Genomic DNA, 55,749 nt, shown 5'->3' on the forward strand with positions numbered 1-55,749 from the left:
CGTACGTACGCGAGCTTCTCGACATCTACCACGAGGAGGGCACCGACACGGCGTTCGTCAACACCTTCGCCCGCCGGGACCTGCCGACGTCCGCCGAGCCCGAACGGGACTTCGACACCGCCAGCTTCGGCATCGTCAAGATCCTGGAGTACGGCCAAACGGGGACGACCTATCCGGGGCTGCCATGGGAACCCAAGGCCGCCTTCCACGCCCTGGCCGAATACGGACGTGCCAGGACGGCCGCCCGAGACAAGGAAAGCGAGCACGCTACCCGGCAGACATGACAGGCCAGCCAGGAAATGCGGCTAGCCGTTCTCCTTCGCGATCGCTTCGCGTACGGCAGGGGCGATCTCCCTGGCCCAGCGGCCGAGGAAGACCAGGTCGGCGTGACCGGGGGAGAAGAGGGTGAAGCCCGACGCGCCGTGCTCCAGCACGGCCCCGGTCAACTCCTCGATCCACTGGCCGACGGAACCGCCGATCCAGCGCCCGTCGCGGTCACGCGTGGCGGGCAGCGGCCGGTCGGTGATGCGTCCGGGGAGGTTGAAGACCGTGCGGATCTCGCGCGGATCGCGTCCTGCGGCCGCCGCCGCCTCGTCGATGATCGGCCGCGACGCCCGGTATCGCTCGCTGAGCCAGTCCGCCGCGTGGCCGGGGATCCAGCCGTCGGCCACCCGGCCGGTGGCGGCCAGGGATTTCGGGCCGACCGATCCGGTCCACACGGGGGGCGCGGCCACGGGAGCCGGCTCGATCTGGTCCACCTGGTAGTGGCGACCCCGGTAGGTGACCGCCGGACCGCCACCGGACAGCAGCTTGACCAGGACGATCGCCTCCTCGAAGGCGTCCACGGCATCGCCCGGTGAGAGCCGCGGCACGCCCATGGCGGCGATGCGATCCCACCGCCCGCCCGCGCCCATGCCGAGCACGACGCGGCCGCCGGACATCGCCGACAGGGACGTCACCATCCGCGCCAGCATGGGAGCGGGCCGGGTCGGCAGGTTGGTGACGTTGACGAGGCCCGAGATGTGCCGCGTACGCCCGAGGATGAAGCCGACGGAGGCGTACGCGTCCAGGTGCCCGCCGAGGTAGGGATGGTCGGCCACCGAGAAGACGTCAAGCTCGTCACGGTCGGCCTGTTCGGTCATGCGCAGCAGCTCCGGCACCTCGCCGAATCCGTTGTGCGCGCCGAAGCCGAAGACGACTTCCCGACCGGCGGTAGGACTCATGATTTCCACTCCCATGGGCGAAAAATCTTAGTTCGTAGTACGAACCGTATTAGTTCGTACTACGAACTGCAAGCCCGGGAGGCGGTCTTATCGCTCGTGGTCGGCGAGGGATCCTTCTTCCAGGAAAACCACCGGAACCTTGTTGTCCAGCACGATGCGGCCAAGCAGGCGGGCGAGCGTGTCGAGTTCGGCGGCGCTGAGCCCCGCCGGCAGCTTCCCGACCCGGCGGCAGGTCTCGGCGTAGAACTCCTCCGCGAGCTTGCTGCCTTCCGGAGTGAGCGTGACCCGGATCGCGCGCGTGTCCTGCGGGTCTGGCTCGCGCCGGACCAGGCCGTTGCGTTCGGTGCGGTCCACCAGACCGGTGAGGCTGGACTTGGCCAGTCCCAGCGTCGCACCCAATTCGCCCATCCCGTACGGCTGCGCCATCAGGACGCACAGCAATTGGCCCTGCTGCGGGGTGAGGCCGTGCTCCCGGCCCGACTCGGCGTATACCGCATTCACCAAGAACGTAGACCGCACCAGCGCGGGCACAAGCCCCATCCGGCCATCATCATGCTTACCCACCCGGTCAGGGTACCTTTATAATTCTCTCGCCGAAAAGAACGGCAATTGTTTACGGCGGCTCGGGCTGGGGGCGCGGGAAGAGTTGCTCGCCGCGCCCGAGTCTGCGGATGGCGTCGATGAGCCCGTCCGCGGGGCCGTCCTTGGCCAGGAACCCGACGCTCCGGCGCGCTGGCGGCACCCGCGGAACCGGTAGGAAGAACGCCCTGGCGGCCAGGGCCTTCCCGAACATTATTCACGCTTGACTTATATAAGCTGAAGGTGGCATTCTCCCTACTGTGCATGCCTTCGACGTGCTGGGCGACCCGGTGAGACGCCGGATATTGGAACTGCTCACCGACGGCGAACAGGCCGCGGGCGCGGTCAGCGGGATCATCCGGGCGGAGTTCGGGATCTCGCAACCGGCGGTCTCGCAGCACCTGCGGGTGCTGCGGGAGTCCGGCTTCGCGACCGTCCGCGCGGACGGCACCCGGCGCCTGTACGCCGTGGACTTGGCACCACTTCGGGAGGTCGACATCTGGCTGGAGCGCTTCCGCCGGTTCTGGACCCAGCGCCTGGACGCGCTGGGCACCGAACTCGCGCGCGGCAAGCGTGAGCGCCGCGAAAACCTCGCCGAGCCGCCGTCTACAAACACACAACCACCTACGAATACCAAGGAAGACGAATGATCGACATCGACCAGGTCAACGCCACCCACCGGGAGATCGGCAACCACGCGCTCACCACCGGCGAAGGGCGGTCGCTGCTGCTGCGCCGCAGCTACGACGCCCCCATCGAGGACGTGTGGAGCGCCTGCACCGACCCCGACCGGATCAGCCGATGGCTGGCCCCGATCGAGGGCGACCTCCGGCTCGGCGGCACGTTCCAGCTCAAGGACAACGCCGGTGGGGAGATCCTGCGCTGCGAGGAGCCCCATCTGATCAAGGTGACCTGGGCGCTCGGGGAAGGCATGCTCACCGAGGTAGAAGTCCGTCTCGTGCCTGACGGGGACGGCACTGTCCTGGAGTTGGTGCACTCGGCTCCCGCCGAGATCGTCGACGAGATGGTGCGCACCTACGGGCCAGGCGGCACGATCGGCCTCGGCGGCGGCTGGGATCTCGCGCTGCTCGGCCTCCACCTGTTCCTCAGTGGCGCGACGCTCGACCCCGCGACCTGGGAAGACGCGCCCGAGGTCAAGGAGTTCGCGACCCGCAGCTGCCACGCCTGGGGAGCGGTGATCCAGTCCGCCTGGGGAACCAGCGACGAGGACATCGCCGCGGCCATCGCGTTCGGGGTGCAGCACTTCGCCCCCGAGACCGGTGGGGACGACAACGGCTGATGACCGAGAACGTCACCACCCCGCCCGGCGCCGCCGCCGGGTCGACGAGGACGCTGCTGACCTGCGGGATCATCGCCGGCCCGCTCTACATCGTCGTGGTCGTCCTGCAGATGCTCACCAGGGACGGGTTCGACCTCAGCCGCCATCCGGCCAGCTTGCTGAGCAACGGTGACCTGGGCTGGATCCAGATCGCCAACTTCCTGGTCGCCGGCCTGCTGTTCGTGGCGGGCGCGGTCGGGCTGCGCCGGGTGCTGGGGCCTTCGGCGGGCCGGGGCGGCACCTGGGGACCGCGGCTGATCGGCGTCTTCGGCGCCGGGATCGTCGCCGCGGCCTTCTTCTCCGCCGATCCCGTCGACGGCTTCCCGCCGGGGACGCCGACCGGCCCGCCCACGACCGTCAGCGTGCCCGGACTCGTGCACTTCCTCGTCGCCGGGGTCGGCTTCCTCGCGCTGATCGCCGCCTGCTTCGTGTTCGCCCGTCGCTTCGCCGCGGCCGGCCGCCGCGGCTGGTCGGCCGCCAGTACGGTGACCGGCGCGCTCTTCCTGGCGTCCTGGATGTCGATCTTCGCGCTACCGGGCAACAGGGCGGCCAACATCGCCTTCGCCGTCGCGATCGCGCTCGTCCTGGTGTGGACGTCGCTCCTGGCCGCGCACCGGCTGACCCGGCCCGGCGAGGAGTGAGAGCGCGGTTGCCGTCTTCGCGACAGCTCCGCACGGTGCGATCGTTGAGTCATGCCGTTTCAGCCCTTCGCGCACGATTGGGATCGTGTTCAGTTCTCCGGCAGCGAGCAATGGAGATGGCTCGCGGTCGAGATCGCGGAGATCCGGCGATGCGCGGCGGCAAGCGACCAGGCCCATGACCGGCTCGCCCTGCTTCTCATCGATCACGTGGTCGAGGTGATCGTGGGCCGTGAGGTCAACGCCAGGCTCGCCTGGCAGCCCGCCGACAGCGTGGTCGAGGAGCTACGGGAGATCCGTGACAGCGGCACCGAGCCGGACGCGGCCGTGGACAGACTCATCGACGAGCACGTAGGGCCGGACAGGCGTCACCAGCTCGACATGCACCTGCACGAGAAGACCAAGTACCTCGTGAAGCACGATGTGCTGACCTTCCAGGAGCGCGAGGTGCTCGACCGTATGCACGAGTACCGCAACGCGGCGTACCACCGGGACACCCTGGAAGCCGACCTGATCAGCGATCTGGTGCTGGCCTACATGATGCTCGCGAGCCAGCTGCTCGCCCGGCACCGCCCGATCGCCCTGGCGAGAGGGACCACTGGGCCGGGCGAGCTGTCCGCCCTGCTCGTCGACGGCCTCGAAATGGATCTGCAAGCGGTGGCCGGCCGCTTCAGCGAGCACGCCATGAAGCGAGTGGACGACATCGTGAGGGCGGTCGACACCGCGCGCGGGATCCAGCGCGCGGTCGTCGACACCGCCCGGGAGCAGGGCGACCCGATGCCGGACGACGATTTCGCCCACTTACTGACAACCCTGAACGGCCTCACTCCGAAACTGCTCCGGTCCTGGGCCAAGCGCGCGTCCGGCTTGAAGACGAACGTCACATCCCTGGTGAACCTGATGATCCGTTACATCGGCCTGGACCGGGCACTCGACGAGATCGAACCGTCGGCAAGGCGTCTGGAGATAATCCTGGACCGATGGGAACAGGATCGCCTGGACGAGATCAGGGGCAAGTAGGGCGTCGTGGCACTCCGGACCACGTCAGGCCGGGTCCGGCGGTGCCGGTTCGGGCCGCGGTGACCGCCACCGTGGCGTAGCTCATCGTGAAGCTGCCGCCCACCGCGTCGATGGCGGTGCCGACGCCCTCCAGCACCTCCGCCAGCTTGTCCGCGAAGGCGCCCGTCGGGAGGCTGGAGCCGTCGGCGACACGTTCGTTACGGCAGGTTGAGCTGCCAGGAGACGCCGAAGCGGTCGTTCACCCAGCCGAACTTGGTGCTGAAGCCGTACGAGCTCAGCGGCATGAGTGCCTGGCCGCCCTCGGCGAGTGCCGCGTAGAGGCGGTCGAGTTCCTCCTCGGTGTCGCACGCGACGTAGAGCGAGACCGATGGCGTGAACGTGAAGGCGTGCCCGGTGCTGTCCATGCACATGTACTCCTGGCCCGCCAGGGTGAAGGTGGCATGTTTGATCTTGCCTTCCGGCCCGGGCTCGCCGGGGGCGGAGCGGGTGATGTTCACCACCTTGGCGTCCTCGAAGAGGGAGACGTAGAACGTCATGGCCTCCTCGGCGTCGCCGTTCTGGAACATCAGGAAAGTGGTGATCTTCTGGGTCATGACGGCTCCTCTTCGGGGGCGTAGAACGCGGTGGTGCCGGCGACGGCGGTGGCGACCTGGTCGGGCGGGCCGCCGGCGGCCGCATGAGCCCGGCCCCACGCCTGGCTGCTGGCTGTGATGAAGCGCCGGCCCTCGGGGGTCTGGTGGAAGGTGTTCTCGTCGACCTGGGGCGCGCCCGACAGGTGCAGGCTGAGGCCCAGGAGGGCGAGGTCCCAGCCCACGCCGACGGCGCCGGGGCCGTAGCCGGACCACATGTCCGGCGGCACGTCGGCGGTGTGGCGCAGCTCGAACAGGGTGCCGTCGTCCGCGCTCGACAGGCGCACCTCGACCTCGGAGAAGCCGGGGTCCTCGCCGTACAGCCAGCTGACCGTCAGCAGGCGGGGTGGCTCGCAGCGCAGGATCTCGCCGCCCGTGTTGCCCTTGAGCTGGTACGTGCCGCCCAGTCGCAGGTCCCCGGTGACGGGCAGGAACCAGCGGCGCAGCCGCTCGGCGCTCGTGCAGGCGTCCCAGACGTCCTCGACTTCGGCGTCGTAGCGCCGCCGCAGCGTCATGACCTTGCGCTCACCGTTGAGCAGCTCGCGATGCGCCTGGTTGATCTCGTCAACGATGTCCATCAGGTGTCCTTCGACTCGTCTGTCCTGCGGCGCTCGCGCTTGCCTCGAACCGATCGTTTCAGGGTGCGCTTATATAAGTCAAACGTGGAGTAGGCCGCAACCATGCGAAGGGCTGAGCGGGCTGTTCATGTGCCCACCACCCGGAGCAGCACCGATCGGTCGACGTCCAGGGACGGCACTTCCCTTGAGTCCGCTGTTCGCGATGCCCGAGCACACGAGCGCCCTCGCCATCAGGATGGGGTAATCCGTACCGAACTGTCCCGGCCGGGCCCACCGGCAACGGCCGGTTCTGCCCGGAGAGAGAGACGCCGTACTGAAAGGACTTACATGCCCACGCTGGAAGACATGGTCGACTCGATAGCCGACGCGACCGGGTTCGCCGGTGTGGTGTCCGTGGATCGGGGTGGTGAGAGCGAGTTCGCCAAGGCGTACGGACTGGCCCACCGGGGTCACGAGATCGCCAACACGGTGGGCACGCGGTTCGCGATCGCCAGTGGCACGAAAGGGTTGACCGCGCTTGTGGTGGTGAGCCTGATCGAGGAGGGTGTGCTCGATCTGTCCACGACCGCGCGTTCGGTGCTCGGTGAGGATCTTCCGCTCATCGACGACGGCGTCACCGTCGAGCATCTCCTGGCCCACCGGTCGGGCATCGGCGACTACTTCGACGAGGATGCCGGGCACGAGATCACCGACTATGTGCTGCCGGTGCCCGTGCACGAGCTCGCCACCACCGAGCAGTACCTGGCGGTGCTTGGCGGGCATGCCAGCAAGTTCGCCCCCGGCGCGAGCTTCTCGTACAACAACGGCGGCTACGTCGTGCTCGCGCTGATCGCTGAACGCGTCGGCGGCCAGCCCTTCCACGACCTGGTACGCCACCGCGTCTGCGAGCCGGCGGGCATGCGCGACACCGATTTCCTGCGCTCCGACGAACTGCCGGAGCGCACCGCTCTCGGCTACCTGCCCATCGAGGGCGTGTCCAGGACCAACGTGTTCCACCTGCCCGTGCTGGGCAGCGGCGACGGCGGGATCTACTCCACCGTGCGGGACTTCACCTCCTTCTGGCATGCCCTGTACGGCGGAAAGATCGTGTCGTCGAGCTGGGTCTCGGAGATGCTGCGGCCGCGCAGCGACGTGCCGTCAGAGTCGAGGCGGTACGGCCTCGGCTTCTGGCTCCCCGAATCGCCAGGATCCCAGGACACGGTGCTGCTGGAGGGATACGACGCCGGCGTCTCCTTCCGCAGCGTTCACCGGCCGCGGACGCGGCTGACGCACACCGTGATCTCCAACTCCACTCCCGGCGCGTGGCCGATCACCAATCTCCTCGAGAAAGAGCTCGCACAGCGGTAGATCAGCACTCGGCGACCCCCGGAATGGCCCGAAGCGCTCTGGCGCCCAGGACAACCAGAATCAGGCCGATCAGGGCGACGGCGACGCTCTGGCCGAGGGCCACGGTTGTCATGGTCCGGGTGATCGAGTCGACAGCACCGAAATTGAGACCGGGGAGCCGGGCGCACAATACCGGCACCGCCAGGATCGCCAGGGCCAGTGGCCACGACGGCGTCCGCAGTGCGGGGGAGTGCCAGTGCACGCCCACGCAGGTGAGGCCCGCGATCACGATCAGCAGGCTGGCCAGGCCGGACTCGTCCAGCCAGGCCCACGATCCCGGCTGGCGGAGATTGAGTTCCACCGCCGCCACGCCCAGCGTCGCCGACAGCAGGATTCCTGCGCCGAGCTGTCTCGGGGCGAGCCACCACGTGCGGCGGACCTGCGGCGCATCGCGATGGAATCCCGCGGTCAGGGCCAGCACCGGCACCAGGGCCAGCAGGGCGTAGGACCCTCTGACCAGGAGCAGCTCCCACCAGTACTGGTCTTCGAAGGTGGCGACGATGAGGAACGACTGCTGTGCCAGCGCGAGCAGCGCCAGCACCTTGGCGGCGCGGACGCGACCCCGGACGAGCGTCACGAACGCCGCGATCCACAAGCCGCCGGCCAAGGTCTGGATAATCGACCCAGGGAGCCCGTACTCCTCGATGGGCGCGCCGACCACCCCGTAGGTGCGGAGAAAACCGCCGAAGTACACGCAACTGATCACCGTCTGAAAGAACAACCCCAGCAGGGCCACCAGCCGGACCGTCTCGCCCCAGGCGAAGAACCTCGGCGCCGCGCCGGCACCACCCAGGCGGACCCGCATCGACAGCGCCGCCACGCTGGCGATCTCCGGCCAGCTTGGCCTGGGCCCGACCTCGTCGCTGACGTCCCCCGCGCTTTCCAGGTAGGCCGAGACCATCTCCTCCTCCCGCCTGGCGCGGTAGGAGGCGGGCAGCAGGCGGAGCACGCGCCGATAGCTCTCCTCCAGAAGACTCATGCCGCCCCTCCCGCCGTGATCGCACGCCGGTGGCGGGCGCTGAGCCGATCCGTGGCACTCCTGACGTTCTCCGCGAGCCGTACGGCTTCCGCCTCCAGCGCCGTCGCACCGGAGTCGGTCAGCCGGTAGTAACGGCGCAGCCGGCCCTGCTGCACCTCGTCGCGATCCAGCGTCACCAGCTCGTCGGCCGCCAGCCGGTCGAGCACGCCGTACAGCGTGCCGACCTTGAGCCGCACCCGCCCGGCGGACAGCTTCTCGACCTCACGCACGATCCCGTAGCCATGCCGCGGCTCGTCGACCAGCGCGGTGAGAACGAGGAACGCCGCCTCCGTCATCGTCCGTCTTCCCATGCACTCCAGAATATATCGGTAAGCAGACTATTGGAGCCCACCGTCCCGCCAATGGGGGACCTTCGGCCCTTACCCGGTGCCGCCCGGGTCATTGGACTGGAGAGGGAGGTGGCGTGGAATGCGTACGCGAGAGGATCTGGAAGCCGTGGTGGAGGCGGCGGGGTGGGCGCCGTCGGTGCACAACAGCCAGCCGTGGTCGTTCGCCATCGCCGGAGACGAGATCAGTCTCCGCGCCGATGTCGACCGGCGGTTGCGCGCGGCCGATCCGGAGGGCAGGGAACTCCTGCTGAGCTGCGGGGCCGCGCTGTTCAACGTCAGGACGGCGATACGCGCCCTCGGCTACGAGCCGCTGGTGCGGACACTCCCCGATCCTGACCGTCCGGCGCTGCTGGCCACCGTACGGATAGGGCCGGCCGAGGCGGTGGACGAGCACACCGAGGTGATCCGGTCGGAGATCCCCCGGCGGCGTACCCATCGGGCGGGCTTCTCCGGCCGGCGGGTGCCGGAGCACCTGCTGGACGCGCTGGTGGGGGAGGCGGAACGGGAAGGCGCCCGGCTGACTCCCGTCGGGGCGGAGGCGGCGATCCGGGTTGTCGCGGCGCTCACCACAGCGGCTCAGGAGGTTCAGGCCCAGGATCGGGACTTCAGCCTGGAGATGATCCGCTGGGGGCGGCCACCGGGAAGCAAGTATCGCGACGGCGTGCCAGCGGACGCCTACCCGCAGGAGGCCCGCCGGACACATCCGCACTTCGCCCAGCGCGACTACGCGCGCGGGCAGGGCTGGGGCAAACCCGATGATCAGCCCATGGCCACGGACACCGGGGTGGTGGCGCTGCTGACCACCAGGAGCGACACGCGCGCGGATTGGCTGCGGGCCGGGCAGGCGCTCCAGGCGGTGCTCCTGCACGCCGCGGCCGCGGGTGTCGCCGCCGCCTTCCACACCCAGGCGCTGGAACACCCGCAGCTGCGGGACTTCATCCGGGCGCAGCTCTGCTCGGGGGAGTTCCCGCAGATGGTGATGCGGCTGGGCTATCCCACCTCGAGGACCCGGGGGGTCCGGCGCCCGCTGGCGGACGTTCTCGACGAGGGCGGCAGCCCCGGGTAGGAGGTCCTGCCCATCTCGGGTCCATCGGCCCTGCCCTTCCGAGCGCCGATCGGCGATCATGAAGGCATGCGTAGACCCAGTGGGAGGACATCGTGATCGTCGCCGGAGTGGACGGCATGCGGGCCGGTGTGGAGGCGGTGGAGTGGGCGGCGCACGAAGCCGTGCTGCGTGACGTGCCGCTCCGGGTGGTGAGCGCGGTGCCCGCCTGGTGCCTCGATCGGGGGGCCGCGGGGCCGTACAGCGGCGTCGGGGCCTGGATGCGTGACGGGGGGAACGCCGCGCTCGCCGAGGCCGCCGCGGCGGCGCGGCGCGCCGAGGCGAAGGTGAACGTCGACACGAAGCTGGCGGGCGGTGACGCCCGGCTGGTCCTCATCGAGGAGTCGCGCCACGCCGATCTGCTGGTCGTCGGGGACTCCGGGCTCGGTGCCCTGCGCGGCAAGCTGATCGGCTCCGTGGCGTACGGCGTGGCCGGCCACGCGGCCTGCGACGTGGTCGTGGTCCGCAAGCGGCAGTCGCCGCCCCGGCCGGAGATCGTGGTCGGCGTGGACGGCTCGGACGCCCAGTCCGCCGTCCTGGAGTTCGCCTTCAAGGAGGCGGCCCTGCGCGGCGCCGGCCTGCGCGCCGTGCTGGCCTGGGACTGGCACGACCTCCTGCGGCCAGACGTCGACGGCGAGCCCGAGGGCAGCCGGCGCGCGCTGGCCGAGGTCCTGGCCGGATGGCGGGAGACCAGCCCGGACGTGCGGGTGTCGATGGACGTCGTGCACGGGCACCCGGTCGACGCCCTGCGGCACGCGGCCGACGGCGCGGACCTGCTCGTCGTCGGCTCGCACGGGCACGGGGTCCTGGCGGGCATGCTCCTCGGCTCGGTCAGCCAGGCCATGCTGCACCACGCCCCCTGCCCGGTGGCGGTCGTCCGGATCGCACCCTGACCGGATCCGCGAGCGGATCGCCACCGGCTGGTGACGATCCGCCGGGAAAGTGTTAGCTCACGTCACGTAGACGAGGTGCCAGCGGCGGGAGGGGTGGCTGTCGCAGGTGTACTGCAGCGCTTCGACGTTGTTCGCCTTGCTGACGCCACCGGCGATGGTCACGCACTTGCCGGTCCCGACATTCTTGATCCAGTAGTTGCCGGTCGTGCCGTCCTCGGTGAGGGTCCACGACCGCGACCGGTGGGTGTCACAGTTGTACTGCAGGGCCGTGACGTTGTTCGCCTTGCTGACGCCACCCGCGATGGTCAGGCACTTGCCGGTCTGGACGTTCTTGACGCGCAGTCCGCCGCCGACGCCCGACCTCAGCGTCCAGCGGCGGGAGGGGTGGGTGTCGCAGGTGTACTGGACGGCGTGGACGTTGTTCGCGGTGCTGACCCCGCCCGCGATGGTGAGGCACTTGCCGGTCTCGACGTTGACGAGCATCACCTGCCTGGTGTCGGCGGCGGCCTGCGCCGGAGCCGCGATCGCGGTCAGGCCCAGCGCCAGCGCGGCCACGGAGAGTTTGAGTACGGTGGAACGATCCATCTTGAGCTCCCGAGAGCTGGTGGGATTTTTTCCAGGATCCGGGGAGCCCGCCCGGTGTGGCGTGAGTCGACTCCTACTCAACTCGGCGGAACCTCGCGCGCTTTTGCTGAGAGCGCTCTCGCGTCTAGTGTGCGGTGCGGCCGCCTCGTGCTGGTGGTGTCGACGAGCAGGCGACGGCCGGCGCGGTCCTGGTCAACGTCCCGCCGGAGCTCGCGGCGCGGTTTCAACGCCGCTGCCCGCGGGTGGTGTCGCTCACCGCGACCCCCGCCACGCCACCGCCCGGGTCACCGTCATCTCTACCGTCGGCAAGCTGGCCGCCTTCACCGGACGCCGATGATCGGCTTGCTCGGCGACCATGTCACGGTGCTCCGCGCCCTCCTCGTCGTCGCCGCGCTGCAAGGGGTGGCCCTCCTCATCGCCGGGGCCACCCGGCCCCTCCAACCCGCACCGGCTGCTGCGCGCAGATGAGCGCCTCCCGGCCAATCCCCGGGCACGAGTGCGGGCCTGTCTCTCCCTGATGGCTCGTTAAACCTGTTTGCCGCGGACGGCCGCTTCGGTAGGCTCGCCGCGAATTGAGCGCCGCCCCCTGCGGCGCGGCCTTGGTGACGGAGGGGAGGCGGCCATGCGTCATCGCGTCGCCGTCGTTCCCTCGTCACGGTACGAGGTGATCCTGGTGTCTTCGCCGTCCCGGCGCCGGCTGCGCGGCCCGCGCTGGACGTCCGCGACGAACAGCTGACCTATCCCTGTCCCTGTTTCGTCCGGGATTCGCGCTGTCCTTTTCCGGATCATCGAAGGGCCCATGGGCATGCGTACCAACCTGAACGAGACGCTGGCCGGCGTTCGCAATCTCGGCATCCTCGCCCACGTCGACGCGGGCAAGACGACCGTCACCGAACGCATCCTGTACGCCACCGGCGTCACCTACAAGCGCGGCGAGGTCCACGACGGCACGACCGTCACCGACTTCGACCCGCAGGAGCGCGACCGGGGGATCACCATCTTCGCCGCGGCGGTGAGCTGCGCCTGGGACGGCCGCCAGATCAACCTGATCGACACCCCGGGCCACGTCGACTTCTCCCATGAGGTGGAGCGCTCCCTGCGGGTGCTCGACGGGGCGGTCGTCGTGTTCGACGGGGTCGCCGGAGTCGAACCGCAGACCGAGTCGGTGTGGCGCCAGGCCGACCGGTACGGCGTGCCGCGGATCGCCTTCGTCAACAAGCTGGACCGGCCCGGCGCCGACGTCGACGCGGTGGCCGAGTCGATCCGCGCCCGACTGCACGCGACCCCGCTGGTGATCCAGCTGCCCATCGGCCGGGAGGCCGGGTTCACCGGAGTGGTGGACCTGGTGCGGATGCGATCCCTGATCTGGTCGGACGGCGACGACACGGCCGAGGAAGGCCCCGTGCCCGAGGCGCTCCTGGACGAGGCGCGCCGGCGCGCCCGGCTGCTCCAGGAGGCGGTGGCCGAACGGCATCCGCTCGCGCTGGAGGAGTTCTGCGCGGAGTCGGCCATCTCGGCCCCGACGCTGACGGCCGCGCTGCGCGACCTGACCTGTTCCGGTGAGGGCGTGGTGGTGCTGTGCGGTTCCGCCTACCGCAACCGCGGGATCGAACCGCTGCTGGACGCCATCGGGGCCTACCTGCCGTCGCCGCTGGACGTGCCGCCGGTGCGGGGCACGCTGGACGGCGAGGCGGGGGAGCGGGCCGCCGACCCGGAGGCGCCGTTCGCCGGGCTCGTCTTCAAGGTGAACTCGACCGCCTCGGGGCGGCTGACCTGCCTGCGGGTGTATTCGGGGACGCTTCGGCGGGGGGACACGGTGCTTGACGTGGGCGCTCGCCGTACCGAGCGGATCGGCCGGATCCTGCGGGTGCGGGCCGACCGGCACACGGAGGTGGCGGTGGCGGTGGCCGGGGACATCGTCGCGGTGGCCGGGCTGAAGGCGGCCGCCGCCGGGGCCAGCCTGTGCGACCCCGCCGCGCCGCTCCTGTTCGAATCGGCCGCGGTGGCCGATCGGGTGGTCTCCGTGGCGGTCGAAGCCCGCCGGAGGATCGACGCCGACAGGTTCGGGTCCGCGCTGGCCCGGCTGGTCGAGGAAGATCCCTCGCTGGCGGTCCGGGCCGATCGGGAGACCGGTCAGACGGTGCTGTCCGGGATGGGCGAGCTGCATCTGGAGGTGGCGGTGGAGAAGGTCCGTCGCGATCACGGGCTGGACGTCAGCGTCGGCCGGCCGAGGGTGGCCTACCGGGAGACGGTCGCCCGTGGCGTGTCCGGGTTGCTGTACCGGCACGTCAAGCAGGACGGAGGGGCAGGTCAGTTCGCCCACGTCGTCCTCGACGTGGAGCCGGCCCCGGGAACGGATTTCGTGTTCCACTCGGCCGTCGTGGGCGGGCGGGTGCCACGGGAGTATGTCGGAGCGGTGGAGGCCGGCTGCCGGGACGCGCTGGCCGAGGGGCCCCTGGGCGGTCACCCGGTGACGGGCGTGCGGGTCACGCTCACCGACGGGGCCACCCATCCGAAGGACTCCTCGGAACTGGCGTTCCGCATCGCCGGCCGCCTCGCGCTGCGGGAGGCGCTGCGGGCCAGCCTGATGGTCCTCCTGGAGCCGATGGCCGAGGTGCTGGTCACCGTCCCCGCGGACGCCGTCGGCGGCGTGCTGGGTGACCTGTCCGCCCGGCGCGGCCGCGTCTCCGACTCGACCGTCAGGGCCGACACCGTGGTGATCACCGCGACCGTCCCCCTGGCCGGCCTGTTCGGCTACGCGACCCGGCTCCGCAGCCGGACCCAGGGCCGGGGCGCCTTCACCACCCGGCCCGCCGGCTACGCCCCCGCCCCGGGCGTACCTTCGACAGCCCGATAGAACGATGGCTCCCGGCCACACCGGCCGGGAGCCATCACCCCAGATCTGATCGCTGACTACGCTGGGTACAGCCACTTCAGTGCGGTGAGGCTCTTTTCGAGATACTTCTCCTGTCCCGTCCCGATGCCGTAGGCCATGTCCTCCAGGACGCTGCACCTGGCGTAGAAGACCGCGCGCGCGCTGATCGCGTCCACGTCGTGGATGTCGGTTCGGTAGGCGTTCAACGCCTGGTGTAAGGCCGCCGGGCCGAGATCGCGGTAGAGGAGGCCGAAGTCATAGGCCGGATCGACGATCGCGGCGTCGCTCCAGTCGATGACGCCGGTCACCGTCCAGGTGGCGGGGTCGACGAGAACGTGTTCGATTCCCAGGTCGTTGTGGGAGAACACCTGTGCGTATTCGTCAGCAGGTGGCGGCGCGTCAAGGAAGGCCTCCACGGCGGGGCGATGCGCTGCCGGTATTCTCTCTGCGGCCACGGAATAGGTGTCCACGGCCTCGCTGAGCCACAACTGTTTCGGCTGGTCATCAGTGGATACCAGGTCAGCCATGCGCTCGGCTGGAAGATGATGCAGCGCGGCGAGGAGTTCGCCCAGCGCGCCCGCGATGCCGTTGGCCGGTTGTTGCGCCGCGGGCACGTCGATCAGGGGCAGGCCGGGGAGTTTGAAGTAGGCCAGGCAGCCTAGTTCCGCGACCGTGAAGCTCGGCTCGGGCACGGGCAGCGGGGAAATCCCGGCCACGGCCGACAGAAGGCGAGCCTCGTCCGTCACTCGCGTGGCCCGCTCCTCCGGATCGGACTCCTTGGCGAAGCGCACGATCAACTCACCGTTGACCTCGTACGCGATGTTGTCCTCCCCCTCGCCGAGGAGCACCACCGACGCGATCCGATAGCCGGGCAGGTGCGCGCCCACAACGTCATGAACGTCTTGCATGCCCGCGACTTTAATACGGCGGCTGCGGGTTCCCCGGCCAACTGGACCATGCAGGTCACCTGTTGAAATCAACAGAATATTTAACAGTTTTAGGCAGAAGCATTGGAATTGGCTGCGCAGAGTGGATAGGAGTGGCAATTTTCAGGAGGAACCGTCAATGGTGGCTGTCAGCGAAGGAGACATCGCCGCTGCTCGTGAGCGCTTCTTCGCCGACGAAACCGTTGAGAGCGGCGTGCGCGAACAGGTGCTGACATCATGGCAGCGGTGCCGGAGCCTGGGCCTCTCTCCTGAGCGCGCGCCCTACGTGTACCACCCAGACGTTGACATGGACGGCAGGCTCGTCCGTGCCGCCCGGCCCGTGCTCGATCAGCTCGAATCCCAGCTCTCCGGCATCAAGGTCAGCGCGCTCCTCTTCGACGAGAAGGCGAGGATCCTGCGGCGCAGCGGCGGGGAACCGGAAATCCTCAGATTGCTCGACGACCTGCCGGCCCTGCCCGGTTTCGGGTGCGCCGAGCAGATCATCGGCACCAATGGCACCGGCACCGCGCTGGTCGAGCGTCGTCCGGCCCTCATCCGGGGGCGGGAGCATTTCGCGGAATCCCTGCGGCTGCTGGCGTGCGCCGGCGCTCCCATCCGCGACCCGATCAGCGGCCGCATCCTGGGCATACTGGATCTGACGTGCCTGGACCGGGACGCAGACCCGGCGATGCTCGGCCTGGTCACCGAGGCGGCGGTCCGCATCGAACGACGCCTGTTCGAACAGACATCAGAACGGGAGCGTGCGCTGCTGCGGGCATTCCTCGACGCCACGCATCGGGCGGGTGTCGTACCCGTCGACCTGCTGCCCACGCACGATCGGCTGCGCCTGCTGGAGAAGGCCACGGAGCTGATCTCCATCGGCCATGTGGGCGTGGCGATGGTGCAGCTGTCGGGGGGCCGGGCCGCCACGCTGCGCTGCCGTTCTGTCGACGATCTCGCCGGGGGGAGCGGCATCGCCGTGGAGGCCGTCATCGACGGCAGCCCGGCCGGGCACGTGGCGTCCGGCGAGCCCAGGGCCGGGTCGCCGGCGCTGATCGGCCGGTCGGCACCCGCCGCCGTGCTGAAAGCAGCCACTCCAACCGTCTGCGCCCCCCTGGCCGCTACCGAGGGATGGCTGCTGGCCGTGAGCGAGCCGGGCATCGGGCGGCTGGCTTTGCAGGCACGGGAACGGCTCGGCCTGCTGTGTGAGGCCGGCGCGCGGATCGGCACCACCCTGGAGGTGACCAGGACCGCCGAGGAACTCACCGAGATCGCGGTCCCGCGGTTCGCCGACTACGCCGCCGTCGACGTGCCCGCCTGGGTGCCGCGCGGCCGCGAGCCGTCCGCCCCGGACGCCGGGCTGTTCCGCATCGCCCTGGCCGCCGTCCGGCCGGGATCCTCCCTGTACGGGATCGGCTCGCTCATCCACCCGCTGCCGTCCACCCCGCACGCGCGCTGCCTGGCCACCGGGCAGCCGGTGCTCGAACCGGCGCTGGAAACCGTGTTCGGCTGGATGGCACAGGATCCCGAGCGCGGCCAGAAGGTGTGCGAGCAGGGCGTGCACTCGCTCCTCGCGGTGCCGATGCAGGCCCGCGGCGTCACCCTCGGGGTGGTCAGCTTCTACCGCGCCCAGCACACCGGCCCGTTCGAGGACGACGACGTGACCCTGGCCGCCGAACTGGTCAGCCGCGCGGCGGTGTGCATGGACAACGCCCGCCGCTACACCCGCGAGCACACGATGTCGCTGGAGCTGGAACGCGCCGCCGAGTCGTTGAAACAGTCGCTGGAGAGCCAGCGGCGCTTCACCACCGACGCCTCCCACGAACTGCGCACCCCCCTGGCCGGGCTGCGGGCCCAGCTGGAAGAAGCCCAGCTCCATCCCGGCGAGACCGACCTGGGCGAGCTGCTCGACCACGCGCTGGGCGATGTGGACCGGCTGCAGGCCCTCGTCACCGACCTGCTCCTGCTGGCCAAGATCGGGGTCATGCCGGCCAGCGCGCTGGAGCACGTCGACCTGGCCCGGCTGGCCGAGACCGAGACCGCCCGCCGCACCGGCGACAGCCATCCCATCCGGCTCGACCTGCGGGATGGGGTGATGGTCGACGCCGTACCCATCCAGATCGTCCGCCTGCTGCACAACCTGCTCGACAACGCCCACCGCCACGCCGCCAGCGGCGTCACCGTGGGTGTCCACCGCGTCGGCGACCGGGCCGAACTCACCGTCACCGACGACGGCCCAGGGGTGCCGGAGGCCGAACGCGACCACATCTTCGAGCGCTTCGCCCGCCTGGACACGGCCCGCAGCCGCAACCAAGGCGGTTCCGGCCTCGGCCTGGCCATCTCCCGGGACATCGCCCACGCCCACCACGGCACCCTCCACGTCGAAGAGGCGCCCGCGCACGGCGCCCGCTTCGTGCTCCGCCTCCCGCTGTCCTAGTCAGGATCGGTCGAGCAGCCGGGCGGGCTCCCGTACCGTCATGGCGGCGATCGTCTCCGCCGGGATGCCGCGGCGGGCGAGTTCGGGCACCATCCGGCCGAGGGGATGGGCGAGCCCGCCGCCGCCGTAGCGGGTGAGCTGGATCTTGGTCCAGGTGGATCCGCCGATCACCCACCGGCTCGCCGGGTACGCGTCGAGGAAGCGCACGAGGAAGTCCAGCCGTTCCCGGTCCGACGGGTTCTCCACCCGGCCGAGGTGCTGGAATTCGGTGCCGAAGCACATTTCGAGTGTCGCTCCGGCGGCGGACAGCTCGGCGAGGTACGGCGCGTCCAGGAACTCGTCGCAGTTGGTGAAGAGCACCTTGTCCGCCGCCGTCCCCTGCCCGGTGAGGAGCTCGACGACGTCGACTCCGGATCGGTTGTCCGGGTCGAGCCGGACGGTGACGGCGGCTCCGGTCCGGGCCGCCGCCCGGGCCGCGGCGCGGAGCCGGGCGCGTTCGACGCCGGTGACGGTGCCGGTGGTGCCTATGATGCCGAGGAGGCCCGCGCGGTAGCCGGTGCCCGGGACGTGGTCCTCAAGGGCGCCGGTCAGGTGTTCCTCGAGCGCGGTCTCGTCGAGCGCCGCGGCCCATTCGGGCAGCACCGAGGACAGGTAGATCCCGTACGCGGCCACGACGTGGACCCCGGAGCGGCGGGCGAGCTCCGGCAGGCGGTCGTGCCCGGGTCCCAGGCCGACGCTGGTGGCCTCCACGACGGTGCCGACACCGGCGGCGCGGGCCAGGACGAGCTCCTCGACCGCGGTGTCCGCGCAGTCCAGCCGCAGGTTGTCGGCCAGGGCGAGCGCGTTCCAGCGCAGGTAGCCGAGCACCTCCGGGCGCACGTCCGCGTGCTCCGGGGCCGGCTCGGCCACCCCGTCCCGGCGCAGGCCGCTCGCGTCCAGGAGCAGATGCTCGTGCATGTCGACGGTGCCGAGCGCCTCGGCGGGGACGGGCCCGAGCACTGTCTCGATCACGCGACGACCAGTTCCTGCGCGTCGTCCGCCGTCGCGGCGATGACGTGCACCCGGTCGGGGTGGGCGCAGCCGAGCCGGACCCGGGTGCCGTCCAGGAGGGCGGCGGCGTCCGTCTGCGGGGGCAGCGAGCACACGACGCGCCGGCCGGTGTCGCTGACGACCTCGAGCCGGAACCGCGAGCCCTGGAAGCTGAGCAGCCGGACCACCCCGGAGACCGACCACGCCCCGGCCGGTTCTGTCCCGGTCAGGACCCGCAGGTCCTCGGGGCGGATGACGGCGGTGCCGGTGCGGCCGTCGGTGACGCCGTCCGGGAGCAGTTCGCCGCCGCGCGCGGGGAACAGGTTGGCCTCGCCGACGAAGCGGGCGACGTACTCGGTGGCCGGTTCGCGGTAGATGTTCTCCGGCGTGTCGATCTGGACGAAACAGCCGTCCCGCATCACGGCCACCCGGTCCGACATGGTCATCGCCTCGGCCTGGTCGTGGGTGACCGAGACCGTGGTGATGCCCACCTGCCGCTGGATGCGGGTCACCTCCACCTGCATCTGCTCGCGGAGCTGCTTGTCGAGCGCGGCCATCGGCTCGTCGAGCAGGAGGATGCCGGGGCTGGCGGCGAGGGCGCGGGCCAGCGCGACGCGCTGCCGCTGGCCGCCCGAGAGCTGGGCGGGCCGCCGGTCGATCAGCTCGCCGAGCTGGACCAGTTCGAGCATCTCGCGGGCGACCCTGGCCCGCTCCGCGGCGGGGCGGCGGGCGGCGCGCAGCGGGAAGGCGACGTTCTCGCCGACCGTCATGTGCGGGAAGAGCGCGTAGGACTGGAAGACGACTCCGACGCCGCGTTTGCGCGGCGGGCGTTTCTCCACGTTGGTCCCGTCGAACGCGACGTGGCCCCGGTCGATGCCCTGCAGGCCGGCGATGACGTTGAGCAGCGTCGACTTGCCGCTGCCGCTCGCGCCGAGCAGGGTGACGAACTCGCCGGGCCGGGCGTCGAGGCTGACGCCTTTGAGCACGTGGTTCTGGCCGAGGGTGACGTGAACGTCCTGGATGGAGAGAGCGACGGTCATGCCGATGCCTTTCGCCGGAGCCGGGCGGCTCGGTTGCGCCGGTTGGACCCGAGCTGGGCGCCGCCGAGGACGACGATGGCCAGCAGCGAGACCATCGTCGAGGCCGCGGTGAGCTCGGGGGAGAACGCCTCCTGGGAGGCCGTGAACATCTTCAGGGGCAGGGTCTGGGTGCCCGGGGGCAGGAGCAGTACGGAGAGGACGACCTCGTCGAACACGACGGTGAAGGCGAACAGGGCGCCGCCGAGGATGCTGGGCAGCAGCGGCGGCAGCTCGATCCGCCAGAGGATCATGGGCCAGGACGCGCCGAGGGTGCTCGCCGCCGGCCGCAGCGACGGGTCGCCGCCCGCGAGCGCGCTCGACACCAGCGCGAACACGTACGGCACCGCGAGCAGGGTCTCCCCGAGCACCAGGCTGACCAGGGTGTCGTCGAGGAACGGCAGCTGCCGGTCGACCGACCAGAGCCCGACCGCGTACGCGATGGGGGGCAGCGCGATCGGCGCGATGAACAGGGTGCGCACCCACCGCTGGAGCGCGCGGGATCGGACCCGGGTGAGGCCGAGCGCGCCGAGGGTGCCGAGCACCACGGAGGCCGCCGTGGCGATCACCGCCACCACGACCGACAGCCAGAACGAGTTCAGCCACTGGCGGTCGGTGAGCACCGTCGCGTACCACTGGAGGGAGAACCCGGTCGGCGGGAAGAGGATGAACGAGCCGGACGTCCACGAGGTGGCGACGACCACCAGGAACGGGACGAAGAACAGCAGGCTCGCCAGCAGCCCGACGGCGATGACAGGCGCCCGGTACCAGCCGATGGCGCGGAGCAGTGAACGGTCGTTCATCGGGTCAGCCCCACTTCTCGCTGACCTTGAACAGGCGGTCGGCGACCAGGTAGATCGCGATGGTGCCGCCGACCAGCAGGATGCTCATCGCGGCGCCGAGGTCGGGGCGGCCGGCGGTGCGCAGCTGGCCGGAGATGACGCCGGAGACGGTCATGTTGGTGGGGCCGCCGAGCAGGAGCGGGGTGACGTAGAAGCCGAGCGCCATGACGAAGACGAGGACGCCGCCGCTGATCATCGCGGGGGTGATGGCGGGGCGGATGACGGCGCGGAAGGTGAGCAGCGGTCCTGAGCCGAAGACCGCGGCGGCGTTGAGCTGCTCGCGGTCGATGGCGGCGAGGGCGGAGGCGATGGGGAGCACGGCGAACGGCAGCATCACGGCGACCATCGCGGGATACATGGCGATGGCCGTCTGGTAGACCCCGAGCGGCTCGTCCATCAGCCCGAGCATGTCCCCAAGCCAGAAGATCGCGCCGCGCGGCAGTTCGAGCAGCATCCAGCCGAAGGTCCTGACCATGATCGAGGTCCACAGCGAGAGCAGCAGCGCCGCGACGAGCAGAAACTTCAGCCAGCCCGGCGAGACGGCGACGGCGGTCGCGTAGACGGTGCCGAGCAGGACGGTCAGCGCCGTGACGACGAGCGCCATCAGCAGGGTCCTGGCCAGCGAGTCCAGGAAGACGGGCATCGTCAGGGCGGCGGTGAAGCTGTTGCCGCCGGTCTCGTTGTCGAGGGCCCGGATGACCAGGGCGGCCAGCGGCACCCCGAGGGCGACCGCGAAGAAGGCCAGCGGCGGCCAGAGCAACCAGCGGGCCTCCGCGCGGTTGCGCCCCGGTTCGTGCCGGTCCGCCGGGGCGGCGCGTTCCGGGGGAGCGAGTTCGCCGGTCGTGGTGCTCACCGCGACCCGCCGGGCGTCGCGTGTGATCGCTTGCGGTATGGGGTCACTACGCGTTCTCCTTAGCGAGTCACGATGATTGGGGATCCAAAAACATGGATGTCGGATCCGAAGCTACTGGGCGTGCGTATCGGCTGTGTTACAGCTCGGCCTCGTCACACCGCGTCCCGGCTCTCGAAGGTCGGCCACAGCTCGACGGAGTTGCGCCGGGAGAGGCCGGTCACGCCCATGGTGGCACGGGCGGTCGTGCCGATCTCGGGGCCGAACACCTCCAGGAACAGATCGGACATGCCGGCCGCGACCAGGTGGTGCTCCTCGAACTCCGGCACGGCGGCGACGAACACCTGGACCCGGGGGATGGCGGTCACCTCGTCCAGGGAGCCGATGGCGTACCTGACCATGCCGAGGCAGTTCACGGCCGCCTGCCGGGCGGCGGCGTAGCCCTGCTCGACGGTCAGGCCGGCGCCGAGCACGCCCGGGTGGAGGCGTTCGCCGTCCCGTGACTCCGAGGTGATCCCGCCGAGCAGGACCAGGCGCCCGGACCGGTGGAACGCCTTCACGGCGCCGTAGCGCCGGCCGTACGGCGGGTCGGCGTAGTCGGGGATGGCGAGCCCGAGCTCGGCTGCCCGCTGCTCTGGGGTCGAATCGGTCACAGCACTCCTCCGAAAATGGACGGAACCCCTATTATTGGATCCCAAGTTGGCGATTGGGAATCCATAATTCGGACTCTTTGGCAGCGAAGCCCCCGCGCCACCCCCTTCTCAGCCCGACCGGAGGTATCGCATGGCTGCGCTCACCAGCGTCAACAGCGTGACGGGGCCGATCGGCCCCGCCGAACTCGGCGTGACCCTGCCGCACGAGCACGTCTTCATCAACATGCTGCGGACCGCCCCCAGGGACGGCCTGCTCAACGTCTGGGAGGAGCAGGAAGCCGAACTGCGCCGGTACGCCGAGGCCGGGGGCACCACCATCCTCGACGTCACCAACGGCGAGCTGAGCGAACTCGCCGCCCCGCTCTTCTGGGGCGAGGAGGAGGGCCCGGCGATCAGCCCGCACCAGGACCCGGTCACCGGCTCGCGGTCGCCCGCCAATGTGCTGGCCACCAAGGCGATGGCCGAGACCGTCGGGCTCGCCGTGGTGCTCGGCACCGGCCACTACCACGACAGCTACCTGCACAGACAGTGGTTCGAGAGTACCCCGACCAACCGGCTCGCGGACTTCCTGATCCGCGACCTCGTCGACGAGATCCCGGGCACCGGGGTGCGCGCGGGCTTCCTGGGCGAGATCGCCGCCGACCACGCCTACGTCACCACGGCCGAGGAGCGCTCCTTCCGCGCCGCGGGACGGGCCGCGCGGGAGACCGGCGTCATGATCAGCACCCACGCGCCGACCCACCCCGTCGGCCTGGCCCAGCTCGACATCCTGACCGAGGAGGGCGTGCCGCCGGAGCGGATCGTCATCGGGCACGCCGACACGGTCAAGCACATCCGCTACTCGCTCGAACTCGCCCGCCGGGGCGTCTTCGTCCAGTACGACTGCCTGATGACCTGCCGGATCGGCGGGCACCTGGTCATGCCGGAGCTGGAACGGCGCATCTCCTACCTGCTCCAGCTGGTCGACGCCGGATACGAGGACCGGATCCTCCTCTCCCAGGACGTCTGCGCCCGCTCGCACCTGCACCTCAAGGGCGGCCCCGGCTACGCCTTCCTGTTCACCGACTTCTTCCCGCTGGCCGTGGCCCGCGGCCTCGACCCCGGCCTGATCCGCAAGTTCACCGTGGACAATCCCCGCCGGGCGCTGTTCGGCGGCTGACGTCGCGGATTCAGCCGGGTTCAGCCCGGAATGGCGGCCGGCGCCCTGCCGACGAGGCCGATCGCCGTCTCGATCGCCGCGCCGATCGCCAGCAGCCGGGCGTCGCCGCGCGACGGGCCGACCACCTGGAGGCCCACGGGCAGCCCTGCCTCGGTGAAACCGCCCGGGGTGACGAGGGCGGGATGGCCGGTCGCCGTGATCCGGTTCGCGACCAGCTGCCAGCGGAAGTAGCGGTCGAAGCGCACCCCGTCGATCTCGGGCACCCACTCCAGCTCTGCGAGGGGAGGGGGCACCGGGGTCGCGGGCAGCACCAGCGCGTCCACGTCCGCCAGCAGGCGGGCGGTGTCCCGGAACAGGTCGGTACGGCGGGCGAACGCCTCGGCGAGAGCCCGCGCGCTGGTCACGCGGCCCTGCTCCACGTTGCGCAGGAAGTCCTCGCGGTAGTCCGCCCTGGCGGCCTCGGACAGCGCGTCGACCCGCTCGTGGCCGTAGGAGAAGAACTCGAACATCTCGATCGTCTCCCAGGCCCGGTCGGCGTGGGAGAAGTCCGGTTCGCGGTCCACGACGGCCGCGCCGGCGGACTCGAGGGCGGCTCGGGCCCGCGCGTGCGCGGCGCGGATGTCCGGGTCGATCGGCAGACCGCCCACGTCGGCGCTCCAGGCCAGCCGGAGCCCGCGCAGGTCGAGCTCGTCCAGCCGGGCCAGCCCGTACGGATCCTGGATCCACGAAAGCGGCCACCGGGGGTCGTGCCCCGCGATCCCGCTCAGCAGCAGGGCCGCGTCGGCCGAGTCGCGGGCCATCGGGCCGAGCACCCCGTGCGGGCTCCAGGCGTTGCCGGGACGGCCGCTCGGCACCGCTCCCGGGGTCGGGCGCAGGCCGACCACGTTGCAGAACGCCGCCGGGTAGCGGATGCTGCCGCCGCTGTCGGAGCCGTCCGCGATCGGCAGCATCCCGCTGGCCACGGCCGCCGCGGCCCCGCCGCTGCTGCCCCCGGCGTGCCGGGTGAGGTCCCACGGGTTGCGGGTGGTGCCGAACACCGGGTTGAAGGTCAGGGTGCCGAGGCCCATCTCGGGGGTGTTGGTCTTGCCGATGATGAGCGCCCCGGCGCCGCGGAGGCGCTCGGCCAGCACGCTGTCGTGCGTCGCGGGCGGGGCGTCCGCGTGGACGGCGGAGCCGTGGACGGTCGGCAGGCCGGCCACGTCGACGAGGTCCTTCACCGCGGTGGGCAGCCCGTGCAGCGGGCCCAGCTCGTCCCCGCGGGCGACGGCGCGGTCGGCTTCCCCGGCCATCGCCAGCGCCGTCCGCCGGGGCAGCGGCGAGACGATCGCGTGGAGCGAGTCGTTGAGCTGGTCGATCCGGTCGAGGTGGGCGCGCATCACCTCCACGGCGGAGACGCGCCGCTCCCTGATGGCCGCCGCGAGGGCTCGGGCCGGCCAGCGATGGAGCGCGTCGGGGAACGTGGTCATGTTATGACTCCCGGTAGACGGTCCGGCCGCCGACGTCGGTGCGGAGCACGCGTACCGAACGCAACTCGTCGGCGGGGAGAGCGGTGGGGTCGCGGTCGACGGCGATCCAGTCGGCCAGCAGGCCCGCGCGCAGGACGCCGCGGTCGGCGCCCGCGAACGCGGCGTCGGCGGCGGAGCTGGTGTATCCGGCGAGCGCCTCGGCGACGGTGATCGCCTCGGCCGGGCCGAGCGGGTCGTCCCGGCGGTCGACGCGCCGGGTCACCGCCGTCCACATCAGGTGCCACGGGTCGAAGGGGAAGAACGGGCCGTCGGAGCCGAGGGCGACCAGGGCCCCGGCGTCGAGCCAGGACCGGAGCGGGTTGATCGTGTCGGTCCGCGCGCCCAGCTCGCCGGCGAGCCGCGCGCCGTTGAACCAGGTGATGGAGGGCTGCGCGCTCGCCACCAGCCCGAGCTCCGCGGCGCGGGCGATCGTGGCGGGGGCGACGTCGAGGTAGCCGTGGATGATCTGGAAGCGGCCGTCGCGCAGCGAGCGTTCCCCGGCCGCGCGGGCGAGCAGGCCGACCACCTTCGCGACGGCGCCGCCGCCGACCGCGTGGACGCCCATCGACCATCCGTACTCGATGCAGAATCGGGCGAACCTGGCGAAGTCCTCGTCCGCGAGGAGCTGCCGTCCCGGCGACCCGGTGGACGGCCACGGCGCGTCGAGCAGCGCCTCGCGCTTCAGGCCCTCGCCGTCGAAGTAGACCTTCACCCCGCCGATCCGCAGCACGTCGTCGCCGAACCCGGTGTGCAGGCCGAGCCCGCTGAGCCGCCCGATCGCGTCCTCGACGGCCGGCGCCCGCGGCGTGCCCAGCTCGGGGTACGGCATCGCCGTCACCCGCACGGTGAGCTCGCCGCGCCGCCACGACTCCTGGTATCCGCGCAGCTCCGGCTCGGTGACCGCCGGATCGATGACGCCGGTGATCCCGAGCCCGTGGATCAGCGGCTGGACCCGGCGCAGCGCGTCGGCGCGTTCCGCGGGGGATCGGGGGACGTCCCACCCCTCGCCGTGCCAGTCCCTGGCCATGATCTCCAGGAAGCCGGGGACGTCCGGTTCCGCGCCGCCCGCGTCGTGCCCGAACTTGAGCGCCGCCCGCGCCAGGTGCAGGTGGGCGTCGGTCAGGCCGGGCAGTACGGCGCCCGCGTCCGGCCGCTCGACGGCGGCCTCCGGGTAGGCGGCGCGCACCTCCGCGAGGGATCCGACGGCGGCGATCCGGCCCCCGGCCACGGCCATGGCCTGCGCGACCGGACGGGCGGGATCCATCGTGACCAGGTGCCCGGCCACGATCACCGGAGGGTTATTCAAAAGGAGCCCGGCGCAGTCTGACTGATCGCGTCTGCCTGCTGGAACGTCGTCAAGGGGCGAACTTTTGAATATCCCTCCGGGCTCGGCCCTCATCGGCGTCCCTCCCCGATCAGCTCGCCCGCGCCGTCGGCACGGGGGTCGCTCGCGGCGTCGAGCCGGGTCGTCCCGTCGGGCGCCACCAGGCGGCGGGTGAGCTGGACATGCCCGGCGATGTCCTCCGGGCCGGCGCGTTCGTCGACCGGCAGGTCCCTGGATCGCGCCGCGGCGAGCACCGCGGCGAGGCCGGGTTCGGCGACCAGGGTGGTGCGGTCGTGCCCGAGGTCGACGTCGCCGACCACCCAGCGCGGCCGGGCGAGCACCTCGGCGGGATCCCTTTCCGGGCCGGCGAGCAGGACGGGGGCGACCTGCGCCAGGATCCACGGCTGGGCGCGCCCGCCCTGGCAGCCGATCGCGAGCACCCCGGCGGGGGAGTCGACGATCAGCGGGCAGAGCGTGTGCGGCGGCCGGGAGCCGGGGGTCAGCCGGGCCGGGCTGGCCAGGTCGAGGCTGAAGGCCGCGCCGCGGTTGTGCAGGACGACGCCGGTCCCGGGTTCGAGCAGGCCCGCGCCGAAGGTCTGGAAGACACTCTGGATCAGCACCACCGAGAGCCCCGAGTCGTCGCTCGCGGAAACCGCCACGGTGTCCCCTCGGGCGGGCGGCTCGGACCACGGGGCCGCCGGGCCGGGAGCGCCCGGGGACCGACCGTTCGGGGACTGGGGGTCGAGGGCCAGGATCGCCGGGATGTCCACCGGTGCCGTGCGCGGGTCGCCGAGGTGGCGGACGCGTACCTGGACGGCCCGCAGGCAGGCGTCGAGCAGGGCGGCGTCGCCGGAGGCCGCGGCCGCCACGCCGAGCAGGAGTGGTCCCGCGGTCGGGGGCGGGGCGGCCCACCAGGTGTCCTGGCCGAGCCGGGCGGCGAGCGCGGGGACGACCTCCGCGTGGTGGGCGGCGAAGTCGGCCGCGGTGTGCAGGCCGCCGGCGGCGCGGAGCCCGGCGGCCAGGCGTTCGGCGATCTCGCCGTGGTAGAAGCTCGCCGGGTCGTCGGCGAGGTGCGCGAGCGTGCGGGCGAGGGCGGGCTGGGTGAACCGCGCGCCGGTCGCCGGCAGTTCGCCGTCCGGGGCGAAGAGGGCGCGCAGGCCGGGGTCGGCGAGCACGGCCCCGGCCCGGCTGCCGAGCGCGCGCCGCAGCCCGGCCGTGACGGTGGATCCCCGCTCGGCCAGGCCTTGGGCGTACCGGAGGGGATGGCTCAGGGGGAGCCGGGCGCCGAGGCCCGCCAGCGCCTGCCAGCCGGCGACGACACCGGGGACGGTGACGGTGTGCGGGCCCTGGCGCGGCATGGCGGGGCCGGGGAGGACGGCCGGGGTGAGGGCGGCGGGCGCGGCTCCGGCCGACACGACGGCCGATACGGTGGCAGACCCGGCCGCCGTCCCCGGGCCGTCCGGTCCGGGCCGGCGGACCAGCGCCACCAGGTCGCCGCCGAGCGCGCACTGGTGCGGGTAGACGACGGTCAGGGCGGTGGCGGCGGCGAGGGCGGCGTCGAGCGCGTTGCCGCCCGCGGCCACCGCGTGCCGCCCGGCGTCGACCGCCGCGCGATGTGGGGCCGCGAGGGCAACTTTGGATCCGATCGTCGTGCTCATGGATTCAGTATGCGGAGAATCACGCCAAAATTGGAGGAACATCTCGAAACAGTGTTGATAATCGACACATGGATACAATCGTCGCGCTTCGCGGCTCCCCCGGCGAGAACGCGTACGAGCCCGACCGGGTCCCGGACCGCCGCGGATGAGGCGGGGTGGCGCGCCGCGCTTCGCCACGCCCGCGTTCTGGCTGATCTTCGTTTCGTCCGCGCTCAGCAACGTCGCGTACAGCACCACGGCGCCCGTGCTGCCACGCTACGTGGTGGAGGTGCTCGGCGGCGGGCCCGCCCTGGTCGGATCGCTGGTGGGGCTCTCCCCGATCGCGTCGCTCGTGGTCCAGCCGTTCGCCGGCGTGCTGGCCGACCGGTACGGCTACCGCGTGGTCTCGGTGGCCAGCGGCCTGCTCGGCTCCGCCGGCGTGCTGTTGCTGCTCGTGTCGGCCACCGTCCCCGGCGTGGCCGCGGGCCGGGTGCTCTTCGGCGCCGGCGGTTCGGTGATCGCGACGGCGCTGATGGCCTGGGTGCTCGCGATCGTCGCCCCCGAGCGGCGCGGGCAGGCGCTGGGGGTGTTCGGCCTCGGCGTGTGGATCGGGCTCGCCCTCGGCCCCGTGGTCGGCGAGAACACCTTCCATCTCGCCGGGTTCGGCGCGGTGTGGCTGGTCTGCGGGGCGCTGCAACTGGGTTCCGTGGTCGCCGCCCTGGTCGTCCGCCACCGGGCGGACGGATTCCCGCCCGAGGAGACCACGGTGGTGACGGGGGAGAACCTGGCCGGTGGCGCGGCGGGTCCCACCGACGGCGCGCCCAGTGCCCCCAGCGCGCCCGGCTGGCGGGTCGCGGTGCGGTCGGTGACGCGGGCCGGGGTGGTCGCGGGCCTGGTCTGGGCGACCGAGGGCGTGCTGCTCACCTACCTGGTGCTGCACCTGGAGTCCCGGGGGGTCCGGCCGGACGGCGTGTTCGGCGGGGCGAGCGTGTTCACCGTCTTCGCGGCCTCGGTGGTGCTGGCCCGGCTGGCGGTCGGCGTGCTGCCGGACCGGATCGGCGCCCGGCGGTCGGCGGTGCTGGCGCTGAGCTGCGTGGCCGCGGGGCTGCTGGTGGTCGCGGCGGCGGGGTCGTTCGCGATGGCGGCCGCCGGTGCGGTGGTGCTCGGCGCCGGGTTCGCCCCGCTGTTCCCGTCCCTCACCATGATCGCCACAGAACGGCTGCCGCCGAGCCTGCGCGCCACCGGGCTCGGCTTCTTCAACGCGTACATCGCCGTCGGCCTGGCCGGGGGATCGTTCCTCGGGGGCGTGCTGTCCGGCTGGTGGGGGGAGTGGTCGGCGTTCGTGGCCGCCGCCGCCCTGGCGGTGGCCGGTCTTGGCGTGCTGGCGGCCGAGCCGGGGCACGGCCTGCGCGCCCGGCCTCCTGCCGCTTAGAGCTCCGCCACCGGTTCACGGGCGTCGAGCCACGCCGTCACCTCCTCGCTGGTCACCAGCGCGTCGCGCTGGAGGTACCGGACGGCCTCCAGGGCGGCGTCGTGGGCGCGCTGCGAGGAGCCGCCCACGCAGTCGGTCAGCACCTTGACGTGGTAGTCGTGCTGGTGCGCGTCCACCGCCGTGTAGTGGATGCAGACGTCGGTCAATCCGCCGATCAGCAGCACGGTCTGGGCGCGGTGCGCTTTGAGCACGATCTCCAGCTCGGTGCCGAAGAACGCCGAGTAGCGGCGCTTGCGGATCAGGAACTCCTCGGGCCGCGGCCGGATGTGCGGCGCCAGCTCGGTCTCCGGCCAGCCCTCGACGCAGTGCGGCCCCTCCACGCCGTCCAGCTCGCGCCCGATGTCGACCAGTGACGGCTTGTGGACCTCCTGGATGAAGACGACGGGGACGCCCTTGGCGCGGCAGTCGCCGATCAGGTTCTCGACCCGCGCGACACGTTCGGACCGGCCGCCCATGTGCGGGATCTCGGTGCGGGACTCCGCCTCGGGCACTCCGCCGCCCTGGATGTCGACCACGATGAGGACGGCGTTTCCGATGATCTCCATGCTCCGGCTCCTTTGGGGTCAGACGTCAGATCTGGATCCTAAATCATCTTGCTAGGATCCAGAATGTTCATTTTCTTGAGGGGAGCCGGCATGAGCCTGAGCATCCAGGACGAGTTCATCCGCGCCAACCGGATCCGCGCCCTCGTCACCCCCGCGCTGCTGGCCGAGGCACGCGCCCATCCGCCGCGCGGCGGGCAGCCGGCCGCGCTGGTCGAGGTGCTGGACTTCCTGCGCCGCAACCCCGACCCCGAGCTGCCGCGGTACGCGGTGCTGCGCACGCCGGACGGCTTCGCGGTCGTCCGCCGCGCCACGGTCCGCGGCGCGCCCCCGGCCCCGGACGGCGCCGACCGGCACGCCACCCGCCGGGAGGCCGAGCACGCGGTGCTGCTGCGCAGGCTGCGGGACTACGGGCTGCTGCCGTGAGCGGGCGTCCCGGGGTGATGGGGTACACCGACCGGATCTCCTACCGGCCGGGCGACGACGTGACCTGCTACGTGAGCACGCCCGCGGCCGAGTGGAGCGCCCGGCTGGTCCGCCTGCTCGCGCTGTCGATCCCGAGCGCGGATGTGCGCCGCCGGGTCGTTCCGGTGCCCGGGGTCGCTCCGATCACCCGTCCGGGGGTTGTCCAGGAGACGGTCGCGGGCTCGTCCGTACGGGTCGACGGGTTCCCCGCGGCCGGGCCCGCCGGGGTGACCGTGGCCGTCGCGGTGATGCCGACCCGGCCGAGCGCGGACGCCCAGACGGTGCTCGCGCACTGGGACGGCACGGCGGGGTGGACGCTCGGCCTGGCCGCCGACGGGCGGGCGCGGCTCGTGGTGGGCACGGCGGCGGGCGTGGCCGAGCTGGTCGCCGGGGCGCCGCTGGTGTCCGGGTGCTGGTACGAGCTGCGCGCCTCGATCGGCGGCGCCGCGGGAGCGGCCGTCGAGCTGGAGGTCGCCGCGTGCGGCACGTTCGAGGCCGACCGGGTGGTGCTGCCCCCCATCGCTCCGGCCCGGGCGGAGACCCGGCTGGCCGGGGATCCGCTTTCCCCGCGGGGCGTCCCGCTGCGCTGGGGGCGGCGGGCGGAGAGCGCCGGCGGCGAGGGGGACGAGCGTTACGACGGGCGGGTCGAGAACCCGGTGGTCGTCGGGCGGGCGGGGGCGCGCGGTGACCGTGCCGCGCTCGCCGGGCATCCGGACGTCGTCGCCGCCTGGGATCTGGCGGCGGGCATCGGGCCCGGGGGCGTCAGCCGTACCGGTCACGTCGTGGACGCCGGGCCGTACGGGCGGCACGGGACGGCCGTGCACCACCCGCAGCGCGCGGTGACCGCGTCCGGGTGGACGGGGGACGTCACCGACTTCCGGTTCGCCCCCGGGCAGTACGCCGCGATCCACTTCCACCGGGACGACATGACCGACTGCGGCTGGCGGGATCCGGCCGTGCTCCGCCTGCCGTCCGGCCTGCCGAGCGGCGTGTACGCGCTGGAGCTGACCGACGGCGACGGCGCCGCCGACACGGTGCCGGTGTTCGTCCGCCCGGCCGGGGACGCCCGGCCGGCCCGGGTGCTGCTCGTCCTGCCCACCAACAGCTACCTCGCCTACGGCAACGACCACGTCGGGGTGGACAGCCCGCGCACCCAGGTGTGGACCCAGCAGGTCCCGGCCCTCGACGACTTCGAGCTGTTCCGGGACGCCCACCGCGAGCTCGGCTACTCCTTGTACGAATCGCACGCCGACGGCACCGGCGTCTGCTACTCCAGCTGGCGGCGCCCGCTGCTCACGCTGCGCGAACGCGCCTACGACCACAACGCGCCGGTCTGGCAGTTCACCGGGGACATGCAGCTGGTCGACTGGCTCGACCGCTCGGGCATCGAGTTCGACGTCGCCACCGACCGGGACCTGCACCGCGAGGGCGCCGGCCTGCTGTCCGGGTACGCCGTCGTCCTCACCGGGACGCATCCGGAATACCCGACCCTGGAGATGCTGGACGCCTACGAGGAGTACGCGGCCACCGGCGGGCGGCTCTGCTACCTCGGCGGCAACGGCATGTACTGGGTGACCGGGGTCGACCCGCAGGACGAGCAGGTGATCGAGGTCCGGCGGTGGGGCGGCACCCAGGCCTGGCTGGCCGGGCCCGGCGAGTACCACCTGGGGTTCACCGGCCAGCAGGGCGGCATCTGGCGGTTCCGCGGCCGGGCGCCGCAGAAGACCTTCGGGGTCGGGTTCGTCGCGGCGGGCAATCCTGGCTCGGGGGCGCCGTACCGCCGGGTCGCCCATGACCCCGCCACCGACTGGGTGTTCGACGGCGTCCGCGCCCGGGATTTCGGCGCCGACGGCGTGTCGGGCGGCGCGGCCGGGCTGGAGATCGACTCGGCCGCCCCGCCGCTGGGCACCGCGGCCGAGGCGATCGTGCTCGCGACCTCGGTCGGGCACGACGACGACATGCTGGAGGCCCGGGAGAACTTCAACATGACCAGCCGGGTGCTGGGCGGCGGGCGGAATCCGCGGGTCCACGCGGACCTGGTGCTCGTTCCCCGGGCCGGTGGGGGAGCGGTCTTCTCGGCCGGGTCCATCGCGTTCGCGGGGGCGCTCCGCGAGCTCGACGGCGATGTCAGCCGGCTGCTCGGCAACGTCGTCCGCAGGTTCGCCTCGGGGGCCCCGGTGCTCGACGAGCCCGGGTGACCGAAATCCGATACCTGTCCTTAACCTACGGATGCATCCTAGGCGCTTACATTGGATCCAAGACACCTCAAAGTGAATCCACGATCCTCGAGGTATCTGCGACACCGCAGCGTCCCGACTTGGAGGCTCGAAGCCTATGTCCGCTCCAGCGCCGCTCCGTCCCCTTCCCCCGCGGTCCCTTCCCTCACGGTCCACCCGCCGCCTGTTCACCGCGGTGGCGCTGTCCCTCACCGCCGCGCTCGCGCTGAGCGCCTGCGGTGGCGGCACCGAGTCCACCACGAGCGCCCCGTCCGGCACGGCCGCCCCGTCCGGCGGACAGAAGCTGTCCGGCAGGATCGTCTGGGCCGACTTCGGCGGCCCCACCAACAAGGCCCGCCAGACGACCTACTTCGACGGGTTCACCGGCGACACCGGGGTGGAGGTGGTCTCCACCGTCGAGGAGGACGCGCTCGCCGACACCATGCTCAACGGCGGCGCGGGCGACTACGACGCCATGCACGTCGGCCTCGACTTCGCCTACCACTACAAGGACAACATCCTCTCCCGGCCCGCCGGGGCCACCTTGGACCAGCAGCTGCCGGAGGACATCAGGGACAAGGCGTGGGGCACCTTCCTGGTCGGCCACGCCCAGGGCTACCTGACCAGCACCTTCCCCAACGGCGGCCCGCAGACCTGGGCCGACTTCTGGGACGTCAAGAAGTTCCCCGGCAAGCGGGCCTGGCCCGGCACCCCCGGCAGCTACGACAGCACCTGCGAGGTCGCGCTGCTCGCCGACGGCGTCGCCCCCGACCAGCTCTACCCGCTCGACCTCGACCGATGCACCAAGAAGCTGAACGAGCTGCGCCCGAACATGGTCTTCTACAACGCCTACCCGGAGATCCAGCAGCTGATCGCCTCCGGGACCGCCGCGGTCGCCCTCGGCCCGAGCGGCCAGTACGCCGCGCTCCGCAACGGCGGCCAGGACATCACCGTCTCCTGGAACCAGGCGGTCGTCGCGCCCAACGTGATGGTCACCCCCGCCAAGGCGCCGAACGCGGACAACATCTTCGCGCTCGCGGAGTGGATGAGCGACCCGAAGCGGCAGGCCGAGTTCGCGAAGCTGACCGGCTACGGCCCCGGCAACCCCGACGCGTTCCAGCACATGACCGAGGAGACCCTTGCCACCATCGTCAGCTCCCCCTCCCACGACAAGATCGTCTGGCAGAACTCCCGGGCGCGGGCGGAGCAGCGTGACGCCCTCCTCGCCTGGTACACGGGCTGGCTTGCCCAGTAGCCCGGATCCGGCCGGCCCGGCGACCGTGGTCGCCGGGCGCATCCGGACCATGGATCCCGCGCGGCCGCTGGCCGAGGCCATGCTCGTGGTCGGCGACCGGATCGCCGCCACGGGCGACCTGGCCGACGTGCGCGCCCTGGCGGGCGCGCGCGTCCCCGTCCACCGGGCGGCCGGGCCCGTGCTCCCCGGCTTCATCGACTCCCACGTCCACGTGCTCACCGCCGGACTCGAACGCCGGCGGCTGACCATCTCGGAGGCCGGGTCGGTGGCCGAGGTGGTCGACCGGATCCGGGACTGGCTCGCGGCCAACCCCGGCCACGACTGGGTCGTGGTCGGGGCCCACTTCCACGAGGAGGACCTCGCCGAGGGCCGGCTGCCCACCGCGGCCGACCTGGACCCGGTCTCCCCGGGGGTCGGCCTCTACCTGGACCGCCGTACCCACGACGCGATCGTGAACAGCGAGGCGATGCGCCGCGCCGGGATCGGCCGCGCCACCCCCGATCCGCCCGGCGGGCGCATCGAGCGGACGCCGGACGGCGAGCCGACCGGAGTCCTGGTCGAGCGCCCGGCGGCGGACCTGGTCTTCTCGCTGATCCCGCCGCCCTCGGCGGCGGAACTGGCGGCGGCCCTGGACGAGGCCCAGCGCCACCTGCACTCGCTGGGCGTCACCGGGGCGAGCGAGCCCGGCCTGTTCCCCCACGAGATGGCCGTCTACCAGGACGCCTGGCGGACCGGGCGGCTCACCCTGCGGACCATGGGCATGCCGCTGGCCGACACCGACGTGCCGCCCGGGCGGTTCCTGCGCGGGCTCGGCGGGCTCGGGGTGCGGACGGGGTTCGGCGACGAGCTGTTCAAGCTGGGGCCGCTCAAGGTCTACCTGGACGGCACCGGCGGCTTCGGCACGGCGCTGCTCTCCCGGCCCTGGCCGGGCACCGACGGATACCACGGCAACCAGACCTGCGGGTCTGAGACCTTCGAGGAACTCGTCCGGTTCTGCGCCCGCGCGGGGTGGTCGATGGCGGTGCACGCCGTCGGGGACGAGGCGGTCCGGGTCGCCCTGGCGGCGTTCGAGCGGGCCGACGCGGAGTGGCCCATCCGCGACCTGCGGTTCTCGATCATGCACTGCTACCTCTGGCCGTCGGCGGAGAGCATGGCGCTGGCCGGGCGGCTCGGCGTGCTGCTCTCCACCCAGCCGTCCATGCAGTGGCGGGTGGCGTCCGGTATCGCCGCCCGGTTCGGGGAACCGGCCGCCGCCACGGCGCCGCTGCGGGACTGGCTCGACGCCGGGGTGACGGTGGCGGGCGGCTCCGACGGCCCGGACTTCCCGATGGCGCCGCTGTTCGGCATGTGGCAGGCCAGGACCAGGCGGGTCCGCGGCCTCGACGCCCCGCTCGGGCCCGAGCAGGCGATCACCGCCGAGGAGGCGCTCCGCATGTACACCGTGGACGCCGCCAGGTACTGCTTCGCCGACGGGGAACGCGGGTGGCTCGCGCCGGGCGCGCTCGCCGACTGGGTGGAGCTCGACGCCGATCCGGTGGCGACCGAGGACGAGCGGGCCGGCGACATCCAGGTGCTCAGGACCGTCGTCGGCGGCCAGACCGTATACGCCGGATGACAGGAGGGACATGCCCATTCACACCGTTCTCGGGCCGATCGAGCCCGCCGAGCTCGGGCCGACCTCGATGCACGAGCACCTGCTCAGCGACCTGCGGGTGTGGAGCAGGCCGAGCGCCGAGGAACCCCCGCCCGGGGTGCCGATCGGCCCGGAACTCCTCGGCTACCTGCGGTGGAACGCCTTGTCCATCCCGGAGAACCTGGTGCTGCACGATCCGGACGTGGCGGTGCGGGAGCTGGCGGACGCGCGGGCGGCGGGCGCGAGCGCCGTCGTCGAGCTGACCCTGGAGGGCATGGGGCGGCGGCTCGCCGAACTGCCGGACATCTCCCGCCGCAGCGGCGTGCACGTCTGCGTGGGCGGCGGGTTCTACGTGGAGCAGACCCACCCCGCCCGGGTGCGCGCCGCCGGCGTGGACGGCGTCACCGAGATGCTCCTGGCCGAGCTGCGGCACGGCATCGGCGGCACCGGCATCCGCCCGGCGCTGCTCGGCGAGATCGGCACGAGCTGGCCGGTGACCGACGGCGAGTGGAAGGTGCTCCGCGCGGCCGGCCGGGCCGGCGCGGAGACCGGCGCCGCCGTCTACGTCCACCTCTCGTTCCGCGGCAGACCCGCCATCCCGGTGCTGGAGGCGCTGGTCGAGGAGGGGATGGACCCGGCGCGGGTGGTCATCGGCCACCTCGACGAGTACTTCGACCCCGGCTACCACCGGGAGGTCGCGCAGGCCGGGGCGACGCTCGCCTACGACACCTTCGGCTCGGACTTCCTGTACGGCGACCCCGCCCAGCGCAACCCCACCGACGCGGAACGGTTCGAGATGGTGGCCTGGCTGCTCTCCGAGGGTTTCGCGGACCGGCTGGTCATCGGGGCCGACGTGTGGGCGCAGGCCAACCTCAAGCACAACGGCGGGTTCGGTTACGACCACGTGTTCCGGCGGATCGGCCCGGGGATCACCCGGCTGGCGGGCGGGGACCCGAAGGTCGTCGAACGCATCCTCATCGAGAACCCGCGCCGCCTGTTGAACCGGCCGTAACCGTGGTGGGTCCTCAAATGACCCCCCTTGGCGTAAAAACACGATCAAATCGTATTATTGGATCCAAGTGATCAAAACTAGGATCCCTTTCGGCATTGGGGGCACGACGTACATGAGCACGACCGCAGCCGACGGCAGGTTGGTCCCGCTCCGCGACGAGGAGCCGTTCCTCGTCGGCGGGGTGTGGGTTCCCCCGGGCGACCGGGACCGGATCGACGTCGTCGATCCCGCGTCCGGCACCCTGCTCAGCCGGGTCGCCCAGGCGACCGCCGCCGACGTCGACGCGGCGGTCGCCGCGGCGGCCCAGGCGCACGCCGACGCGCGCTGGCGCGGTCTGCCGCCGCTGGAGCGCACCCGCGTGCTGCACCGGGTGGCCGAGCTGATCGAGGCGGCCGCCGAGGAACTCGCGGTGCTGGAGACCCGGGACAACGGCAAGCCGATCGAGCGGTCCCGGGCCGACGTCGCGGCGGGCGCGCGGACCTTCCGGCACTTCGCGGGCGCCCCCGGGCGGCTGACCGGGGCGGTGATCCCGATCGACGGCAACGGCGCCCCGCACCACGCGTACACGGTGCTGGAACCGGTCGGAGTGGCCGCGCTGATCCTGCCGTGGAACTTCCCGATCATGACCGCCTGCTTCAAGCTGGCCCCGGCCCTGGCCGCGGGCTGCCCGGTCGTGGTGAAGCCCGCCGAGCAGACGCCGCTCACCATGCTCAGGCTCGCCGCTGTCTGCGCCGAGGCGGGGCTGCCCGACGGCGTGCTCAACGTGCTCACCGGCGACGGCGAGGCCGGTGCCGCGCTCGTCGCCCACCCCGGCGTGGCCAAGGTGTCCTTCACCGGGTCGACCGAGGTCGGGCGGCTGGTGATGGCCGCGGCGGCGCCGTCCATCACCCGGCTGACCCTGGAACTCGGCGGCAAGAGCCCGAACATCGTGTTCGCCGACGCCGACCTGGACGCGGCGGTGGTCACCGCGATGCGGGCGTCCTTCGGGCACTCGGGGCAGATGTGCACGGCCGGGAGCCGGTTGCTGGTGCAGGAGTCGATCCTCGGCGAGATGCACGAGCGGCTGGCCGCCGCCGTCGCCAAGGTGCCGGTGGGCGACGGTCTGGCCGGCGGGATCACGGTCGGCCCGCTGGTGTCGGAGGAGCAGCGCGGCCGGGTGCTGTCCTACATCGAGGCGGGGGTGGCCGAGGGCGCCACCCTGGCCTACGGGGGCGGCGTGCCCGACCGGCCCGGATTCTTCGTGGAACCCACCCTCTTCACCGGGGTGCGCAACGACATGCGGATCGCCCGGGAGGAGATCTTCGGCCCGGTGGTCGGGGTCATCCCGTTCGCCGACGAGGCCGACGCGGTCGCCATCGCCAACGACTCCGACTACGGCCTCGCCGCCGGGGTCTGGACCCGCGACGTCGCGCGGGCGCACCGGATGGCCAGGGAGCTGCACGTCGGGACGGTGTGGATCAACACCTACAACATCTTCGACCCCGCCCTGCCGTTCGGCGGGGTGCGGGACTCCGGGCTCGGCCGGGACCTGGGCGACGAGGCGCTGCACGGCTTCTGCGAGCGCAAGAGCGTCGTGGTGGCGCTGTGACGACGCAACTCGACGGGGCGGCTCCGGTCGCGGCGGCGACCGGCCGGCTGGTCGCCGCCGCCCGGGCCGCGACCCCGGGGGCCGGGCACGCCCGCCATCTCAACGCCGCCGGGGCGGCGCTGCCCAGCGCGGCCGTACTGGAGACCGTCGTCGACCATCTCCGGCTGGAGGCGCGGATCGGCGGCTACGAGGCCGCCGAGGCGGTCCGCCCGCGGGCCGAGCAGGCGTACGGGCTGGCCGCGCGGCTCATCGGCGGCCGGGCCGAGGACGTGGCCTTCACCGAGAGCGCCACGGTGGCCTGGCACCGCGCCGTCGACGGGCTGCGCCTCGGTCCCGGCGACCGCGTGGTGGCGACCTCGTCGACCTACGTCAGCTCGGCCCTGCACCTGTTCGAGCTGCGCCGCAGGTACGGGGTCGTGGTCGAGGTGATCGGCGCCGACGAGACCGGCGCGGTGGATCTCGGCGCGCTGCGGGCCGCCCTGCGCACGCCCGCCGCCCTGGTCACCGCCGCCCACGTGCCGACGTCGTCCGGGCTGATCGAGCCCGCGGCGGCGATCGGCGAGATCGCCCGCGCCGCCGGCGTGCCCTACCTGCTCGACGCCACGCAGTCGCTCGGCCAGCTTCCGGTGGACGTCACCGAGATCGGGTGCGCGCTGCTCGTCGGCACCGGCCGCAAGTTCCTCCGCGGGCCGCGCGGCACCGGGCTGCTCTGGCTCGACCCGGTTCTCGGCGCCGGGCTCCGGCCGCCCGCGCCCGACGTGCGGGGCGCCAGCTGGACGGCCGACGACGAGTACGGACTGGTCCCCGGCGCGCGCCGGTTCGAGACCTGGGAGTACTCCCACGCCCTGCGCCTCGGCCTCACGGCGGCGCTCGAAGAGTTCCACGCGACCGGGGCCGACGCGACCCACCGGCACATCGCCGCCCTCGGCGCGGAGCTGCGCGCCGCGCTCGCCGCCGTCCCCGGCGTCCGGGTCGTCGACCCGCCCGCGGCCGGCGGCGGCATCGTGACCTTCGTACGCGACGGCGAGACGCCGGCCAGGACGGCTCGCGCGCTCCGCGTCGCCGGGCTGCACGTGGTCTCGGTCCCGGCCGCGCACGGCCAGTGGGACCTGGGCCGCCGTGGCCTGCCGGGGGTGGTCCGGGCGTCGGTGCACGTCTACAACGACTCCGACGACATCGCCGCCCTGGTCGACGCGCTGTCTCCCAGGGTGTCTCCCAGGAGAGCCGGAGCGCCGCTGCCGGGTGACCGGCCGGTGTCCGCGCCCGCCCTGCTGTCCGAGCACGTGGACACGATCGTGATCGGCGCCGGGGTGCACGGTTCGTCCGCCGCCTGGCAGCTCGCGGCGCGCGGCGATCGCGTCCTCCACCTGGAGCAGTTCGCGGCCGGGCACGGGCGGGGCTCCTCACACGGGCCGACCAGGATGATCCGCCGGGCCTACCCGTCGCCGGTCTGGGACGACCTGGTCGACCGGGCCTACCTGGCCTGGGCGGCGCTGGAGGCGGAGTCCGGGCGCGCCCTGGTCACGCGTACCGGCGGGCTCTACGCCCGGCCGGCGGGCGGGGGAGCGGGCGGGCTGCGCGGGCCGGGCTGCACCCTGGTCGACGGCGCGCGAGCGGCCGAGATCTTCCCCGGCCTCGCGCTGGGGGACGAGTACGTCGCGGTGCACGACCCCGACGCGGGAGTGATCGACGCCGCGGGCGCGCTGGCGGCCCTGGCCGAGCTCGGCCGCGGGTACGGCGTGCGGCGGCACGACGGAACCCCCGTGCTGGACTGGGCCCCTGACGGCGAGGGCGTGGTGGTGCGCACCCCGCACGGCGCCGTGCGGGCCGCCCGCCTGGTGGTCTGCGCCGGACCGTGGACCGGGTCGCTGATCCCGGCGTTCGCGGACGTGCTGCGTGTGATCCGGATCGTCAACATCCACGTGGGGTCGTCGGTCACCTCCACGCTCGCGCCGCCCGCCCTGGGCAGCTTCTCCGTGGACGTCCCGGACGCCGGCCTGCTGTACGGCATCCCGGCCATCGGCGGCCGCGCGGTGAAGATCGGCCTGGACCTGGGCCCCGACGACGATCCGGCTACCGTTCCCGGCCCGGTGACCGAGACGGAGCGGGCCACGCTGCGGGCGCTGGCCGCCCGTTTCCTGCCCACCGCCGACGGCGCCGTCGTGGCGGACCTGGCCTGCCGGTACACGATGGCGCCGGGCAACCGGTTCGCGGTCGGCCCGCTGCCGGAGACCCCGCAGGTGCTGGTCGCGGCGGCCTGCTCCGGGCACGGGTTCAAGTTCGGCCCGGCCATCGGGGCGGCGCTGGCCGACCTCGCGTACGGTGTGCCCCGGCCTGACCTGGACTTCCTCGACCCCGCGCGGATGCTGCGCCGGGAGCGGTGACCGATGCCGGTGCGCCGCGGCCCCGGCCGCACGGCCTGGTCAGCCGCGGAACACCGTCGCCGTCCTGCGCTCGTACCAGCGGGCGAGCTGCTCCCCGGCGGCCAGCACGTGGTCGCGCATCTCGCGGCGGGCCAGCTTGGCGTCCTCGGCTTCGAGCGCGGCGACGATCCGCTCGTGTTCGGCCAGGTTGTCCGCCCGGTGGCGCGGGTCGTCCTGGAGCACGAGGGCCGAGACGTTCCGCGGGAAGGCTTCGTTGATGTCCCGGATGGTCCTGGCCAGCCGCTCGTTCCCGGCCATCTCGTGGATCAGGGTGTGGAAGCGGTCGTTGGCGATCGTGGTGGGCGACACCGGCCCCCCCGGCCCGGGCGGGGCCGGCGGGCGCTCGTTGGCGCGGAGCACGTCGTTGGTCCCGCGGAGCTCGGCGAGCAGCGTCCTGGTCACCCGGCGGACCGCCCGCTCGCAGGCCAGGCCCTCCAGCTCCGCGCGCACCTCGTACGCCTCCCGCACCTCCCAGGGGGAGGGCACGCGGACCACGGCCCCCCGGCGGGGCAGCACCTCGATGAGCCCGCCGGCCTGGAGCTGGCGGAGCGCCTCCCGGATCGGGGTGCGGCTGATGCCCAGCTGCGCGGCCAGCTCCGCCTGCCTGAGCTGGGCGCCGATCGGGATCTCTCCCGACATGATGCGGGCCCGGATCGCGCTGGCCGTCTCGTCGACCAGTGCGCTTCGGTCCAGGGAAGTCGCGTCGGAGTCCACGGAAGGAGACCTTTCACCTGCGGGTGGGACGGGGCACGACAGCGATTCGCGTCCCAACGATGGATCCAATTTCGCGAGGTTGGGTCGACGCTGGCAAGCGAATCATTCCGCGATCGCGAACGTGGTGGCAACTTGAGCGACCCTGTTCGGTCCCACGATGACTATCTGGATCCATAATAAGGGCGATAGGATCCCAGCATGACTGAAATGCTGCATTTGTCCGTTGCTGAGCCGTCGCACGGCGAGCGGCACCCCTTCGACCCGCTCACCCCAGCGGAGATCGAGCGGGCGGTGGCGCTGATCCGGGCGGACGGCCGGCTCGGCGCGCGGGCCGGATTCTGGGGCGCCTACCTCGACGAGGCCGCGGCCCGCGCCGCCGCGGCCGGTGCGGTGCCCGCGACCGTGCGGCGGCTGACCGTCGTCGTCATCGATCACGACGCCCCCGCCGCCTGGGAGGTCGACGTCGTCCTGGACGACGCCCCCCGGTGCGCCGAGTGGCGCCCGGTCGACCACCGCCGCCCCGGCATCACCTCCGACGAGGCCCGCTCGGCCGCGCGGGCCTGCCGGGAGAGCCCGCTGTTCCAGGCGGCGCTGGCCAGGCGCGGCATCCACGACGTGTCCCTCGTCATGATCGACGCCGAGTCGATGGGCGGCTTCGAGCCGGCCAGGTACGCCGGCCGCCGGCTGACCTGGGGCACCGTCTGGCACCGCGTCGACGAGGGCGACAACGGCTACGTCCGCCCGGTCCAGGGCGTGGTGCCGATCATCGACATGCACACCATGGAGGTCATCGAGGTCGAGGACCACGGGGTCGTCCCGATGTCCGCCGAGGCGGGCCCGCTGGAGCCCGGCGGTTTCGGGCCGGACCGCCCCGGCCTGCGCCCCCTTGACGTGGTCCAGCCGGAGGGGCCCAGCTTCACCGTCACCGGCCACCTCGTCGAGTGGCAGGGCTGGCGGTTCCGGATCGGCTTCACCCACCGCGAGGGCCTGGTCCTGCACGACCTGGAGTTCCTCGGCCGCTCGGTGCTCCGCCGGGCCTCCTGCAACGAGATGTACGTGCCGTACCTCGACTCCAACTCCACCCAGTACCGGAAGAACTTCTTCGACTGGGGCGAGTACGGCGCCGGGCCGCTCACCAACTCGCTCGAACTCGGCTGCGACTGCCTCGGCGTGATCCGCTACTTCGACGCCACCTACCTGGGCGGCGCCGGCGAGCCGGTGACGATCCGCAACGCCATCTGCATGCACGAGGAGGACGACAGCATCCTCTGGAAGCACAACGACCTGCGGCGCGGGGTGGGCCAGGTCCGCCGCAGCCGCCGGCTGATCGTGTCCGACTTCCAGACGGTCGCCAACTACGACTACGGCTTCTACTGGTCGCTCTACCAGGACGGGAGGATCGAACTGGAGGTCAAGCTGACCGGCATGCTGTCCGCCTCGGGCGTCGAGGCCGGCGAGGAGGTCAGGTACGGCAGGCGCGTCGCCGACCACGTCCAGGTCCCCACCCACCAGCACTACTTCGGCCTCCGCCTGGACACCGCCGTCGACGGCCCGCTCAACCGCCTGGTGGAGGCGCACGCGGAGGGCGAGCCCGACCCCGCGCTGGACCCGTACGGCAACGCCGTCCGCCACGTCCGGACCCCCATCCGCCGCGAGTCCGAGGCGGCCCGCAGCACCGACCCGGCCACCGCCCGGCACTGGCGCGTCGAGAGCGCCACCGCCACCAACCGGTACGGCGAGCCGACGGCCTACCGGCTGACCCTGCAGGGCACGGCCCGCCCGTTCGGCCGCCCGGACTCGGTGATGGCCCGCCGGGCCCCGTTCGTGCACCGGCACCTGTGGGCGACGCCGTACGACCCGGCGGAGCGTTTCGTCGGCGGCCAGTACCCGAACCACGCCGAGCCCGGCGAGGACGGCGTGCACGTGTGGCAGCGGCAGGACCGCTCGCTGGACGGGGTCGAGCTGGTGCTCTGGCCGGTCCTCGGCAGCCACCACTACCCCCGCCCCGAGCAGTGGCCGGTCATGCCGGTCGACACGCTGCGGATGGTCCTGGAGCCCGACGGGTTCTTCGACCGCAACCCGGCGATGGACATCCCGGCCCCGGCCAGGAAGACCGGCCACGCGACGCCGGGCGACCAGGCCCCGAGCTGCTGCTCCCCGAGCTGAAAGGATCGGCCGTGCTGAAGCGCGAGGACAACGAGAAGCTCACCCGCACCGGGCCGGGCACGCCGCTGGGACAGCTGATGCGCTCCTACTGGCAACCCGCCGCGCTGGTGTCGGAGCTGACGGCGGAGCGGCCGGTCAAGGCCGTCAAGCTGATGGGGGAGGAGCTCGTCCTCTTCCGCCGCGACGACCGCGGCTGGGCCCTGGTCAGCAGATACTGCGCGCACCGCGGCGTGGACCTGTCGTACGGGCGGCTGGAGAACGGCGGCCTGCGCTGCCTCTACCACGGCTGGCTCTACGGCCCCGACGGCCGCTGCCTGGAACAGCCCGCCGAGCCACCGCACAGCACGTTCGCCGACAAGATCCGGATCCGGAGCTACCCGTGCGAGGAGCGGAACGGCATCGTCTTCGCCTACCTCGGCGCCGGCGACCCGCCCCCGTTGCCCGCCTACGACTGCTTCACCGCGCCGCAGGAGTACACCTTCGCGTTCAAGGGCCTCTGGGAGTGCAACTGGCTGCAGGGCGTCGAAGGCGGCATCGACCCGAGCCACGTCTCGTTCCTGCACCGCTTCGTGGGGGAGGACCCCCGCGACGTGTACGGGCAGCAGTTCAGCGAGGTGGTGGCCGGCACCGGGCAGAAGCTCTCCAAACTGGTCGGCGACCACTACCGGCCCGACATCGAGGTCGAGCAGGCGGAGCACGGGCTGCGGGTCTTCGCCCTCCGGCAGCTCACCGAGGAGGTCAAGCACGTCCGGATCACCAACCTGCTCTTCCCGAACGCCTTCGTGGTCCCGTTCGGCAACAGCAAGGTCTTCACCCAGTGGCACGTCCCGATCGACGACGAGAACCACTACTGGTACATGATCTTCTACGACTTCGCCGAGCGGACCGACAAGGAGACCCTGCTCGCCCAGCGGCTCGCCGAGGTCACCCTGCCCGACTACCGGCCGATCAGGAACCGCGCCAACGACTGGGGCTTCGACGCCGCCGAGCAGCGCGAGCTCACCTACACCGGGATGGGCCTGGACATCAACGTGCACGACCAGTGGGCGGTGGAGAGCATGGGCCGCATCCAGGACCGTACGGTGGAACGGCTTGGCGTGTCGGACCGCGCGGTGACCGCCAACCGCCGCCTGCTGCTCCGCGCGCTGGAGGCGTTCGAGGCCGGGAACCCGCTCCCCGCGCAGCCGCTCGACGCGCCGAGCGCCCGGCGGCTGACCGGCCCGATCGCGGTGGACATGATCAGCCCCACCGGCGGCTGGGCGGAACGCTGGCCGGAACACGACGCCAAGCGGCGCGCGGCGTCCCCGTGGGCACACGAGGGCGTGGCCGATGCGTAACGCCGACGAGCGGCCGGTCGCCGAAGGCGGCGGCGGGTACGGCGCCCGGCCCATGCCGGCCGCCGAACGGGGCGGCTTCGTGGCACGGCACGGGCTGTGGACGGAGGAGCAGTACGCGAGCGCCGCCCAGCTGCGCCGGGTCGTCGACGAGCTCGGGATCGAACTCGTCCGGGTCTGCTTCGTGGACCAGCACGGCGTGCTCCGCGGCAAGTCGATCACCAGGGCGGCGCTGCCCGGCGTGCTCGGATCCGGGCTGACCGTGCCCTCCTCGCTGCTGCTGAAGGACACCTCGGGCAAGTCCTCGTTCGCCGTCTTCGACGCGCTCAGCCTCGGCGGGTACCGGGGTTTCTCCGGGGCCGGGGACGTCGTCCTGGTGCCCGACCCGACCACCTTCCGGGTGCTCCCGTGGTCGGCGCGGAGCGGGATGATCCTGGCCGACCTGCGGTTTCCGGACGGCGGAGCCGTGCCGTACTGCACCCGCGGCCTGCTCCGGCGGCACCTGGCCCGGCTCGCTGAGCGGGGCCTGTCGATGACCGTCGGACCCGAGCTGGAGTTCCACGTCTTCGCCCGGGTCGACGACGCGATGCACCCCGCCCGGGTCGGCCGCCCCGGCAGCCCGGGGGCCGCGCCCGCCGTACGGCCGATCACCCCCGGCGCCCAGCTGCTCCGCGTCGACACCCTGGACGAGGCCGACGGCCTGGTCGCCGAGATCCACCGCGGGCTCACCCGGCTGGACCTGCCGCTCCGGTCGATCGAGCTGGAATTCGGCCCCAGCCAGTTCGAGGTGACCCTGGACGCCGGGGACGCCTCCGCCGTCGCCGACCAGGTGATCCTCTGCCGGATGGCGCTCAAGCAGATCTGCCACCGCCTCGGCCTGCACGCGACCTTCATGTCCCGCCCGCTCGGTGCCGACACGGCTTCCACCGGCTGGCACCTGCACCAGTCCCTCCGCGACGCCGTCACCGGCGCCCCCCTCTTCGCGTCCGCCGACCCCGGCAGCGTGCTCTCCTCCCAGGGCCTCTCCTATCTGGGCGGGCTCCTCGCCCACGCCGCGGCCGCCGCCGCGTTCACCACACCGACCGTCAACGGCTACAAGCGGTACCAGCCGTACTCGCTGGCCCCCGACCGGGTGCTGTGGGGCCTGGACAACAAAGGCGCCATGGTCAGAGCCGTCGGCGCACCCGGCGACCCGAACGCGCACCTGGAGAACCGCTCCGGCGAACCCGGCGCCAATCCGTACTTGTACATCCTGTCCCAGCTCATCACCGGTTTGGACGGGATGGACCGCGGCCTGTCCCCCGGCGCCCCCACCGAGTCCCCATACCGCGACGACGCCACCAGGCTCCCCCGCACCCTCGGCGACGCGCTCTGCGCTCTGGACACCAGCCCGCTCTTCCGCCGTATTCTCGGCGACGAGGTCGTCGACTGGTACTTACACCTTAAACGCGCTGAATACAATCGCTACCTCGATGAGGTCTCGGATTGGGAACAACGCGAGTATTTTGACCTCCTCTAACGCCTTTTGTGGCCCCGAAACAGGATTTAAGGTGATAAATTTGATAAATAGATAAGAGGATATATTTCTTCGCCTGACGTGCCGAGGTGTTTGCGCTTCTTGCCACGCCCGACAGCACCGAAGGGGTGATTTACGATGCCTATCGTGACCATCAGGGACGTTGTCGCGATTGGTGCCGCGGTGCTGGGTCCCCTTACCGTCGCGGTGGTGATGGTGCCGTCGCGGGGAACGATTTCGACCGTGAATCTGGTCCTCATCCTGGTCGTGGTCGTGGTCGCCGTCGCCACCCTGGGGAACCGTTTCGCCGGAGCGATCGCGGCGCTCTCGTCCGCCGTCTGGTTCGCCTTTTTCTTCACTCCGCCGTACTACCAGTTCGCCATTTTCAGATCCGTCGACCTGCAGACCACCGTCCTGCTGGTTGTCATCGGGGTGATGACCTCCCAGCTGGCGGTCACAGCCCGCCGCGTCAAGGTGCTCGCCGTCACCGACGCCGACTACCTCGCCCGCGTGCACGAGATCGCCATGCTGGCCCAGACCGCCGCCGCGCCGAGCATGGTGATCGACGCGGTCGCGCGTCATCTCACCCAGATCCTGTATCTCCGCCGCTGCCACTTCGAGTACGGACCCTCGCCGCTCCACCTCCCGCACCTGGATGCGGACGGCACCATCGTGCTGGGCCACCGGCACGTGGACGTGGAGCGGCACGGCCTGCCCGACCGCGAGATCGAACTGCCCGTCTTCGGCGACGACCACTGCTACGGCCGCTACCTGCTCCGGTCCGCCCCCGGCACCAGCCCGTCCCGCCAGGCCCGCCTCGCCGCGGTGAGCCTGGCCGACCAGGTCGGCAATGTCCTCGCCGCCGCGACCTCCCACCACGCCAGTTGATCAGCGCGCCGTCATCGAGTCCTTGATCCGCGCGAGCCCGGCGAGGAAGGCGGGGCGCCCGGTCGACCACTCCTGATGCCCGGCCTCCAGCTCCAGCGCGTCCGCGTGGCCGGTGATCCCCGGCGCCGTCCGGAGCGTTTCGATGAGCCGGCGGACGTACTCCGGCTCAAGCCCCTGCAGCGTGTCGCCTATCGCGACGGCCGCGCCGACGACCTCCCCGTCGGGGAAGACATCGGTGACCAGGCCGATGCGGTGGGCTCCGGCCCCGTCCCAGGTCTCGCCGAAAAGGAGGGATTTGACCGCTTGCTGGTGGCCGATGGCCCGGGTCAGCAGCCAGGTGTGGCCGCCGCCGGGGAAGATGCCGAGCTCGGCGAAACGGCAGATGAATCGCGCGGAGTGGGCGGCCACGCGGATGTCGCAGGCGAGCGCGAGGTTGAAGCCCGCGCCGACGGCGGGTCCGTTCACGGCCGCGATGGTCGGCAGCGGCGAGTGCAGCACACGCAGGAATCCGCCGTACACCTCGCGGATGAGACCGAAGTCGCCTTCGGCCGCGCGTTCGAGCGTCGCCAGCTCCGCACCGGCGCAGAACGCGGGGCCCGCCCCGGTGACGACCAGGGCGCGCACGGCCGGTTCTGCCTCGATCTCGTCCAGCGCTTCGCCCAGCTCGCGCACCATGGCCGAGGAGAGGATGTTGCGGCGGCCCGGGTCGTTGAGGGTGAGGACCGCGACGGGGTGATGGCGGTCGATTGTCACAAAATCCCACATGGGTGCTTCCTTGTTTATCCGGTCAGCCAGGCCCACAGGTCCGGGCCGGCGCTCGCTGCCAGCCTGCCACCCCAGAATCGTTCGTCGCCGAACTCCTCGCGCCAGGCCAGCAGGGCCAGCGTGTGCCGGTGCAGCTCGTGTTCCCTGGCGATGCCGATGGCTCCGTGCAGCTGGTGGGCCAGGCGGGCCGCTTCGGTGGCCGCCGTCGAGGTGCGGATCTTCGCGGTGGCCAGGCGTGGATCGCCGGCCAGCTCCCTGATGTCGCGGACGTCCGCCAGCGCCTGCGCGACCGCCGCCTCGGCGGCGGCGACCTCCCCGATCAGGGCGGCCAGATGCTGCTGCACCGCCTGGAAGGCGGCGAGCGGGCGGCCGAACTGCACGCGCGTCCGCACGTGCTCCACCGACAGGGCGCGGACGCGCTCCAGCGCCGCCAGCGACTGCGCGCTGCGCGCGAGGGCCCCGGCGGTGGTGACGAACTCGGCCAGGCCGGTGGCGGTCCCGAGGTATTCGGCGGCGGCGTTCTCGAGCCGGACGTGCGCCCACGGCGAGCCGTGGAGGGTGTGCCCGGGCCGGAGGTCCGCCTGGCCGGGGTCGACGGCGACCAGGGCCGGGCGGCCTCGCGGGTCCCGCGCGACCACCAGGAGCCGGTCGGCCCACGGCGCCCAGGCGACGTGCTCGGCCGCCGCCGTCACGCGGCCCGCCCCGTCGAGCCTGCCGAGTCCGGGTACGACCACCGGGCACCGATGCGAGCGCGGGACGCCCACGGCCGCGAGCGCGCTGTTGGTGATCAGGAGCAGGTCGGGGACCGGCGACGGCCAGCCGTGGGCCGTGACGGCGGCGGCCACCGCGACCGCGTCGGCCAAGTCGCCCTGTTCCGGGAGGCCCACGTCCAGCCAGTCGCCGTCCCGGAGCGCGTCGGTGGCGGCCCGCCCGAGCGTCTCGTCCCAGGATCCGTCCGCGCTCCCCTGTGGGAAACGCCGCAGGATCGCCGCGATGGCGTCCGCGATCTCGCCGCTCACACGCCCGCCGCCGTCCTGGCCACGATCCCGCGCAGGATCTCGTTGGTGCCGCCGCGGAGGGTACGGTCGGGGGAGTGCACGATGGCCTCGGCCAGCAGCCGGGCGTACTCGTCGCCGGAGGCCAGGTCCGGCACGGCCGGCAGGAGGTCACGCGCCAGTTCCACCACCTTGCCCTCGAACCGGGTGCCGAGGTCCTTGACCACGGCCGCCGCGACCGTGGGCGTCTCCCCGCGGCCGAGCGCTTCGGCGACGCCCCGGGACATCGCGCGGATGCTGCGCAGTTCGGCCAGCAGCACGCCGAGCTCCTTCGGTCGCGCCCCGGTCCGGCGCAGCAGGCAGCGCAGGAGCGGCATGGTGGACAGGAACCGTTCCGGCCCGCTTCGCTCGAGGGCGAGTTCCGCCATGACCTGGCTCCAGCCCTGGCCGCGCGTGCCGAGCAGGCAGCCGTCGTCGAGCCGGACGCCGTCGAAGACGACCTCGTTGAAGTGGCGCCGCCCGTCCTGCGTGCCGATCGGGCGGATCTGGACGCCGTCCAGCCGCAGGTCGACCAGGAACTGGGACAGGCCCGCGCGCCGGTCCTCGGCGGGGTCGGTACGCGCGAGCACGAGCATGTGGTGCGCCAGGTGGGCGTGGCTGCTCCAGGTCTTGGCGCCCTCGAGCCGCCAGCCCTCGCCGTCCCGGCGCGCCCGGGTCCGTACGGCGGCCAGGTCAGAGCCGCTGTCCGGCTCCGACATGCCGATGGCGAAGTAACACTCCCCGCGCGCGATGCCGGGCAGGTAGCGCCGCCGTTGCGCGGGCGATCCGTGCCGGAGCAGCGCGGGCCCGACCTGCCGGTCGGCGAACCAGTGCAGGGCGACCGGCGCTCCCGCCGCGAGCAACTCCTCGATCACGACATACCGCTCCATGCTGGTACGGCCCGGGCCGCCGTACTCGGCGGGGATGGTCATGCCGGCCCAGCCACGCGCTCCCAGCGCCCGGCTGAATTCGGCGGAGTACGAGGTCATCCACGCGTCACAGTGCGCGTCCGCACCCGAGCTCGCCATCTCCCGCTCGGCGAACGCCCGGACCCGGGCGCGCAGCTCCTCGGCCGCCGTGCGGCGCATGGCGGTCCTGACGTCGATCATCGTGATCTCTCCTTGCGTGGCTTTCTCATAGGACGGCGACCGGGCTCACCGGGCTGCCGACCGCGCCCACCAGCGGCAGCGGCGCGAGGATGAACAGGAAGGTGGGCCGCCGGGCGGCGCAGAGCTCGTCCAGCGCCATCAGCTCGCCGAAGTAGATCCCGTGGTCACGCAGGAGCTGGACGTGCAGCGGCACCTGGCAGGCCGGGTCGGGGGAGGGGAACGCCTCGACTCCCGGATTGTCGGCGCCGATCAGCGTGATTCCGGCGCCGGCCAGCAGGTCGCCGCAGTCGGGGTGCAGGCCGGGCCAGCGGGTGCCGTCGGCCTCGCCGCGCAGGGCGGCGGCCAGCCAGCCGGTCCGGACGAGCAGGGCGTCGCCCGGTCGCAGCCGCACGTCCTGGGCGTGGAGGAGCTGCTGGAGTCGCTCGGCGCGCACGGGTTCGTGGTGCGCGCTCGCGTCCACGATGACGCCGCGCGTCACGAGCGGGGGCATCTTGTCGATGCCCAGGCGGCGCGCGCCGCGGCCGGTGACCTCACGCGCGGAGAAGCCGTTGTACATCGTGTGGTCCCGCCACACGTGGGCGAGCGCGTCGACATGGGTGGCGCCCTGGGTGGGCATGGCGATGACGTCGTCGGCGTAGCCGAACCCCGCCCGCTCGGGCAGCCCGGCCGCGTAGTCGGCGCCGCTGCGCACCATGTAGTGGGCGGCGGGCTGGCGCCCGACGAGCCCGAAGCCCTGGTTGTTCCTGATCGGCGTGGCCAAGGAGACGACCCGGCCGGTCACCGCCTCGGCCAGGCCGGCCAGCACCTGCTCGGCCGCCACCTGGTTCATGGCGCCCCGCTCGTCGCCGGCGCCCCACCGGCCCCAGGACGTCGCGGGCTCACGAGTACTCACGAGCCCATAGAACCGGGTTACCACGGCATTCGTCAACATTAGCGTTGACGCAATGAGGTGACGGCTTAGGTGTCGTAAACATGAGTGTTGACGACTCAGGGGAGGTCGAGTTGAATGGCGCCCTGACCTGCTGGATGCGAGAAGGGACCCGTAGATGAGCCGGACCGATGGTGCCGAGGACGTCGAAGAGATCTTCCTGGCCTGGTTGTCGCGGTTCGGTGACGCACTTGAAAGCCACTCGGTAAACGAGGTCGTTGACCTCTTTGACGCCGAGGGGTACTGGAAGGACATCCTCGCCTTCACCTGGAGCTACCGGACATTCGGCGGCAAGGAGGCCATCGCGGAGGCGGTCAAGGCCACCGTCGCGGAGGCCAGGCCGAGCCGGGTGCGGGCCGCCGAAGGCCGCACGCCGCCGCGGCTGGTACGGCGTTCCACCAGGTCGGTCATCGAGGCGTACTTCGACTTCGACACGGCGATCGGCCGCGGCACCGGCTTCGTCCGGCTGCTGTACGACCCGGACGACCCCCGCGAGCCGCGCGCCTGGATCCTGCTGACCACGCTCCAGGAGCTGACCGGCTTCGAGGAGCGGATCGGCGCACGGCGGCCCATGGGCCTGCGGTACTCGCGCAACTTCTCCGGCGAGAACTGGCTCGACGAACGCCGCAAGTCGCGGGAGCTGGCCGGCGGGACGGCGGACGTGCTCGTGGTCGGCGCCGGACAGGCCGGGCTGACCCTGGGCGCGCGCCTGGTCCAGCTGGGCGTACGCACCCTGCTCGTCGAGAAGAACGAGCGGGTGGGGGACAACTGGCGCAACCGGTATCACTCGCTCACGCTGCACAACGAGGTGTGGGCCAACAGCCTGCCGTACCTGCCCTTTCCCGAGACCTGGCCGGCCTTCGTGCCCAAGGACAAGCTGGCCGGCTGGCTGGAGGGCTACACCGAGTTCATGGAGCTGGACGTCTGGACCTCCACCGAGTTCCTGGACGCTCGCTACGATCCGGCCGCCCGCACCTGGACGGCCCGGCTCAGGCGCGGGGACGGCGCCGTCCGCGAGGTGCGCGCCACCCACCTGGTGCTCGCCACCGGCGGGACCAGCAGCGTGCCGAGGCGGCCCGCGCTGCCGGGCCTGGCGGACTTCGCCGGGACGGTGCTGCACTCCAGCGAGTTCCGCAGCGGCGTGGCGTACGCGGGCCGGAAGGCGCTGGTGATCGGGACCGGCAACAGCGGCCACGACGTGGCCCAGGACCTGCACGCCAACGGCGCCCAAGTGACGATCATGCAGCGCAGCCCCACCTGCGTGGTGAGCCTGGTGCCGAGCGGGACCCTGGTCTACGCGGTCTACTCCGAAGGCCCGCCCGCCGACGACGTCGACCTGGTCACCGCGGCGATCCCCTTCCCGGTGCTGCGGAACACCTACCAGTGGCTGACCAAGAAGACCTGCGAGCTGGACCGGGAGCTGCTCGACGGCCTGCGCAGGGTCGGCTTCCGGCTCGACTTCGGGCCCGACGACACCGGCTTCCACATGCTCTTCCTGCGCCGGGGCGGCGGCTACTACATCAACGTGGGCTGCTCGGAGCTGATCGCCGCCGGCGAGATCGGGTTCGTGCACGCCGACGACTACGACAGGTTCGCGGGGCCCGGGCTGCTCATGAAGGACGGCGAGCTGCGCCCCTTCGACCTGGTCGTCCTGGCGACGGGCTACGAGAACCAGCAGGACGGCATCCGCCGCATGCTGGGCGACGAGGTCGCGGACAAGGTGGGACCCGTCTGGGGGTTCGATCAGAACTACATCATGCGCAACATGTGGCAGCGCACCGCGCAGGAGAACTTCTGGATCATGGGAGGTTCGCTGCTCGACTGCCGGATGTACTCGCGGTTCCTCGCCTTGCAGATCAAGGCCGATCTTGCGGGCATCTCCCGCGCCGAGGCCGATCTGCCGTCGACCTCCTACGACGCCGGCGGGGTCCGGTCGTGACCCGGGCCGGTGTCGGGGAGTGGACCCGGGAGGGTGCGTACGAGGTAGTCCCGGGCATCCACCGGCTGCCGTTGCCGATGCGCGGCGACAGCCTGCGCGCGGTGAACGTCTACGCCATCCAGGACGGCGCCGGGGTCGCGCTGGTGGACGCCGGGTGGGCCATCCCGGAAGCCCGCCAGGTGCTGGAGAAGTCGCTGAACTCCATCGGCCACACCTGCGCGGACGTCACCCGGGTGATCGTCACCCACGCGCACGTCGACCACTACACGCTGGGGGTCTGGCTGCGCGCCGAGCACGGCACGCCCGTGCTGGTGGGGCGCGGCGAGCGGGACTCCCTGGAGTGGCTGGCCGGCGCGGGTCCCCGGCATCGCCACCAGTGCGAGCTGCTGCGCCGCGCGGGAGCCCCGCACCTGACCGAGCATCACCGGCGGCGGCTCGAGCAGAGCGCGGACGCCGTGGCGCGGCTGGGCGCGGCGACGGTCGCGGAGGTGGCGGCCGAGCTGCCCTGGACGCGGCACCGGCGCGCGTTCGCCGAACTCGACGACTTCAATTCGACGCTCGCCGTGTTCGAGACCAGCGCCCATCTGGCCTACCTCGTGGCCGAGGGAGCGTTGCTCGCCGACGAGGAACAAGTCCCGAAATATCGGGTGGGTTGAGAATCAACTATGGTGTTGAAACAGCGGGTGAGCGTCGACGGAGGGGCCGCCCACATGACCCGATCCGACGCGCGGCTGTCCCTGCCGGAGGTCATCTTCGCGGTGGTGTCGGAGGCGCTGGCGGACGCCCGGTGCACGATGGCTGACATCGACGGGATCGTGATCGCCGCGCACGACCTGATCGACGGGCGCTCGCTGTCGAGCATGATCACCGGGCCGGCGGCCGGAGCGTACCTGCGGGACGAGATCCGCGTGTCCGAGGACGGCCTGGTGGCGATCTCGCTGGCGGCGGCGCGGATCCAGGCGGGAGAGGCCGCCAGGGTCGTGGTCGCCGCGTGGGGCCGGCCCGGGGAAGGTGACGCCGAGCGGTCCTCCCGGGCCGCCTTCGACCCCTTCACCGAGCAGCCGCTGGCGCTCTCGGAAACGGTGGTCTCGGCCCTTCGCGCCTCCGCCTACCTGCGCGAACACTCCGGCCGCGGCCGGGAGGCCGCGGCCGCGGCCGGGAGGCCGCGGCCGCGGCGCGCCAGGAGCGGGCCGCCGCGAACCCGCGCCGGGCGCCGGCGGCCGGAGCCCGGCCACCCGTCTACCCGCTCCGGCCCCAGGAGATGGGCCTGACGGCCGACGTGGCCGCCGCCGTCGTGCTCGGCACCGGCGCGGGCCCGCGCATCACCGGTGTCGGGCACGGCACCGAACCCGCGCGGCTGGGGGATCGCACGCTGACGGCCCTGCCGGGGGCGCGGGCCGCCGTCGCCGCCGCGCTCGCCCGGTCGGGACTGCGCCCGCACCAGCTGGACCTCGTCGAACTCGGCGGGCCCACCCTCTTCGACGAGGTGCTGCAACTGGAGGCGGCCGGGCTCGCCGAGCCGGGCACCGGCCTGACCGGGTACGCCGCCGGAGCCTGGGTGAATCCCTCCGGCGGCGCGGCGGCGGGCGACTGCCATCCGTGCGGCGGCCTCCTCCGGTTCGTCGAGGCGGTCCGGCGGCGGCCAGGGAAAGCCCTGGTCGTGGCGGGCTCGGCCGTCGCGTCGCAGACCACCACGGCAGTGATCATCGAGGAGCCATGAGCGATCCGCTGGGCATCATCGGCGTCGGCCAGACGCCGTACCGGAAACGAAATCCCGGGCTGTCGGCCGGGGAACTGGTCAGGATCGCGGTCACCGAGGCGCTGGCCGACGCCGGCGTCGGGCCGGACGCGATCGACTGCGTGATCGGCGGGGTCGCCCCCGACGCGCTGAGCGGGATCGCCGACATCGACAAGGCGGCCATCGCCCTGCCGGGCAAACCGTACTTCCGGGTCAACACGGGTGGCGCCACGGGCTCTTCGGCGCTGCTGGCGGCCAAGACGTGGATCGAGGCCGGGCGCGGTGACGTGGTCCTGGTGGTGGCGCTGGAGCGGATGGGACAGGCCACCACCGCGCAGAGCATCTTCAACACCATCTTCGACCCCGTCTACGAGAAGGATTTCGTGCTCACCACCATCACCATGGCGGCCCTGCGCGCCACCATGCTGATGCGGCGGGACGGCTTCGCCGGGGGGCACTGGGCGGGTATCGCCGCGCGGAACTTCACCCAGGCCACGCTGAACCCGCTGGTGGTCGGCGCGAAGGCGCGCAGCGTCCAGGACGTGCTGGACTCGCCGGTGCTGGCCTGGCCGATCCGCCGCTACGAGGCGTGCCCGATCTCGGAAGGCGCGTGCGCCGTGATCGTGGCGCGCGGCGAGCTGGCGCGCTCGCGGTCCACGGCGTGGATCAGGGGGACCGGCGCGTACAGCGACACCTACGCGATGGGGGACCGCATGCGGCGGCCGGAGGGCAGCCTCATCGAGATGGTGCCGTTGCGCCGTGCCGCCGATCGCGCCTACCGGGAGGCCGGGATCACCGATCCGCTCGCCCAGGTCGACGTGCTCGAACTCCAGGCGCCCTTCGCGATCATCGAGGCCATGGCCTATCCCGCCCTCGGCCTGAGCGGCATCGACGGCAACCGCCGGTTCGTCGAGGACGTCATCGCCGGGCGCGTGCCCATCGCCATCAATCCCTCCGGCGGCGCCCAGGCCGCCAACCCCGTCTCGGCCACCGCCCTGATCCGCGTCGCCGAGGCGGCGCTGCAGGTCCGCGGGCGAGCGGGCGCGCGCCAGGTGCCGGACGCGCGGCTCGCGCTCGCCACCGGGCAGGGCGGCGCCACCCAGTTCTCCACGGTCGTCCTGCTCGGGAGTGAGCTGCCATGAACCCAGATGATCTGCTCGTGCTGCCGGGCAACTGGAACTTCGACTACCGGTATTTCGCCGGTGAGACGGCCAGCCGGTTCTTCGCGGAGCTGCGGGACAACCGCAGGATCATGGGGCGGCGCTGCCCGTCCTGCCGGCGGCTGCTCATTCCCGCGCGGTCCTACTGCGACGCCTGCTACGTCGAGACGGGGGACTGG

54 protein-coding genes (2 of these 54 only partly in view) are annotated in these 55,749 nt (G+C 72.3%); 30 read left to right on the forward strand and 24 right to left on the reverse strand.

Annotation, left to right across the window (positions count from 1 at the left end; genetic code table 11):
* Positions 1-284: the end of a hypothetical protein gene (locus tag ABGB08_RS27770; protein ID WP_347595458.1), read on the forward strand. It extends 784 nt beyond the left edge of the window; only the last 284 of its 1,068 coding nucleotides appear in the window; the start codon falls outside the window, past its left edge; its stop codon occupies positions 282-284.
* A gap of 21 nt (positions 285-305) precedes the next feature.
* Here the strand turns inward: ABGB08_RS27770 and ABGB08_RS27775 are convergent, their stop codons facing one another.
* The 3 genes from ABGB08_RS27775 to ABGB08_RS27785 form a co-directional block, all read right to left on the reverse strand.
* The gene (locus tag ABGB08_RS27775) at positions 306-1,223 is read right to left on the reverse strand and encodes an LLM class flavin-dependent oxidoreductase (protein WP_347595461.1); all 918 of its coding nucleotides are present in this window, start codon (positions 1,221-1,223) and stop codon (positions 306-308) included.
* Between the two features lie 87 nt (positions 1,224-1,310).
* Positions 1,311-1,787 (reverse strand): MarR family transcriptional regulator, encoded by a 477-nt coding sequence (locus ABGB08_RS27780; RefSeq protein WP_347595464.1) that lies wholly within the window; start codon positions 1,785-1,787, stop codon positions 1,311-1,313.
* A gap of 49 nt (positions 1,788-1,836) precedes the next feature.
* Positions 1,837-2,016 carry a hypothetical protein gene (locus ABGB08_RS27785; RefSeq protein WP_347595467.1) on the reverse strand — a complete coding sequence of 60 codons (180 nt, stop codon included), beginning with the start codon at positions 2,014-2,016 and terminating at the stop codon, positions 1,837-1,839.
* Between the two features lie 46 nt (positions 2,017-2,062).
* Between ABGB08_RS27785 and ABGB08_RS27790 the strand changes: the two genes are divergently transcribed.
* The 4 genes from ABGB08_RS27790 to ABGB08_RS27805 are packed head-to-tail and all read left to right on the forward strand — an operon-like array spanning position 2,063 to position 4,799.
* Entirely contained in the window at positions 2,063-2,452 is a 390-nt protein-coding gene (locus tag ABGB08_RS27790; protein ID WP_347595470.1) for a metalloregulator ArsR/SmtB family transcription factor, read from the forward strand.
* The gene (locus ABGB08_RS27795; protein ID WP_347595473.1) at positions 2,449-3,102 is read left to right on the forward strand and encodes an SRPBCC family protein; all 654 of its coding nucleotides are present in this window, start codon (positions 2,449-2,451) and stop codon (positions 3,100-3,102) included. Before ABGB08_RS27790 ends, ABGB08_RS27795 begins: the two co-directional genes overlap by 4 nt.
* Positions 3,102-3,782, forward strand: coding sequence for a DUF998 domain-containing protein (locus ABGB08_RS27800; protein WP_347595476.1), 681 nt, complete (start codon positions 3,102-3,104; stop codon positions 3,780-3,782). The genes ABGB08_RS27795 and ABGB08_RS27800 overlap by 1 nt, the downstream gene beginning before the upstream one ends.
* 51 nt (positions 3,783-3,833) lie before the next feature.
* Positions 3,834-4,799: a hypothetical protein gene (locus tag ABGB08_RS27805; protein ID WP_347595479.1), complete on the forward strand. Its 966-nt coding sequence runs from the start codon at positions 3,834-3,836 to the stop codon at positions 4,797-4,799.
* Here the strand turns inward: ABGB08_RS27805 and ABGB08_RS27810 are convergent.
* The 3 genes from ABGB08_RS27810 to ABGB08_RS27820 all read right to left on the reverse strand — a co-directional run bounded on the left by ABGB08_RS27810 (position 4,786) and on the right by ABGB08_RS27820 (position 6,006).
* Positions 4,786-4,935, reverse strand: coding sequence for a hypothetical protein (locus ABGB08_RS27810; protein ID WP_347595481.1), 150 nt, complete (start codon positions 4,933-4,935; stop codon positions 4,786-4,788). The genes ABGB08_RS27805 and ABGB08_RS27810 overlap by 14 nt on opposite strands.
* Before the next feature lie 61 nt (positions 4,936-4,996).
* Positions 4,997-5,392 (reverse strand): VOC family protein, encoded by a 396-nt coding sequence (locus ABGB08_RS27815; protein ID WP_347595484.1) that lies wholly within the window; start codon positions 5,390-5,392, stop codon positions 4,997-4,999.
* Complete coding sequence (locus ABGB08_RS27820) at positions 5,389-6,006, reverse strand: SRPBCC family protein (protein WP_347595487.1); 618 nt, start codon at positions 6,004-6,006, stop codon at positions 5,389-5,391. The genes ABGB08_RS27815 and ABGB08_RS27820 overlap by 4 nt, the downstream gene beginning before the upstream one ends.
* Positions 6,007-6,333: 327 nt before the next feature.
* On the opposite strand from ABGB08_RS27820, the gene ABGB08_RS27825 reads away from it, so the two are divergent.
* Positions 6,334-7,353 (forward strand): serine hydrolase domain-containing protein, encoded by a 1,020-nt coding sequence (locus ABGB08_RS27825; RefSeq protein WP_347595490.1) that lies wholly within the window; start codon positions 6,334-6,336, stop codon positions 7,351-7,353.
* Between the two features lies 1 nt (position 7,354).
* On the opposite strand, the gene ABGB08_RS27830 is transcribed toward ABGB08_RS27825, so the two are convergent.
* Together ABGB08_RS27830 and ABGB08_RS27835 are read right to left on the reverse strand one after the other, a co-directional pair.
* Positions 7,355-8,371, reverse strand: a complete 1,017-nt coding sequence (locus ABGB08_RS27830) for a hypothetical protein (RefSeq protein WP_347595493.1) — start codon at positions 8,369-8,371, stop codon at positions 7,355-7,357.
* Positions 8,368-8,721: a PadR family transcriptional regulator gene (locus tag ABGB08_RS27835; protein WP_347595496.1), complete on the reverse strand. Its 354-nt coding sequence runs from the start codon at positions 8,719-8,721 to the stop codon at positions 8,368-8,370. The genes ABGB08_RS27830 and ABGB08_RS27835 overlap by 4 nt, the downstream gene beginning before the upstream one ends.
* A 118-nt stretch (positions 8,722-8,839) precedes the next feature.
* On the opposite strand from ABGB08_RS27835, the gene ABGB08_RS27840 reads away from it, so the two are divergent.
* Both ABGB08_RS27840 and ABGB08_RS27845 read left to right on the forward strand, forming a co-directional pair.
* On the forward strand, positions 8,840-9,826 hold the full coding sequence (locus ABGB08_RS27840; RefSeq protein WP_347595499.1) for a nitroreductase family protein: 987 nt from the start codon (positions 8,840-8,842) through the stop codon (positions 9,824-9,826).
* A gap of 92 nt (positions 9,827-9,918) precedes the next feature.
* Positions 9,919-10,755 (forward strand): universal stress protein, encoded by an 837-nt coding sequence (locus ABGB08_RS27845; RefSeq protein WP_347595502.1) that lies wholly within the window; start codon positions 9,919-9,921, stop codon positions 10,753-10,755.
* A 57-nt stretch (positions 10,756-10,812) separates the two neighbouring features.
* Here ABGB08_RS27845 and ABGB08_RS27850 read toward each other — a convergent pair whose 3' ends face one another.
* Positions 10,813-11,340 carry an RICIN domain-containing protein gene (locus ABGB08_RS27850; RefSeq protein WP_347595505.1) on the reverse strand — a complete coding sequence of 176 codons (528 nt, stop codon included), beginning with the start codon at positions 11,338-11,340 and terminating at the stop codon, positions 10,813-10,815.
* A gap of 333 nt (positions 11,341-11,673) precedes the next feature.
* Here ABGB08_RS27850 and ABGB08_RS27855 point away from each other — a divergent pair, with 333 nt between their 5' ends.
* A complete protein-coding gene (locus ABGB08_RS27855) occupies positions 11,674-11,808 on the forward strand; it encodes a hypothetical protein (protein WP_347595508.1) in 135 nt (44 codons plus the stop codon).
* Between the two features lie 337 nt (positions 11,809-12,145).
* Positions 12,146-14,197 (forward strand): elongation factor G, encoded by a 2,052-nt coding sequence (gene fusA / locus ABGB08_RS27860; RefSeq protein WP_347595511.1) that lies wholly within the window; start codon positions 12,146-12,148, stop codon positions 14,195-14,197.
* Between the two features lie 56 nt (positions 14,198-14,253).
* On the opposite strand, the gene ABGB08_RS27865 is transcribed toward fusA, so the two are convergent.
* On the reverse strand, positions 14,254-15,123 hold the full coding sequence (locus ABGB08_RS27865; RefSeq protein WP_347595514.1) for an aminoglycoside phosphotransferase family protein: 870 nt from the start codon (positions 15,121-15,123) through the stop codon (positions 14,254-14,256).
* 157 nt (positions 15,124-15,280) lie between these two features.
* Here ABGB08_RS27865 and ABGB08_RS27870 point away from each other — a divergent pair, with 157 nt between their 5' ends.
* On the forward strand, positions 15,281-17,578 hold the full coding sequence (locus tag ABGB08_RS27870; protein WP_347595517.1) for an ATP-binding protein: 2,298 nt from the start codon (positions 15,281-15,283) through the stop codon (positions 17,576-17,578).
* Here the strand turns inward: ABGB08_RS27870 and ABGB08_RS27875 are convergent, their stop codons facing one another.
* From ABGB08_RS27875 to ABGB08_RS27895, 5 genes are all read right to left on the reverse strand, one after another.
* Positions 17,579-18,589, reverse strand: coding sequence for a hypothetical protein (locus ABGB08_RS27875; protein WP_347595520.1), 1,011 nt, complete (start codon positions 18,587-18,589; stop codon positions 17,579-17,581). It lies immediately after the preceding gene.
* The gene (locus ABGB08_RS27880) at positions 18,586-19,647 is read right to left on the reverse strand and encodes an ABC transporter ATP-binding protein (RefSeq protein ID WP_347595523.1); all 1,062 of its coding nucleotides are present in this window, start codon (positions 19,645-19,647) and stop codon (positions 18,586-18,588) included. The genes ABGB08_RS27875 and ABGB08_RS27880 overlap by 4 nt, the downstream gene beginning before the upstream one ends.
* On the reverse strand, positions 19,644-20,486 hold the full coding sequence (locus ABGB08_RS27885) for an ABC transporter permease (RefSeq protein ID WP_347595526.1): 843 nt from the start codon (positions 20,484-20,486) through the stop codon (positions 19,644-19,646). Before ABGB08_RS27885 ends, ABGB08_RS27880 begins: the two co-directional genes overlap by 4 nt.
* A gap of 4 nt (positions 20,487-20,490) precedes the next feature.
* Positions 20,491-21,378 (reverse strand): ABC transporter permease, encoded by an 888-nt coding sequence (locus tag ABGB08_RS27890; protein WP_347595529.1) that lies wholly within the window; start codon positions 21,376-21,378, stop codon positions 20,491-20,493.
* 152 nt (positions 21,379-21,530) lie between these two features.
* Complete coding sequence (locus tag ABGB08_RS27895; RefSeq protein WP_347595532.1) at positions 21,531-22,028, reverse strand: RidA family protein; 498 nt, start codon at positions 22,026-22,028, stop codon at positions 21,531-21,533.
* 130 nt (positions 22,029-22,158) lie between these two features.
* Between ABGB08_RS27895 and ABGB08_RS27900 the strand changes: the two genes are divergently transcribed.
* Entirely contained in the window at positions 22,159-23,187 is a 1,029-nt protein-coding gene (locus ABGB08_RS27900; protein WP_347595535.1) for a hypothetical protein, read from the forward strand.
* 20 nt (positions 23,188-23,207) lie between these two features.
* Here the strand turns inward: ABGB08_RS27900 and ABGB08_RS27905 are convergent, their stop codons facing one another.
* From ABGB08_RS27905 to ABGB08_RS27915, 3 genes are all read right to left on the reverse strand, one after another.
* The gene (locus ABGB08_RS27905) at positions 23,208-24,653 is read right to left on the reverse strand and encodes an amidase family protein (protein ID WP_347595538.1); all 1,446 of its coding nucleotides are present in this window, start codon (positions 24,651-24,653) and stop codon (positions 23,208-23,210) included.
* A gap of 1 nt (position 24,654) precedes the next feature.
* Positions 24,655-25,983, reverse strand: a complete 1,329-nt coding sequence (locus ABGB08_RS27910; RefSeq protein ID WP_347595541.1) for an amidohydrolase family protein — start codon at positions 25,981-25,983, stop codon at positions 24,655-24,657.
* A gap of 104 nt (positions 25,984-26,087) precedes the next feature.
* A complete protein-coding gene (locus tag ABGB08_RS27915) occupies positions 26,088-27,674 on the reverse strand; it encodes a gamma-glutamyltransferase (protein WP_347595544.1) in 1,587 nt (528 codons plus the stop codon).
* A 145-nt stretch (positions 27,675-27,819) separates the two neighbouring features.
* Between ABGB08_RS27915 and ABGB08_RS27920 the strand changes: the two genes are divergently transcribed.
* The gene (locus tag ABGB08_RS27920) at positions 27,820-29,085 is read left to right on the forward strand and encodes an MFS transporter (RefSeq protein ID WP_347595547.1); all 1,266 of its coding nucleotides are present in this window, start codon (positions 27,820-27,822) and stop codon (positions 29,083-29,085) included.
* On the opposite strand, the gene ABGB08_RS27925 is transcribed toward ABGB08_RS27920, so the two are convergent.
* Entirely contained in the window at positions 29,082-29,690 is a 609-nt protein-coding gene (locus ABGB08_RS27925; RefSeq protein ID WP_347595550.1) for a cysteine hydrolase, read from the reverse strand. The genes ABGB08_RS27920 and ABGB08_RS27925 overlap by 4 nt on opposite strands.
* A gap of 90 nt (positions 29,691-29,780) precedes the next feature.
* On the opposite strand from ABGB08_RS27925, the gene ABGB08_RS27930 reads away from it, so the two are divergent.
* The 7 genes from ABGB08_RS27930 to ABGB08_RS27960 all read left to right on the forward strand — a co-directional run bounded on the left by ABGB08_RS27930 (position 29,781) and on the right by ABGB08_RS27960 (position 40,240).
* Entirely contained in the window at positions 29,781-30,113 is a 333-nt protein-coding gene (locus tag ABGB08_RS27930; RefSeq protein WP_347595553.1) for a hypothetical protein, read from the forward strand.
* Positions 30,110-32,350, forward strand: coding sequence for a N,N-dimethylformamidase beta subunit family domain-containing protein (locus tag ABGB08_RS27935; protein WP_347595556.1), 2,241 nt, complete (start codon positions 30,110-30,112; stop codon positions 32,348-32,350). Before ABGB08_RS27930 ends, ABGB08_RS27935 begins: the two co-directional genes overlap by 4 nt.
* Before the next feature lie 136 nt (positions 32,351-32,486).
* The gene (locus ABGB08_RS27940) at positions 32,487-33,623 is read left to right on the forward strand and encodes an extracellular solute-binding protein (protein ID WP_347595559.1); all 1,137 of its coding nucleotides are present in this window, start codon (positions 32,487-32,489) and stop codon (positions 33,621-33,623) included.
* Entirely contained in the window at positions 33,613-35,238 is a 1,626-nt protein-coding gene (locus ABGB08_RS27945; RefSeq protein ID WP_347595561.1) for an amidohydrolase, read from the forward strand. The genes ABGB08_RS27940 and ABGB08_RS27945 overlap by 11 nt, the downstream gene beginning before the upstream one ends.
* 10 nt (positions 35,239-35,248) lie before the next feature.
* Positions 35,249-36,268: a hypothetical protein gene (locus ABGB08_RS27950; protein WP_347595564.1), complete on the forward strand. Its 1,020-nt coding sequence runs from the start codon at positions 35,249-35,251 to the stop codon at positions 36,266-36,268.
* Between the two features lie 112 nt (positions 36,269-36,380).
* Positions 36,381-37,856, forward strand: a complete 1,476-nt coding sequence (locus tag ABGB08_RS27955; protein WP_347595566.1) for an aldehyde dehydrogenase family protein — start codon at positions 36,381-36,383, stop codon at positions 37,854-37,856.
* Positions 37,853-40,240 carry an FAD-dependent oxidoreductase gene (locus ABGB08_RS27960; protein ID WP_347595569.1) on the forward strand — a complete coding sequence of 796 codons (2,388 nt, stop codon included), beginning with the start codon at positions 37,853-37,855 and terminating at the stop codon, positions 40,238-40,240. Before ABGB08_RS27955 ends, ABGB08_RS27960 begins: the two co-directional genes overlap by 4 nt.
* Before the next feature lie 39 nt (positions 40,241-40,279).
* On the opposite strand, the gene ABGB08_RS27965 is transcribed toward ABGB08_RS27960, so the two are convergent.
* Entirely contained in the window at positions 40,280-40,993 is a 714-nt protein-coding gene (locus ABGB08_RS27965) for a GntR family transcriptional regulator (RefSeq protein ID WP_347595572.1), read from the reverse strand.
* A 198-nt stretch (positions 40,994-41,191) separates the two neighbouring features.
* Here ABGB08_RS27965 and ABGB08_RS27970 point away from each other — a divergent pair, with 198 nt between their 5' ends.
* From ABGB08_RS27970 to ABGB08_RS27985, 4 genes are all read left to right on the forward strand, one after another.
* On the forward strand, positions 41,192-43,159 hold the full coding sequence (locus ABGB08_RS27970; protein ID WP_347595575.1) for a primary-amine oxidase: 1,968 nt from the start codon (positions 41,192-41,194) through the stop codon (positions 43,157-43,159).
* 11 nt (positions 43,160-43,170) lie between these two features.
* Positions 43,171-44,496 (forward strand): aromatic ring-hydroxylating dioxygenase subunit alpha, encoded by a 1,326-nt coding sequence (locus ABGB08_RS27975; RefSeq protein ID WP_347595578.1) that lies wholly within the window; start codon positions 43,171-43,173, stop codon positions 44,494-44,496.
* Positions 44,489-46,012, forward strand: a complete 1,524-nt coding sequence (locus tag ABGB08_RS27980; RefSeq protein ID WP_347595581.1) for a glutamine synthetase family protein — start codon at positions 44,489-44,491, stop codon at positions 46,010-46,012. Before ABGB08_RS27975 ends, ABGB08_RS27980 begins: the two co-directional genes overlap by 8 nt.
* 135 nt (positions 46,013-46,147) lie before the next feature.
* The gene (locus ABGB08_RS27985; protein ID WP_347595584.1) at positions 46,148-46,897 is read left to right on the forward strand and encodes a DUF4118 domain-containing protein; all 750 of its coding nucleotides are present in this window, start codon (positions 46,148-46,150) and stop codon (positions 46,895-46,897) included.
* Here the strand turns inward: ABGB08_RS27985 and ABGB08_RS27990 are convergent, their stop codons facing one another.
* The 4 genes from ABGB08_RS27990 to ABGB08_RS28005 are packed head-to-tail and all read right to left on the reverse strand — an operon-like array spanning position 46,898 to position 50,697.
* On the reverse strand, positions 46,898-47,662 hold the full coding sequence (locus tag ABGB08_RS27990) for an enoyl-CoA hydratase-related protein (protein ID WP_347595587.1): 765 nt from the start codon (positions 47,660-47,662) through the stop codon (positions 46,898-46,900).
* A 14-nt stretch (positions 47,663-47,676) separates the two neighbouring features.
* Positions 47,677-48,681, reverse strand: a complete 1,005-nt coding sequence (locus tag ABGB08_RS27995) for an acyl-CoA dehydrogenase family protein (RefSeq protein ID WP_347595590.1) — start codon at positions 48,679-48,681, stop codon at positions 47,677-47,679.
* On the reverse strand, positions 48,678-49,805 hold the full coding sequence (locus ABGB08_RS28000; protein WP_347595593.1) for an acyl-CoA dehydrogenase family protein: 1,128 nt from the start codon (positions 49,803-49,805) through the stop codon (positions 48,678-48,680). Before ABGB08_RS28000 ends, ABGB08_RS27995 begins: the two co-directional genes overlap by 4 nt.
* 25 nt (positions 49,806-49,830) lie before the next feature.
* Positions 49,831-50,697 carry a cyclase family protein gene (locus ABGB08_RS28005; protein WP_347595596.1) on the reverse strand — a complete coding sequence of 289 codons (867 nt, stop codon included), beginning with the start codon at positions 50,695-50,697 and terminating at the stop codon, positions 49,831-49,833.
* A gap of 154 nt (positions 50,698-50,851) precedes the next feature.
* Between ABGB08_RS28005 and ABGB08_RS28010 the strand changes: the two genes are divergently transcribed.
* The 6 genes in view from ABGB08_RS28010 to ABGB08_RS28035 are tightly spaced (at most 54 nt apart) and all read left to right on the forward strand, a layout consistent with a single transcriptional unit that may run on beyond the window.
* Positions 50,852-52,672, forward strand: a complete 1,821-nt coding sequence (locus ABGB08_RS28010) for an NAD(P)/FAD-dependent oxidoreductase (protein WP_347595599.1) — start codon at positions 50,852-50,854, stop codon at positions 52,670-52,672.
* Entirely contained in the window at positions 52,669-53,328 is a 660-nt protein-coding gene (locus ABGB08_RS28015) for an MBL fold metallo-hydrolase (RefSeq protein ID WP_347595602.1), read from the forward strand. Before ABGB08_RS28010 ends, ABGB08_RS28015 begins: the two co-directional genes overlap by 4 nt.
* Before the next feature lie 54 nt (positions 53,329-53,382).
* On the forward strand, positions 53,383-53,943 hold the full coding sequence (locus tag ABGB08_RS28020) for a hypothetical protein (RefSeq protein WP_347595605.1): 561 nt from the start codon (positions 53,383-53,385) through the stop codon (positions 53,941-53,943).
* Positions 53,934-54,392 carry a hypothetical protein gene (locus ABGB08_RS28025; RefSeq protein ID WP_347595608.1) on the forward strand — a complete coding sequence of 153 codons (459 nt, stop codon included), beginning with the start codon at positions 53,934-53,936 and terminating at the stop codon, positions 54,390-54,392. The genes ABGB08_RS28020 and ABGB08_RS28025 overlap by 10 nt, the downstream gene beginning before the upstream one ends.
* Entirely contained in the window at positions 54,389-55,552 is a 1,164-nt protein-coding gene (locus ABGB08_RS28030; RefSeq protein ID WP_347595611.1) for a thiolase family protein, read from the forward strand. Before ABGB08_RS28025 ends, ABGB08_RS28030 begins: the two co-directional genes overlap by 4 nt.
* A protein-coding gene (locus ABGB08_RS28035) for a zinc ribbon domain-containing protein (protein ID WP_347595614.1) crosses the window boundary here: on the forward strand, positions 55,549-55,749 show its 5' portion. 276 nt of this gene lie beyond the right edge of the window; 201 of the gene's 477 nt are visible here — the first part of the coding sequence; it begins with the start codon at positions 55,549-55,551; its stop codon lies off the right edge, out of view. The genes ABGB08_RS28030 and ABGB08_RS28035 overlap by 4 nt, the downstream gene beginning before the upstream one ends.

It is taken from the genome of Acrocarpospora sp. B8E8, from assembly GCF_039871605.1.
In the GTDB taxonomy this organism is placed as follows: domain Bacteria; phylum Actinomycetota; class Actinomycetes; order Streptosporangiales; family Streptosporangiaceae; genus Acrocarpospora; species Acrocarpospora macrocephala.

Bases quoted from the DNA above. Each gene is read 5' to 3' on its own strand.
- ABGB08_RS27775 (WP_347595461.1), bottom strand. From the start codon at position 1,223: ATGAGTCCTACCGCCGGTCGGGAAGTCGTCTTCGGCTTCGGCGCGCAC.
- ABGB08_RS27785 (WP_347595467.1), bottom strand. From the start codon at position 2,016: ATGTTCGGGAAGGCCCTGGCCGCCAGGGCGTTCTTCCTACCGGTTCCG.
- ABGB08_RS27795 (WP_347595473.1), top strand. From the start codon at position 2,449: ATGATCGACATCGACCAGGTCAACGCCACCCACCGGGAGATCGGCAAC.
- ABGB08_RS27800 (WP_347595476.1), top strand. From the start codon at position 3,102: ATGACCGAGAACGTCACCACCCCGCCCGGCGCCGCCGCCGGGTCGACG.
- ABGB08_RS27805 (WP_347595479.1), top strand. From the start codon at position 3,834: ATGCCGTTTCAGCCCTTCGCGCACGATTGGGATCGTGTTCAGTTCTCC.
- ABGB08_RS27815 (WP_347595484.1), bottom strand. From the start codon at position 5,392: ATGACCCAGAAGATCACCACTTTCCTGATGTTCCAGAACGGCGACGCC.
- ABGB08_RS27820 (WP_347595487.1), bottom strand. From the start codon at position 6,006: ATGGACATCGTTGACGAGATCAACCAGGCGCATCGCGAGCTGCTCAAC.
- ABGB08_RS27825 (WP_347595490.1), top strand. From the start codon at position 6,334: ATGCCCACGCTGGAAGACATGGTCGACTCGATAGCCGACGCGACCGGG.
- ABGB08_RS27830 (WP_347595493.1), bottom strand. From the start codon at position 8,371: ATGAGTCTTCTGGAGGAGAGCTATCGGCGCGTGCTCCGCCTGCTGCCC.
- ABGB08_RS27835 (WP_347595496.1), bottom strand. From the start codon at position 8,721: ATGGGAAGACGGACGATGACGGAGGCGGCGTTCCTCGTTCTCACCGCG.
- ABGB08_RS27840 (WP_347595499.1), top strand. From the start codon at position 8,840: ATGCGTACGCGAGAGGATCTGGAAGCCGTGGTGGAGGCGGCGGGGTGG.
- ABGB08_RS27850 (WP_347595505.1), bottom strand. From the start codon at position 11,340: ATGGATCGTTCCACCGTACTCAAACTCTCCGTGGCCGCGCTGGCGCTG.
- ABGB08_RS27855 (WP_347595508.1), top strand. From the start codon at position 11,674: ATGATCGGCTTGCTCGGCGACCATGTCACGGTGCTCCGCGCCCTCCTC.
- fusA (WP_347595511.1), top strand. From the start codon at position 12,146: ATGCGTACCAACCTGAACGAGACGCTGGCCGGCGTTCGCAATCTCGGC.
- ABGB08_RS27865 (WP_347595514.1), bottom strand. From the start codon at position 15,123: ATGCAAGACGTTCATGACGTTGTGGGCGCGCACCTGCCCGGCTATCGG.
- ABGB08_RS27870 (WP_347595517.1), top strand. From the start codon at position 15,281: ATGGTGGCTGTCAGCGAAGGAGACATCGCCGCTGCTCGTGAGCGCTTC.
- ABGB08_RS27880 (WP_347595523.1), bottom strand. From the start codon at position 19,647: ATGACCGTCGCTCTCTCCATCCAGGACGTTCACGTCACCCTCGGCCAG.
- ABGB08_RS27885 (WP_347595526.1), bottom strand. From the start codon at position 20,486: ATGAACGACCGTTCACTGCTCCGCGCCATCGGCTGGTACCGGGCGCCT.
- ABGB08_RS27900 (WP_347595535.1), top strand. From the start codon at position 22,159: ATGGCTGCGCTCACCAGCGTCAACAGCGTGACGGGGCCGATCGGCCCC.
- ABGB08_RS27905 (WP_347595538.1), bottom strand. From the start codon at position 24,653: ATGACCACGTTCCCCGACGCGCTCCATCGCTGGCCGGCCCGAGCCCTC.
- ABGB08_RS27915 (WP_347595544.1), bottom strand. From the start codon at position 27,674: ATGAGCACGACGATCGGATCCAAAGTTGCCCTCGCGGCCCCACATCGC.
- ABGB08_RS27920 (WP_347595547.1), top strand. From the start codon at position 27,820: ATGAGGCGGGGTGGCGCGCCGCGCTTCGCCACGCCCGCGTTCTGGCTG.
- ABGB08_RS27925 (WP_347595550.1), bottom strand. From the start codon at position 29,690: ATGGAGATCATCGGAAACGCCGTCCTCATCGTGGTCGACATCCAGGGC.
- ABGB08_RS27930 (WP_347595553.1), top strand. From the start codon at position 29,781: ATGAGCCTGAGCATCCAGGACGAGTTCATCCGCGCCAACCGGATCCGC.
- ABGB08_RS27940 (WP_347595559.1), top strand. From the start codon at position 32,487: ATGTCCGCTCCAGCGCCGCTCCGTCCCCTTCCCCCGCGGTCCCTTCCC.
- ABGB08_RS27950 (WP_347595564.1), top strand. From the start codon at position 35,249: ATGCCCATTCACACCGTTCTCGGGCCGATCGAGCCCGCCGAGCTCGGG.
- ABGB08_RS27955 (WP_347595566.1), top strand. From the start codon at position 36,381: ATGAGCACGACCGCAGCCGACGGCAGGTTGGTCCCGCTCCGCGACGAG.
- ABGB08_RS27970 (WP_347595575.1), top strand. From the start codon at position 41,192: ATGACTGAAATGCTGCATTTGTCCGTTGCTGAGCCGTCGCACGGCGAG.
- ABGB08_RS27980 (WP_347595581.1), top strand. From the start codon at position 44,489: ATGCGTAACGCCGACGAGCGGCCGGTCGCCGAAGGCGGCGGCGGGTAC.
- ABGB08_RS27985 (WP_347595584.1), top strand. From the start codon at position 46,148: ATGCCTATCGTGACCATCAGGGACGTTGTCGCGATTGGTGCCGCGGTG.
- ABGB08_RS27990 (WP_347595587.1), bottom strand. From the start codon at position 47,662: ATGTGGGATTTTGTGACAATCGACCGCCATCACCCCGTCGCGGTCCTC.
- ABGB08_RS28000 (WP_347595593.1), bottom strand. From the start codon at position 49,805: ATGATCGACGTCAGGACCGCCATGCGCCGCACGGCGGCCGAGGAGCTG.
- ABGB08_RS28010 (WP_347595599.1), top strand. From the start codon at position 50,852: ATGAGCCGGACCGATGGTGCCGAGGACGTCGAAGAGATCTTCCTGGCC.
- ABGB08_RS28020 (WP_347595605.1), top strand. From the start codon at position 53,383: ATGACCCGATCCGACGCGCGGCTGTCCCTGCCGGAGGTCATCTTCGCG.
- ABGB08_RS28025 (WP_347595608.1), top strand. From the start codon at position 53,934: ATGGGCCTGACGGCCGACGTGGCCGCCGCCGTCGTGCTCGGCACCGGC.
- ABGB08_RS28030 (WP_347595611.1), top strand. From the start codon at position 54,389: ATGAGCGATCCGCTGGGCATCATCGGCGTCGGCCAGACGCCGTACCGG.